This window comes from Caballeronia arvi (genome assembly GCF_001544695.2).
GTDB lineage: Bacteria > Pseudomonadota > Gammaproteobacteria > Burkholderiales > Burkholderiaceae > Caballeronia > Caballeronia arvi.
This window is the reverse complement of record NZ_FCOM02000004.1, coordinates 56559-114229: the sequence shown is the minus strand read 5'-3', so window position 1 is coordinate 114229 and position 57671 is coordinate 56559. Positions and strand designations below refer to the sequence as shown.

Genomic DNA, 57671 nt, shown 5'->3' with positions numbered 1-57671 from the left:
CCGTCAACCCGGCATGTCGGACGACACATTCGCCGCCGATGCCGACTGGGTCCGGCGCGACCTCGCCTCGCTCGCCGCGCGCTACGCGAAGGCCTGACTTCGCGGCTTGAAAGCGCGTCGCGGCGCGTCTAGGCTTTTCGAAGGTCCGCCACTTGCAAGCGGACCATTCCATCGCGCGAGGCCGACATGATCGCGAACGCTGCGCCATTCGATACCGAGCTGACCCGTGTGCTCGGTTGCCGCTATCCGATCCTCTCCGCGGGCATGGGCGGGCCCGCGCGTGCCGAACTCGCATCGGCGGTGTCGAATGCGGGCGGCTTCGGCCTGCTCGGCATGGTGCGTGAATCGCCGGAGACGATCGCGAGCGAAGTCGCCGCGGTGCGCGCTGCGACGGACCGGCCATTCGGCGTCAACCTGATTCCGGCGGGCACGAAGCCCGAACTGCTCGCCGCCGAACTCGACGTGTGCGTCGAACTGCGCGTGCCCGCGATGTGCTTCTTCTGGGACGTGGTCCCCGATATCGTCGCGCGCGTGAAAGACAGCGGCGCGCTCGTGCTGTATCAGGTCGGCTCGCTCGAGGATGCGCTGCGCGCGGAAAAAGCGGGCGCGGACGTGATCATCGCGCAGGGCGTCGAGGCAGGCGGCCACGTGCGCGGCTCGACCGGCATCATGACGCTGCTGCCCGAGATCGCCGCGCACTTGCGCGTGCCGATGGCGGCGTCCGGCGGCATCGCGACGGGCGCGGGCCTCGTCGCCGCGCTCGCGCTGGGTGCGAGCGGCATCCATTGCGGCACGGTCTTCCTGACGACGCACGAATCCTATGCGCACGACTATCACAAGCAACGCGTGATCGACGCGCGCGCGGGCGACACCGTCCACACCGATATCTACGCGATCAACTGGCCCGCCGGCTCGCCGGTGCGCGTGCTCGCGAACAGCGTGACGGATGCGGCGAGCGGACATCTGTTCGGCAACGATCCGTATGCGATGCCGCGCGAGGTCATCGCGCATGACGAGTGGGGACCGGTCGACAAGTACAGCACGATCTCTCCGCTGCGCTCGACGACCGGCGATCTGGAGAAGATGGCACTGTTCGCGGGGGAGTCGTCCGCGCTCGTGAACGAGCGGCTATCGGCGGGTGAAGTCGTCGAGCGTCTGATGCGCGAAGCGGACGAGACGCTCGATGCACTGCTGGCGCGGCGCGTGAAAAACGCGGACATCGGCGGCGGATCGTGATCCGCGCGTTCCCTTCCCCCAGCCGCCGACAAGCTATCATGTGCGCATTGCAAACATGCCACACGGGCGGGAGAACCATATGGCTGGACCTCAGGAAAGCGTCAGCATGGCGGTGTTCTGCGACTTCGAGAACGTCGCGCTCGGCGTTCGCGATGCGAAGTACGAGAAGTTCGATATCAAACCCGTGCTCGAACGCCTGCTGCTGAAAGGAAGCATCGTCGTCAAGAAAGCCTATTGCGACTGGGATCGCTACAAGGGCTTCAAGTCGGCGATGCACGAGGCCAGCTTCGAGATGATCGAGATTCCGCACGTGCGCCAGTCGGGCAAGAATTCGGCCGATATCCGCCTCGTCGTCGATGCACTCGATCTCTGCTACACGAAATCGCATGTCGATACCTTCGTCATCATCAGCGGCGACTCCGACTTCTCGCCGCTCGTATCGAAGCTGCGCGAAAACGCGAAGAAAGTGATCGGCGTGGGCGTGAAGCAGTCGACGTCCGATCTGCTCGTCGCGAACTGCGATGAATTCATCTTCTACGACGACCTCGTGCGCGAGCAGCAACGCGCGATGGCCAAGCGCGAGGCGCGCGAGACGAAGCGCGCGCCGGAAGAAGAGCGCCAGCCGAAGCAGGAAATGGAATCGCGCAAGTCGCAGGCCATCGCGATCACGGTCGAAACCTTCGAGGCGCTGGCATCGGAGCGCGGCGAAAGCGGGAAGATCTGGGCATCGGTGCTGAAGAGCGCGATCAAGCGGCGCAAGCCGGGCTTCAGCGAAACGCAATACGGTTTCCGGGCGTTCGGCAATCTGCTGGATGAAGCGCAGTCGCGTGGCTTGCTGGAAGTCGGCCGCGACGATAAATCCGGCGCGTTCGTGTTCCGCTCCACGCAGACGTCGACGGTCGATGTGAGGCCAGCCGAGGCGCCCGTCGTCGCAAGAGAAAAGGAAGCAGGCGGGAACGGCAAGCGCAGGGAGAAGCGAGGCAAACGAAAGCCTGCGCCGGAGCCTTTGACCGCCGTGCAGGAAGCACCGGAAGCGCGGGAAGTGCACGAAGCACCGGAACCGCAGGAAGCATGGGCGCCGATCGAGCCTGAGACGCACGAGCCGCACGAGCCGCAAGCGGCGCTCGCGCCGGAACCCGAGCCTGCATTCGTGCCCGCGCCGAAGAAAACCACCGCGCCACGTCGCGCGCGCAAGACCGCAGTAAAACGAACCACAGAGCCCGCGACGGAAGGCGTGTCTGAACCGGTTGCCGAAACCGAAGCGGTGAAGCCGCCGCGCAAGTCGTCGCGCGCGAGCCGTTCCCGCAAGGCTGTCGACAAGGCAGGCGAGCAGTAAGCCGGACGCGGCTCAACCCGTTCGCCGCTCCGCTGCCACCGATTCCTCTTCCCGCGCCTGCGCCGCCGCGTGCTCTTCGGCGCGCCAGCGCTGCCGCGATCGATACATCGTCGCTACGGCGAAGCGCGCCATCTTCACCCAGCCCGAGTGACGCGGGTCCGCGAGCATGCTGAGCGCACGCGCGTAATCGAGCGTGAGGCCGGGCGTCCAGGCCATCGTCGCGGCGCGTTTTCGCACTTGTGCCGCGACCCACAGCTCGGGCGTCGTCATGATGCGCACGAGCGGCTTCCACCCGCCGCCCTTGCCCCACGCGCGCGCGGATGCGCCCTCGATCGCCGCTTCCAGTGCGCGCGCCACGGAGCTCGAACAGTTGCGGTACGTGAGGTTGTACGTCGTATCGCGACGATAGTTCTCCCAGAAGCGCTGAAGCCGTGCGGGATCGTAGTTGCGGATGCGGACCTGTTGCGTCGACGGGCACCACGCCTGCGATTCCGTCGCGTAGTCGGGCTGGAAGAGGCCGGGCACGTCGTTGTCGCGTGTCGCGCGCAGCGTGCGGGCGAAGTCGTTCGGCGAACGGTCGATCTCGACCGCCGGATACAGGCTGATATACACGCCCTCGGGCGTTTCCAGCGCCGCGTGGCCGGTGGAAATGGTGCCGTTCCTGTCGACGGCGGCGATATAGCGATCGACGATCAACTGCCGCCTCGGCTGCGACTTCACCGTGCCGAGCGGCGTCCACACGTGCACGGTCAGCGCGGCTTCATCGGGCGCGGGCGGGCCGTCCCATATCGCGCCGGCGAATGGCGAGTCGGCGGGCTTCGGCTCTTCCTGTGCTGCCGCATTTGCCGCGCCCTCGACCGCCGGATTCGCGGCCATGCGCCGCACGCGCGCGGCGAGCAGGATCATATTCCAGCCGCCGAAGAAGAGCCCGAACGCGACGCAGTACGCGACGGTCCCCGCATAGTGATCCGGATAAGGCTGATAGAAGAAGATCGCGATGGCGATTTCGAGCACACCGCCCGCCGTCGCGAGCCGCCATCTGCGATAGCGGACCACGCGCGCCGCGACGATCTGCAATGCGCCATCGACCAGAAAAAGCGTGCCGAAGATGAGCGACAGCACGAAGTTGCCATGCTCGCCGCCGAACAGCACCAGCAGCGCCGACAGACAGAAGGTCGCGCCTTTCACATAGCGGAGCTTGCGCTGTCCGCCCATGCCGGTCCACGCGACGGTCAGTGTGGCGAGCCCTTCGAGCAGCATCATCAGCACGAAGGGAACGATGGGGAAATAGAGCGAGCCGTCGAGCGCGTCGGTGAAGATGACGGCGCCGAGCGCGATGCTGAGCAACCCGAGGATCATCACCGAGCGCCAGCGGGTGCGCAAATAGTCGACGCCCAGAAGAATCATCACGAGACGAACCATCGTTTCCTCCGTTTCATCGTTCGATGCCTTGTGCGGGACCAGGCGCAGTCACACACTATATAGGTCATTGAATGACGCAACGGCAACTACTAATACGGTTCGATCCGCGAATATTACGCAGATGAATGCGCGCGGCTGTCGAATGCATGACAGCCGCGCGTGGGCTACTTACTGCACCGCATGCTTTGCGGCATCTTCGATGACAGCCGCGACCTGCTTCGGCTTCGATTCGTACACGGAATGGCTCGCGCCCGGAATCACCGTCACGTGACTATGCGCACGCGCGTAGTACCAGCGTTCCAGATCCGGATTGATGACCTTGTCGCTGCCCGCAACGACGCCCCAGCTCGGCTTCGACGTCCACGCCGCAGCCGTCAACGGCGTCGTGAAGACTTGCGCCGCCGTCAGGATCTGCGAGTGTGATTCGAACTGCGCCTGTCTGAGCGGCAAGTCGGCTGCGAAGTCCTTCGGGAAGACCGCCGGGTTCAGGTACGTGTAGCCGTCCGCGGTCTTTTCCACCGCGTCCGTCTGCTTCGCGAGATAGCTGGGCGTTTTCTTGCCGAGCGCGCCTTCGTCCTCGCCGACGTTCGGCGCATGCGCCGCAACATAGACCAGCCCGGCGACGTTCGGATGCACTCCGGCTTCGGTGATGACGGAGCCGCCGTAACTGTGACCGACCAGAATTGTCGGGCCGCTTTGCAGATCGAGCACGCGTCTGGTCGCGTCGACATCGGCTTCCAGCGACGTCAGAGGCTCCTGCACCATCGTCACGTGATAGCCGTCTTTCGTGAGGATGTCGTAGACCGGCTTCCATCCCGAGCCATCGACCCACGCGCCGTGCACCAGCACGATGTTCCTGACCGGCGCGTGAGCATCGGCGGCGGGTGCGGCATCCTGAGCCATCGCGCCGTTCGATCCGAATACGCCGGCCGACAACGCCAGCACCGACGCTGCTTGCAAGATTCGCTTCATGAAGCGCTCCTCCGATCAGCTGCCGAAGTACGGCTGGCAGAAGTCGATCGGACCGACGCATGTGTTCTTCATCGCCGCATGCTTCGATACGCCCGCCCGACCCGATGCGCTCGTGCCCGCTTGCACGCCGCCATAGCCTTGTGCGGCGACCTTCGCTTCCGCTTTCTGAATGTCGGCGGGATAGTACGGATCGCTCGCGACCGCGGGGTTATAGCCCGCCTTTTCGACAGCGACGAGATCGGCGCGGACCTGTGCGCGCGTGACGGGACCATTCGATTGCGCGAAAGCGAGTGCGGGCGCAGCGAGCGTAGCGGCGACGAGGGTGAGGCTGACGAGATACTTTTTCATGATCGAACTCCTGGGTGGATGGTAATGGACGATTAATATGGTATCCGAACTAAACGACGTTATCCGGCTTCCCTTGTCAAGGCCGTTGGTCTTCGCTTGTGTTTCGACCTTGACGACACTTTATAAGCCGGGCAGCGCCGCGGCTACACCTACGAAAGAGCGTGCTTGCGCCCGTCATGGGTGTATCGGATAAACGTTCGCATGGCTTTGCGTCGAATGCCTGGCCGTGCGGCTGCATCGCATCCCACGCGCGGATGAGCCGGCTGATGCGCGCGGCCTATGCGCTCAGACGAAGGTGTTAACGAATCGCCGCGACTCATACCTTGATATAGGTTGACTCAACCATCAGGCGGTGTCGTCAACCGTATGTACGGCTAGGCGGGCGTTTTCCGTTTGATTAACGTGGAGTCGTCGCGATGCCGGTTTTCGATCGGCGCCACGCCGAAGCACTGACAGACCATCACGCTCGACACTTCATGAGCGGACCGATCCACGCAATTCATCGATAAGGAGCCGAAAGAACATGGCTGAAGCCGCAATCGCCCTCGATCCGTGGGCGCAAACCATCTTTCAATTGACGTCACTGAGTGGCGGCGTGAGTTTCGAAACGCCGTCGTTCCGGCGTCCGTTCGCGCAACCGGATGACAGCCGCGTCGCGGTGAAGCTGATCGAGCGTCCGTCGACGACCACGGTGACGATCGAATGGCGCGACTCGACGCGCTGTTGCTACGGCGATCAGGTGGGGCGTGCGATGCGCGCGCGCAACAAAGGCGTCTGCGCGATGAGTGGTGGCGCGATTTGTCCCGGCGATCATGTCTATGCGCCGAATCCGCGGCCCGTTCCGAGCAATGCGGGCGCGATGATCCTGGCCTCCGTGCTCGATCAGGCGACGCCGTTATGAACCGGATTCGCTGCAACGAAGCACACCGCCCGAGAGGCGGTGTTTTTTTGCGCGAAGACGCACGCGCGCAAAGCTAAAGTTTTGCCGTGGTTCGCCGATAGCGCATAAGTCGCAATACACAACGCACCGATACGGCATGGCCCGAGGCCAGATCGGAGCGCCAGAAAAGCAGTCGCAAAAGACTGATACGAAACGAGAGAGAGTGGGCCGATGACCGGTGTCTATAACCCGCTGCTGGTCTGTCTGTCGCTGGTGGTCGCGTTTCTCGCGTCCTACACGGCGATGGAGTTGTCCGGCGGCCTGAATGCGCTCGCGAGCGCGAAGCGCCGGCCGCTATGGCTTGCCGGCGGCGCCGTATCGATGGGCGTCGGCATCTGGTCGATGCACTTCATCGGCATGCTCGCGTTCTCGCTGCCGATCGCCATCGGCTACGATTTCACGACGACGGCTGCGTCGCTCGTGCTCGCGGTCGGCGTGTCGTTCATCGCGCTCGCCACTGCCAGCCGGGGCGCATTGTCCAGGCTGCGTCTCGTGATGGCGGGCACGATCATGGGCCTCGGCGTTGCCGCGATGCACTTCACCGGCATGCAGGCGATGCAGATGTCGCCGGGCATCGATTACACCGTCTGGAAGCTCGTGCTTTCGATAGCCGTCGCGATCGTTGCGTCGATGGCGGCGCTCTGGCTCGCGTTCACGCTGCGCGCGTCGGATGTAGAGAACCTCGTCATCAAACGGCTTGGCGCGGCGTCCATCATGGCGATCGCGATCACCGGCATGCACTATCTCGGCATGGACGCGGCCAACTTCGCTGCGGGCAGCCTGTGTCTTGCCGACGCAAAGCTCGATGCCAACTGGCTCGCGCTCGCCGTCACCGCGATGTCGTTCACGGTGCTGGTCGGCACGCTCGCGTTGCTCGGCTTTCATACGAGCAGCCTGTCCCTCTCGCTCAAGCGTGCAAACCGGCAACTGCATTATCTGGGCACGCACGATGCGCTGACGAATCTGCCGAACCGCCAGCAACTTTCGTTGCGCATCGCCGAGGCCGTCGCGGAGAGTACGCGCAAAGCGTCGACGTTCGCCTTGCTGTTCATCGATCTCGACGGTTTCAAATCGATCAACGATTCGCTCGGCCACGGCGTCGGCGATGACCTGCTGCAAGTGTGCGCGCAACGGCTGCGCGAGGATCTGCGTCACACGGACATGGTCGCGCGCCTCGGTGGCGACGAGTTCGTGATCGTGGTCGAGAATATGCTGGATGCGTCGTCGGCCGTGGCGGTCGCCAATGGCGTGTTGCGGCGTCTCTCTCAGGAGATCGTCGTCAATGGCTTGCCCTTGCGCGTGAGCGCGAGCATCGGCATTGCGTTTCATCCGCGCGATGGCGCCAATGCCGATGAGCTGCTTCACAGCGCCGATGCCGCGATGTACGCCGCGAAGCAAAGCGGGCGCAACACGTTCCGCGAGTTCGAACCACGGATGAACCATACCGCGCTTAAATCGCTGATCCTGCAGCGTGACCTGCATCGCGCATTGATCAACGATGAACTCAGTCTGTCGTTCCAGCCGAAGTTCAGCGTCGCGACGCAATCGGTGACGGGCGTCGAAGCGCTGATCCGCTGGCATCATCCGGAGCTGGGCGAGATCGCGCCGCTCGAGTTCATTCCGATCGCGGAACGCTCGGGGCTCATCGTCGAGATCGGCGATTGGGTGCTGCGCGAGGTTTGCCGCAACATCACGCTATGGGACATGCAAGGGTTGCCCGCGATATGCGTGTCGGTGAATCTGTCGCCGATCCAGTTCAATGTCCCGGATCTCGTTGCGCGTATCGATGCGCTGGTTGGCGCGGCTGATGTCGATCCGTCTCGCCTCATGTTCGAGATCACGGAAACCACGGCGATGCAGAACGTCGAGAAGACGAGCTGCACGATCGAGGCTTTGCAAGCGCGCGGTTATGCCGTGGCTGTCGACGATTTCGGCACCGGCTATTCGAGCCTGGGTTATCTGCAGCGTTTTCGTTTCGATCAGATCAAGATCGACGGCTCGTTCGTGCGCGATCTCGATTCCGCCGGGCAGCGTGGCAGCGCGTTACTGTCCGCGGTGGTGACGCTTGCCCGTGCGTTGCAGATCGAAGTCGTGGCGGAAGGCGTCGAGACGGAAGCGCAGTTTCGTACGCTCGGCGAGCTTGCTTGCGATCAGATGCAGGGGTTCTTGCTGAGCCGGCCGATGCCCGCGGCGGAGGTTGCGGGATTCTTGAGCGGGGCGGTGATGCGGGGTGTCGTGGTGGTCGAAAGCTTGAGACCGGCGCACGCGGGGTGAGGGTTGCCGGGCGCGATGGCGTACTCAACGACGCCCCTTAACGTGCGAGCCACCCACGCCGGATCGGCCACGATAGTGCTCTACGATATAGCTTGATGAGCCTGCGCATCAATGCGTCGCCTGCGCGCGCCCACAGCGGCGCGACGAGCGCATAGGCCACGCACGCGACGCACATGGCGCCCGCCATATCGAGCGGAAAATGCACGCCGATGGCCACTCGCGCCCATGCGACCGCTGCGCCTGCGAGCATGATCGCTAAGCCGCTGCGAACGAGCCCTGAAACGAGGAGCGTCAGCGCGACGCTCGCGAACACGGTTACGTGATCGCTAGGGAATGACGAGTCCGGCGCATGTTCGACGAACGTATGACCGAGGCCGATCATGAATGGCCGTGGATGCATCCACGCCAGACCGATCAGCTGATTCAGGCCGAGCGCGAGAAAGGTGACGCAACACGCGCGCACGGCTGCCGCGCGCTGACGGCGAATGCCGCAAAGCCACATGAGGCAGAGCGTTGCCGGTATCAGATAGATGAGGTCATCGGCGATGGCCAGTGTGACGTCGATCTGCCAACGCGGTGATACGCGGTTTGCGTTGATCATCAGGAACAACGCGCGGTTCAGCGTTTCGAGTTGGTTCATGCGGCGGGTTCCCGGGCCGGAAGTGTCGATGCGATTCTATCCGGCGAACCCTTATGAAACCCTTAGCGAGTCTGCGTTCCTTCGCGATGCGCGATGCCGACGAGCCGCGCATCGAGCCGCTTCGCCAGCGCTTCGCCGCCTTGCTGCATCACGTAATCGTGATTCCATTCGAAGAGCGGACGCGCGATGGGCGCAAGCAGGTTCATCCATCCGCGCCCGGTGCGCACGCGCCACTCATATCGCACGATGGTGACGTCACCGCTCGACGAAAACCGCCAGCACCCGAAGCCGTCGACATCGCCGCTCGCAACGCCTTCCAGCAACACGAGCGGCTCGACGCGTGTCACACGCATGTCGAAGCGTACGCGATACGGCAAGCGTCCCTTCCATGTATAGCGATGCAGCGCGCCGACGCCATCGTCCGCGCCGCTTTCAACTTCGATCACGCGCTCGACGCACGTCCACCATTGCGGCCACGCGGCCGGATCGTGGATCGCGTTCCAGACGTGTTCGAGTGACGCTTCGATCTTCCAGACGGTAACGAATCGATATTCGCTCGCGCGCACGATCGCCTCCCCGGCGCTTATTGTCCCTTCGAATTTTGCGCAAGGGCTTCGTCGGTTTCCCAGCCGCCACCGAGCGCGCGGAACAGATTCACCTGATCGACCGCAACCTGTCCTTCGGCGGCCGCCACTTGCGCTGCAACGCCAGTGAGCGTGCGCGTCGCATCGAGATCGTTGAGGAAGGACTCGCGGCCCGCGCGATATAGCCGGTTCGTTTCGTCGGCCGATTGAATCGCCGACTTGTACGCGGTGCGCAAGGCATCGGCGCGCGTGGTATCGGACGCGTAGGTCGCGAGACTGCTCTGCGTTTCCTGCAGCGCCTTCAGCACGACACCGTCGAAATGCGCGAGCGCGCCGCTCGTGGCCGCTTCGGCCTGCACGACGCGCGCGCGCTGACCGTTGATCGGAAAGGTCCAGCTGATGAGCGGACCGAACGCCCAACGGTTCGTGTTCGCACCGAACAGATCTTCGACGACGCCGACCGATCCCACCGATGCGCCGAAGCTCACCGACGGATACAGCGCCGCCGTCGCGACGCCGATGCGCGCCGTCGATGACGCGAGCTGCCGTTCGGCCTGACGCACGTCGGGGCGGCGCTTGAGCAGCGCGGCGCCACTGCCGACGGGAATCGGCGCGCGCAGCGTCGGCAGCTTCTTGCACGTGAGCGCCGCTTTCGGCAAATCCGATGGCGCACGCGCGAGCAGCATCGCGAGGCGGTATTGCGCGACGCGGCGGCGCGCGACGAAGCGCGGGATATCGGCGGCGAGCGTGTCGGCCTGCGTCTGTCCGCGCGTGACTTCCGACTGATTGCCGCGGCCCGCATCGCGCAGACGCTGCGTGAGCTGCACGCGCTGCTTCTGCAGCGCGAGCGACTTGCGCGCGATCTCCAGTTCTTCCGCCGCCGAACACGATTCGACATACGCGCGCACGACATCCGCGACCACGGTGATACGCGCGAGATCCTGCGCGGCTTCGACGGCCTCGTCTTCCGCGTTCGCCGCTTCGACGCCGCGCCGCAGTTTGCCGAATAGATCGATTTCATAGGATATTGAAAGATCGAGCGCGCCTTCGTTGACGACCGGAATCTTCTCCGTCAGCAGATACTGTTCCGCCGATTCCTGCGCGCGCTGAAACGCCGCCGATGTCTTGCCCGAGAATCCGCCTTGCTTGTTGGCGAATTCCACTTCGGCGCGCGAGCGTGCGAGATTCGCTGCGGCGACGCGCAGATCCGTGTTCGAGGCGAGCGCTTCGGTCACGAGCTGATCGACGACGGGATCGTCATAGAGACGCCACCATTTCGCGGGCACTTCGCCTTGCGTGACGGGCGCCTGATCCGCGCCGTCGATGGCCGCGTTCGCGTAGGGCGCGTTGAGGGCCGCGTTATCGGGCAGCTTGTAATCCGGGCCCACGGTCGTGCAGCCAAAAAGCACGAATGCCGACGAAGCGACGAAGACGAACGCTTTCATTGCGATGCGCCCGATGTGCCCAATGCGCCCGATGTGCTCGAAGCCGGCGCAGGCGCGGACGCGGGCGATGTCTCCGACGCCGCGCGCCTGCCGATCGACGGTCCGATGCCGCGCACCGAGACCGTCGCCGTGCGGCCCGCGATCATGCGGAAGTCGGCGGGAATTTCATCGAGCGTGACGCGCACGGGAATGCGCTGCGCGAGGCGCACCCAACTGAATGCGGGATTCACGTTGGGCAGAAGGCTCGGGCTTTGCTGACGGTCGCGATCCTCGATCGCCGCGACGATGCTCTGCACATGTCCGCGCAAAACGTTCGGCTCGCCCATGACCTTGATATCGACGGGCTGGCCGATATCGATGCCATGCAGCTTCGTTTCCTCGAAATAGCCATCGACGCGGAATGAATGCATGTCGACCACCGACAGCACCGCGCGGCCCGCCGCGACGTATTCGCCGGTGCGCGGCGCGCGATCGTTCAGATAACCGTCGACGGGACTCACGATCTCCGTGCGTTGCAGATTGAGGCGCGCGGTATCGATGGCGACGTCGGCGTCGGCGAGCGCGGCCGTCGCCTGCTCGACGCGCGACTGCGTCTCTTCGACTACTTCGCGCGCAACGAGATTGCCGAGCTTGCGATTGCGCGTATCTTCGCGGCGCGCCTGATCGAGCGTCGCGCGGCGTTGCTGCGCGGTGGCCTGCGCGTTACGCAGGGCAAGTGCGTAACGCGCCTGATCGATCACGAACAGCACGTCGCCTTTTTTGACCTGCTGATTGTCGATGACCTTCACGTCGGTAATGAGACCGGACACGTCGGGCGCGACCTGGATCACATCGGCGCGCACGTGGCCGTCGCGCGTCCACGGCGCGAACATGTAGTAGTCGACGAGCTTCCACAACACGACCGCCGCAATCGCGACGACGATGAGCGTAAGCAGGATCTGCCCGACAGAGAACCAGGTTTTTTTCACGAGATGAGCCGCTGCGAAACGATGACGACAACTCCCAGCACCAGCACATAGATGCCGAGATCGAAAATGGAGCGATGCCACACGAAGCGATAAAAGCCGACGCGCGCGAGCACGGTGCGGATCACGAGATTCACGAGATACGCGATGAACATCAGCATCAGCACGGCGGGGATGAACACGCCGAGAATGTCGATTTCGCCGATCATGTCAGGCGTTCCGATGAAATATGAATGACGCGGATCATGCCGGCTCCTCGCGCGGCGGCGTGCCGCTGGCGGGTTCGGCCTGCGTTTGCTGCGCGGGCGGATGCAGCGACAGACGCATGCCGGTGAGCGCATGCAGCGTGTCGCGCAGCCATTTCTCCGCGACGACATCCTGCGACTGCGCCATCGCGCGTGAAGCCACTTGCGCGCTCGATGCGTCGATGCTGCGGATGAGCGCGGGCGGCACCGGCTGACGCGCGCGCCGCGCGATGCAGAGCTCGAAGTAACGGCGCAATGCGTCGAGCACCTCGTCGACGGAAGCCTGCAATTCGGCCGGCAGCTTGCGGCGCGTGCGGCGCAGATCGAGCGCATTCAGCGCGACGCGGAAATCGCGAAAGCTTTCGATCGACGGATGACGATGCGAGTCCGTCGCCGCATGGCGCGGCAGGAGCTGCATCAGACGATCGAGCATGCGCGCGTAGAGATTGCGCTGATCGTCGATCACTTCCGCCGACGATGCGGAGAGCACGATATCCGCCCACGCCGAGCGCGTGAGTCTTTCGGCGGCGAGCTCCGCGCCGAACGGACGCGTTGCGCGCGTCCAGAGAAAAGCGAAGAGCAGGCCCGCGACGCCCGCGAGATTGCTGTTGACGAACACGAAGAAGTTCGCTTCGTAGGCGCTCTGAATACTAATGAAGGTCGCCGTGTTGACCGCGACGAGCATCGTGATGAGACTGAAGCGCGGGTTCGTCGTCAGCGTGCCGATGATGAGAAACGGTCCGGCAAAAATCAGCACGAGCATCGGGAAATCATGCACGTTCGGCAGCACGACGAACACGTACAGCCCGGCGAGCACGACGCTCATGCACGTCGCGACGAAGAACTTGAAGACCTGCGGCGCGGGCTCGTCCAGCGCGGCGAAGAAACAGCACGAGACCGCGGCGAGCGTCACGGCGCCGGCACCGTCGTTCCAGCCTGATTGAATCCACAGCACGCACGCGACGATGATCGCGGTCACTGCAACGCCCGTCGAAAACAGCATCATGCCGCGATCGAAAAAGCGCGCGGTGCCGCCGAGACGCCAGTGCCGGAAATGCGGACGCCACTCGATCGCTTCGTTGAGAATGGCCGCGCGCAAGGCGCGAATGTCCTGCCATACGTCGATGACCTGACCGAGACGCCACAGCGCATTCGAAAGCAGCGCGCCGTCGGCGCTCGCGAGCGCTTCGACGGAGGGGCGCATCGCGTGGATGCGTGCGCGCAATGCATCGGGCTCGGGCTCGTTCCCGACATCCGTTTCCGGTTTCGGCATGGGTGCGCCGACCCACGCGGCGACATCCTTGAGCAGCGCTTCGAGGCCTTCCGGATGCTTGCCGTGCTTGGCGATGAGTTCGATCAGCGGATCGGCCATCGATGAAATCAACGGCAGAAAGATCTGCATCCGTCCTTGCAATGCCCGCGCGCGGCGGATGATGTCGGGCCGCGTGTGATCGTAGGTGAGCTGGCTCAGCAGGAGTTCGAGACCGTTGACCGTTGCCGCGAGCCGCTGGCGCGCCGCTGAAATCGTTGCACCCGCAATGTGTCCCGAAAGCGTTTCACAGGCGTAGAAGGCGGCATCGCGAAACCATGCGTCCGTTCGTACGATGAGCGTGGGCGCGAGACGGCTCGGAAACACTACGCTGCCAACGACACTCGCCACCACGATGCCGAGCAGAATCTCCTGCGTGCGGGTGATCGCGAGATCGAATACCGTTGCCGGATTCGTGACGGACGGCAGCGCGATCAGCGGCAGCGTATAGCCCGCGAGCAGAAAGACATAGCTGCGCGCGCTGCGGTCGAACATCGAAAGAAAAAGCAGGGTGCCCGTCCACAGCGCGACGATCACGCTGAAGAGAAAAGGCGATTCGACGAACGGCGGCACGATGAGCACTGCGCCCGCCGCGCCGATCATCGTGCCGAGCGCGCGATAGAGCGCCTTCGAGCGCGTTGCGCCGACGAACGGATTCGACACGATATAGACGGTCGCCATCGCCCAGTACGGACGCGGCAATTCGAGCGCGAGGCCGATATAGAGCGCGATCATCGCGGCGGCGAAGGTCTTGGCGGAAAAGAGCCACTCGCGCGCGGATGGGAACGTCATGGCGCTACGCTCCGCGCTTTCCGGCGGAACGGGCCGGCTTCGGCGCTTCGCCGACCGCTTCAAGGGCGGCGAGCAGTTTCGCGTCCGGCGACGCGCTGAACGCACTAAGCACGCGCAGCGTCGTTTCCAGATCTTCGCGGCTCACGCCCTTCAAAAGTCGCGCGCGCAGCGTGACGAGACGCTCTTCCATGCGCCCGGTGACGGCGCGGCCTTCATCGGTGAGCGTGATGGTTTTCGCGCGCTTGTCCTCGGGATCTTCGTCGCGGCGCACGAGACCGGCCGCGCACAACTGATCGAGCAGCCGCACGAGCGACGGCCCTTCGATGCCGACATGCTCCGCGAGCGTCACCTGACGCACGGCCTCGCCGAGCCGGTTCGCCGTGAGCAGCGGCACGGCGCACGCTTCCGACACGCCGTAGGACGCGAGCACGCCGTGACTCGTGCGGCGCCAGCGGCGCGCGGCCAGCACGAGCGTGCTGCTCACGGAGCGGCGCAGGATATCGAGTTGGGTCATGCGGCGGAATTATAGCGAGAAGGTTATTCGTTAGCATGCTATCGATGAGAAACTTTTCTTTCAGTTTCGTGCGCTGGAAAGGTGGGCTCGACTTTTGCTGTGTGCGGGTGCAGCAGTGCGGCGCACCGCGCGCGGGAACGGCAGATGGTCGTGCTATCTTTTCGGCTCGACCCTCCCGCGCGCGCCGCCCATGCCGATCAGCTATCTCCGGGGCCTGACCTCGCCCAGCCGCACCGACACTTCGAACCGGCGCCTCGGCTGCGCGCTCGCCTTCGTCGCGGGCGCGGCGAATGCCGGCGGCTTTCTAGCAGTGGGCCAGTACACGTCGCATATGTCGGGACTCGTGTCTTCGATCGCCGATAACCTCGTGCTCGGCCAGGTGGCGTTCGTCTTCTCCGCGATCGGCGCAGTCGGCGCATTTCTCGGCGGCGCCGCGACATCGGCGGTGCTCATCAACTGGGGACGGCAGCGGCGCGCGCATAGCGTGTTCGCCACGCCGCTGTTGCTCGAAGCCGCGCTGCTGCTCGTGTTCGGCATGCTCGGCGCGAATCTCGAAACGCATCGCGTGTGGGATGTGCCGCTGACCGTTGCGCTTTTGTGTTTCGTAATGGGCCTGCAAAACGCGATGATCACGAAGATCTCGAAGGCCGAGATCAGAACGACGCATGTGACGGGGCTCGTCACGGATATCGGCATCGAGATCGGCAAGAGTCTTTACTGGAACCGCGGCGTCGCGCGCAGCGACGCCGGTTATGTGCGCGCGAATCACGCGCGGCTCGCGCTCCTGAGTTCCTTGTTCGCGATGTTCATGCTCGGCGGCTTCGCGGGCGCGATCGGTTTCGCGCATTTCGGTTTTGCGACGACCGTGCCGCTTGCCGCGATGCTTCTGTTGTTCGCATCCGTGCCGCTCGCCGATGATTTCGCTGCGGGCAGACGGCGTGCGCGGGACTAAGGCAATGCTGAACGAGTACTAAATGCGGGTACCCTACAACACTCTTTGACAGTGGTCTTTGTCGACGCAGAGTAATCTTGCGTCTGTTTCAACAATAATACTAAGGATTACTGATGCCGATTCCCGCATACTTGTGGCTAAAAGATGATGGCGGCTCTGACATCAAGGGCAGCGTGACCGTGCAAGGGCGCGAAGGCAGCATCGAGGTAATCGGCTTCGCTCACGGCGTGCATTTACCGGTTGACGGCGGCACCGGGCAAATTACCGGCACGCGTATGCACGCGCCGATGGTCATCGAGAAGGAGTTCGATGCGTCCAGCCCATATCTCTATCAGGCGGTGGCAAAAGGAAAAGAGCTTCAGTCTGCGGAGATACGGTGGTATCGGATTAATAATGCTGGACGGGAAGAAGTCTATTTCATCATGACACTGGAAGGAGTAAAGGTGGCTGGCGTCACCCCCGGTATGGCGAACACGAAGTTGGCCGGGACGAGTGAGTTGAATCACATGGAAACGGTCTCGCTGATGTATGAAAACATCACTTGGCACTATACCGACGGCAACATCAAGTTCACGGATGCCTGGACTAAGCGAGTATAGAAGCCGGGAGAATCTATGCCCTTGCAGGGGAAATTTGTGGTCAACAGTGCTCCGATGTTGACTCTGGCGATGTTTGGCGTGGGCACGTTCCCGGCCTTCTCGGGCGACGGTATTTATAGAAACCGAGGGGGCTGCACCGCAATAGCCGGGAAAGGCCCAATACCAGCAGGTAAGTATTGGATTGTGGAGCGGCCGAAGGGCGGCCTCGTCTCTCAGACGCAAGCTTGGTTCAAGGACATGACAAATGCGGCGCTGGGCTCTCCTTCGCATCATGATCAATGGTTTGCACTGTATCGGGACGATGGCCTGATTGACGACTGGACCTGGATCAATGGCGTAAAACGGGGAAACTTCCGTCTCCACCCTAAAAGCGGATCAGGCGTGTCATTTGGGTGCATTACTCTGGCAAGTCTCGCCGACTTTCAACGACTCCGTTACGCACTATTGCAGACTCCGGTGATTGCTGCCGGAAATTCGGGACTTGGTGCTTATGGATGGATCGAGGTAGCGACAATTGGTAACTCTTGCCCGTAGGATGCGCACGGTCGTCATTGTCATCGTCATGACGCTCCTTTCTATGCGCTATGTTCGAATCTTTGCGTTTCCTTTATCGATGAGCCAGCAGCAAACTCTGATCGAGATATCCGACAAGCTCGGCATCGAAGACTATGAGTTGCTTTTCCTATGCACTGTGTGGTGCGTTCATCTGCTCGTCGCGGTGGCCGTCTACGTGGTAATCGCGCAAATCTGGTGCCGCTACCGATCCCGATAGACAACCTCGTGGAGCATACTTAAACATCCTGCACAGCCTCCGCGACGATCCAGTCGCGAAACAACCGCATGCCGGGCGAAAGACGCCGCGACTTGAGCCACGTGAGCCAATAGCTGCCCGTCTTCACTTCGATATCGAACGCGCGCGCAAGCAGCCCCGCCTGCAACTCGCGCACGAACATGCGCGGCGGCGCGAGCGCGACGCCCGCGCCTTGCACCGCGGCCTCCACCATCAGACGCGACGAATCGAAGACCGGGCCGCTCATCGTCCACGGCTCGATGCCGGCCGCATCGAACCAATTGCTCCAGTCGTCCGCGCGATACGAGCGCAGCAGCACTTCCTTCGCGAGATCGGCGGGTTTCGCGAGACGTCGCGCGATATCGGGCGCGCATAGCACCGCGAGCGGCGCATCGAGCAGGGCCGTGTTATGCGTCGCGGGCCAGATGCCGGCCCCGAAGCGGATCGCGAAGTCGAGTCCTTCCGATGCCGGATCGACGAGATTGTTATGCGTGAAGAGGCGCAACTCGACGAACGGATGCGTTTCGCGAAACGCCTTCAGCCGCGGCATCAGCCAGCCGACCGCGAACGTGCCGACGACGCCCACCGTCAGCACTTCATGAAAATGCCCGCCTTCGAACTGCTTGAGCACCGCTTCGATGCGGCCGAACGCATCGCTCAGCACGGGCAGCAGCGCGCGGCCTTCGTCGGTGACATTCAGCCCGCGCGGCAGGCGCCTGAAGAGCGGCGTGCCGAGCCGCTCTTCGAGTGTGCGCACTTGCTGGCTGACGGCCGCCTGCGTGACGTTCAGTTCCTGTGCGGCGCGCGTGAAGCTCAGATGACGCGCGGAGGCTTCGAACGCGCGCAACGCGTTCAGGGGAAGATGAGGGCGCATGGCTCATAAGATTTTCTATTGCCTGCGGCAAATTATCCTCGATTGTCGAAGTCGCCAAAAGAGCGGATATTTCGCTTCGTTCCAATCATGCAAACCAGAACGAAGGATCAAGACGATGAAGTTTCGTGCGCTGAGTCTTTTGGCAACAGCCATTTTTTCTTTTGCCGCGATGCCCGGCACTGCATTCGCAAGCGATGCGGCGAGCATCAAGTCGACAGTCGATGAAACCATCAAACCGTTGATGGCGCTGCACGGCATCGCGGGCATGGCGGTGGGCGTCGTCGTGGACGGCAAGCCCTATGTGTTCGATTACGGCCTGGCGTCGAAGGCGACGAAGCAGCCCGTCACGCGCGATACGCTCTTCGAACTCGGCTCGATCAGCAAGACGTTCACCGCGACGCTCGCGTCCTATGCCCAAACTCAAGGCGATCTCTCGTTGAACGATCCCGTAAGCAAGTATCTGCCGACGCTCGGCGCAAGCGAGTTCGGCAAGGTGACGTTGCTGAATCTCGGCACGCACACGCCGGGCGGCCTGCCGCTTCAGGTGCCCGACGAGATCCACGACAACGATCAACTGATGCAGTACTTCAGGACATGGCGTCCGGCGCAGCCGCCCGGCACGATCCGCACGTATGCGAATCCGGGCATCGGCACGCTCGGGCTGATCGCCGCGAAGAGCATGCGGCAGGACTTCGATGCGCTGATGCAAACGCGCCTCTTTCCGGCGCTCGGGCTCACGCACACTTATATGAACGTGCCCGCATCGAAACAGCGCGACTATGCGCAAGGCTATGCGAAGAACGACGCGCCGATTCGCATGAAGGGCGGCGTGCTGTCTTCCGAGGCTTACGGCGTGAGAACGACGGCAGCGGACATGACGCGCTTCTTGCAGATCAACATGAACATGGTGCGCATCGATCCGGCGTACCAGCGCGCCGTCGACGCGACGCATACCGGCTATTTCCAGGCCGGTCCGATGACGCAGGACCTGATCTGGGAACAGTATCCGTATCCGGTTGCGCTGCAGGCGCTGCTCGACGGAAATTCGGCGTCGATGATCCTCAACGCGACGCCCGTCACGCGTATCGATCCGCCGCAGCCGCCGCGCGACGATGTGTGGATCAACAAGACCGGCTCGACCAACGGCTTCGGCGCGTATATCGCGTTCGTGCCAAAAGAGCGCGTGGGCATCGTGATGCTGGCGAACCGCAACATCCCCAATGAAGAGCGCGTGAAGGCCGCGTATGCGATCATCACGTCGCTAACCGGCAGCCGATAAAAACAAACGCGATGCGCATCGATCCCTACAGTCTCGAACTCTTCATCTCGGTCATCGAGGAAGGATCGATCGCACGCGCGGCGAGCCGCAGTCATATCGCGCCTTCGGCGTTGAGCAGGCGTATCGCGGATCTGGAAGCGGCCATCGGCGTCGCGCTTCTGATTCGCTCGCCGTCGGGCGTGCAGCCGACCGAAGCGGGCCGGCACGCCTATGCGAGCGCGCGTGCGATTCACGGACGGCTCGAAGGCATGGCGCGCGAAGTGCAATCGATGAGCGGGCAGATCGCGGGCGTCGTGCGGCTGCATGCAAATGCATCGGCGATCGTGGGCTTTCTGCCCGAGCGGTTGACGACCTTCAAGGCGCGCTATCCGCTCGCGGGTATCGCGTTGACCGAGCAGATCAGCGACGAGGTCATTCGCGCGTGTCTCGACGATCGCGCGGACGTGGGCATATCGGCGAGCGGCAAGACGCCCGCGGGCCTCGAATCATGGCACTTCGCCGACGATCCGCTCATGGTCGTGCTGCCACCCGGTCATGAGCTCGCGCAAGCGGACGACCTGAGCTTCGCCGAAGTGACGCGCTTTCCGCTCGTCGCGTTGCAGGCGGGCGGATCGCTCGATCAGACGTTGAAGGAACATGCCGATGCCGCGCGGCTGCCGCTCAACGTGACCGTCACCGTCAATAGTTTCGACGCGCAATGCCGCATGGTCGAAGCGGGACTCGGCATCGGCATCGTGCCGACGAGCGCAGCCTCCGCATTTGCGGGCTCGCGCAACTTCGTGCGGGTGCCGCTGCGCGAAAGCTGGGGCAGCGGCCGCACCCTGCGGGTTCATGCGCCGCGCAAGTCATCGCGGCTGAAGGCGGTACAGGCGTTGATCGATACGCTCATCGACGACGAGGGTTAACACGGACATCGCATCCTGCGATGGCCCATGTGCCCAACGAACACTTTTGCTCGCGTGCGTAGGCGTCTAGATTGGCAGCCAAGGAGAATTGCGATGGCCAATCTGGTGTTAAGCGGGCGAATCCTGTTTCTGTGCGCGGACCCCACGAAAGTCGAACATCAGCTTGCGGGCGCCGATCTGACGCCCGATGAAGCGGGCGCATTGCGCGACGATGTCTCCACCGACGAGATCACGCCGATCAGCGTGCTCACGCGCTTCGACGAGCGTCTCGGTCAGTGTCCGTATGTCGGCTTTCATGCGGGCGGACGCAATCCCATCGGCACGGATGCAGTACGCGCGGGCGGCTTTCAGGTGACGGTCGCGGGCAATCGCTATGGCAAAGGCTCATCGCGCGAACATAGCCCGCTCGCGGAATATCACGCGGGCATTCGTCTCGTCATCGCGCATAGCTTCGAGCGCATCTATCGGCAGAACGCGGACAATCTCGGGCTGTTCACATCGACGGATTTCGGTTTGATCGAACGCATCCGGCGCGGTGAATCGATCGACGTGGAAGAACTCGTCGCCGGCCGCGATCCGCTCGCCGCCGCCATTCTGAAGAGCGGCGGCCTGTTGCGATACGGCAGGCTGCATATGCAGCGCGTGAGCATCGGCGAGACATCGAACGATGACATGCCGCGTACGCTCGTCGAAAAGATTCTTGCGCGCCACGCATTGACGACCGATGCGACGAACGCGTCGCTCGAGCCGGGCAACGGCATCTTCGTGCGCGCGGACTGGCGCTTCATCCACGAGTACTACACGGGCATGGCCGCGCACATGCTGCACGCGACATTCGGCCGTCCATTGACGCTTCACGAACCGCACAGCATGCTCGCGTTCGAGGATCATCTTTCGTATTCACATCGCAGCGAATTGCATATCAGAAATGGCCTGCTGCCGAACGTGCGCGAACTTTCGGCAGCGCATCGCGCGTTCGCGCATGACTACGGCGTGCGCAATCACGGCTATCTGAGCGAGACGAACAGCGAGCTTGATGAAGGCTCCGAAGGCATCTCGCACGCGATGATGGCAGAGCGTTACGCGTTGCCGGGGCAGGTCGTCGTCGGAACGGATTCGCATACGCCGCATAGCGGCGCGCTCGGCTGCGTCGCATTCGGCGTCGGCACGACCGACATGGCCAATGCGTTCGTCACGGGCGCGGTGCGCATGACCGTGCCGCAATCGTTGCTGATCGAACTGCATGGGCCGGTGCCCGCGGGCGTGACGGCGAAGGATATGGTGCTGCATCTGCTGGCCGATGCGCGCATCCGCGCGGGCGCGGGCGTCGGCAAGGTATTCGAGTTCGCGGGCACGGCGATCGCGAGGCTGTCCACCGACGAGCGCACAACGCTCACCAACATGACCGCCGAGCTTGGCGGCTTCACGGGCATCGTCGCACCCGACGATGAAACCGTGCGCTTCCTGAAGGAGCGTCGCGGCATCGACTTCACGCTCGAGCCGTGGATGAAGAGCGACGAAGGCGCGCGCTATGCCGATATGATCGAGATCGATTGCGCGCATCTCACGCCGATGCTCGCCGCGCCAGGCGATCCGGGCAACGGCATCGCGCTTCACGCATTGAATGAAAGACCGCGCATCGATATCGCATATGGCGGTTCGTGCACGGCGGGCAAGCGCGAAGACTTCGATCACTATCACGACGTGCTCTCGTGGGCCGCCGAACGCGGCCTGCGCGTGCCGGATCACGTGAAGCTGTATCTGCAATTCGGCACGCAGGACGTGCGCGACTATTGCATCGCGCAAGGTTATGTCGATGCATTCGAGCGCGTCGGCGCGATTCTGCTTCAGCCTTCGTGCGGTGCGTGCGCCAACTGCGGGCCGGGTTCATCGACCGAAGCGCAGCAAGTCACGATCAGCGCGATCAATCGAAATTTTCCGGGCCGTTCCGGTCCGGGCAAGGTGTGGCTCGCCAGCCCGCCGACGGTCGCGGCGAGCGCGCTTCTCGGCAGCGTCGCGTCGTTCGCGGAGTTGCAAGAGCGCTTCAGGAAGTAAGCACGTTCGGGCCGCCATCGATGCGGCATCGACATACGAACAGGAGACAGCAATGGCTATCATGCAGGGCACTTCGGGTCTGCACGACGCCGCCGGCAGCACGCTCACGGACGCGCCGGCAGTCGCGGACACGGCGGGCATCTCGGCGCGCCTCGACCGGCTTCCCGCGACGCGCGCGGTCTGGAAGCTCATCTTTCTCTTGAGCCTCGGCTTCTTCTTCGAGCTCTACGATCTGCTCTTCACGGGCTACATCGCGCCGGGCCTCGTGAAGAGCGGCATTCTCACGGCGACGACCGCGGGCCTGTTCGGCACGACCGGCATCGCGAGTTTCATCGCGGCATTGTTCTGCGGGCTCTTCATCGGCACGATCGCGTGCGGCTTTCTCGCCGACCGCTATGGACGCCGCGCGATCTTCACGTATTCGCTGCTGTGGTATGTCGCGGCGAATACCGTGATGGCGTTTCAGGACACGGCGATGTGGCTCAACTTCTGGCGCTTCGTGTCGGGACTGGGCATCGGCGTCGAGCTCGTGACGATCGGCACGTATATGTCCGAGCTCGCGCCGAAGCATCTGCGCGGCCGGGCGTTCGCAGTCTGTCAGGCGATCGGCTTCTCGGCCGTGCCCGTGGTCGCGTACCTTTCCTATCTGCTGGTGCCGCGGGCGCCGTTCGGTTTCGACGGCTGGCGCTGGGTCGCGCTGGCGGGCGGCGTGAGCGCGCTGTTCGTCTGGTACTTCCGCCGCAATCTGCCGGAAAGCCCACGCTGGCTCGCGAGCAAAGGCCGTGTCGATGAAGCCGATGCGGTCCTGCGCCGTCTCGAGGACCAGGTCGCGCTGCAATACGGCAAGCCGCTGCCCGCTCCGGGTCCGTCCGATCCGATCGCGAAGAAGGCCGGTTTCGCCGATATGTGGAAGCCGCCGTACCGCAAGCGCACGCTGATGCTGATCGTCTTCCATATCTTTCAGACGGTCGGCTTCTACGGCTTCGCGAACTGGGTGCCGACCTTGCTCGTGAAACAGGGCGTGACCGTCACGTCGAGCCTGCTCTATACGACGGTGATCGGCCTCGCCGCGCCCATCGGTCCATTGCTCGGCTACTGGATCGCGGATCGCTTCGAACGCAAGCATGTGATCGTCTTCATGGCAGGCGTGAATATCGTCGCGGGACTGCTGTTCAGTCAGGCGGCGGGCCCCGTGATGATCGTCACGCTCGGCGTCATGCTCACGCTCGCGGGCAACATCATCTCGTTCACGTATCACACGTATCAACAAGAGCTTTATCCGACGACGATACGCGCGCGCGCCGTGGGCTTCGTCTATTCGTGGAGCCGGCTGTCAGCGGTGTTCAGTTCGTTCGTGATCGCGTTCGTGCTGAAAGAGGCGGGCGTGACGGGTGTGTTCGGCTTCATTGCGGGCGCGATGCTGCTCGTCATGCTTTCGATCGGCCTGATGGGGCCGCGCACGCTCGGCCGATCGCTCGAAAGCATTTCGCATTGACGTGGGTTAGCCGCCGCACGCGTGAATCAGGAATTGCTGCACGGCGGTCGCGGGGGCGTCGAGCACGGCGCCCTTGCGCCAGATCATGCCCGCTTCCATATGAGGAATCGCATCGTTCACGGGCCGCGCTTCGATACGCTTGCCTTCGAGCGACCACGGCCGAAACACCATATCCGATAGCACGGTGACGCCGAAACCATGCGCCACCAGTCCCCGCAGCGCCTCCATCGAACTCGTGCGAAACGCGATGTTCGGTTCGAGGCGCTTCTTGTGCCAATAGCGCATCGTCGATTGCTCGCCTTCATCGACGGTAATGAGAATGTACGGATGCGCCGCGATATCTTTCAGCGATACCGCGTGCTGCTGCGCGAGCGGATGCGTCGGCGCGACCCATAACTGCCGCCGCGAGCGCATCAGTACCTGACTGTCGAAGCGCTCCGGGCGCTGCAGATTCGATAACAGCACCACGCCGAGTTCGACATCGCCATTCGCCACAGCCGTTTCGATATCGGCGCGCTCCATGTCGCGCAGATCGAAATCGATGAACGGATACGTCGCACGAAAGCGCGCGAGCAATTCCGGCAAAAAATACCCGAGCACCGTATAGGACGCGGCAATCCGTGCCACGCCGTGCATGTCGTGCGAGCGAAAACGTGGCTGATGCATCGCGTCGCGCGCGGCTTCGAGCACGCGTCGGGCGTGATGATGAAAGTCCTGACCATCGGGCGTCAGCGCGACGCCTTGCGGCATGCGTTCGAACAACTTCGTGCCGAGCGCGCTTTCGAGCGCAAGCACCGCATTCGTGATCGCCGATTGCGAGACATGTTCATTCGCCGCCGCCATCGAAAACTGGCCGGTTTGCGCGGCGGCAACGAAATAGCGCAACTGTCTGAGCGTGAGATCGAAGGCCATCTGATTTTCGAATACCAGAGTTGTTTATTCGTGATTTTACGATGGCTATCCGGCTTTCTATACTGCGCAAAAAACAATTCCCCGAACCCGGAGACACGCCCACATGAATGCACCCGATCGCGCCGCACTCGCCGCCGCCAATGTTTCGCTCGATGACAAATACACGCTGGAGAAAGGCCGCGTCTATATCAGCGGCACGCAAGCGCTCGTGCGCCTGCCGATGCTGCAAAAAGCGCGCGACCGCAAGGCGGGGCTGAATACGGCCGGCTTCATTTCGGGTTATCGCGGCTCGCCGCTCGGCGCGCTCGATCAGTCCTTGTGGAAGGCGAAGGCGCATCTTAAAGATAACGACATCGTGTTTCAGCCGGGCGTGAACGAAGATCTGGCCGCGACGTCGATCTGGGGCACGCAGCAAGTGAATCTCTGGCCGGGCGCGACGCGCGACGGCGTGTTCGGCATGTGGTACGGCAAGGGACCGGGCGTCGATCGCACCGGCGACGTGTTCAAGCACGCCAACTCGGCCGGGACTGACAGGCACGGCGGCGTGCTCGTGCTCGCGGGCGATGATCACGCGGCGAAGTCGTCGTCGGTGGCACATCAGTCGGATCATGCGTTCATCGCGGCGGGCATTCCGGTGTTGTATCCGTCGAACGTGCAGGAATATCTCGACTACGGCCTGCACGGCTGGGCGATGAGTCGCTACTCCGGCCTGTGGGTCGCGATGAAGTGCGTGACCGATGTGGTCGAATCGACGGCATCGATCGATCTCGATCCGGATCGCGTGGAGATCGTCACGCCCACCGATTACGCGATGCCCGCGGACGGTCTCAACATCCGCTGGCCCGATGCGCCGCTCGCACAGGAAGCGCGTCTGCTCGACGAGAAGTGGTACGCCGCACTGGCCTATGTACGCGCGAACAAATTGAATCGCGTGGTGCTCGACTCCGACAAGCCGCGCTTCGGCATCATCACGGCGGGCAAGGCTTATCTCGACGTGCGTCAGGCGCTCGTCGATCTCGGTCTCGACGATGAAACCTGCGCGCAGATCGGTCTGCGCGTGTTGAAAGTGGGCTGCGTGTGGCCGCTCGATGCGCAGGACGCACGCGCATTCGCGACGGGCCTCGAAGAGATTCTCGTCGTCGAAGAGAAGCGGCAGATCCTCGAATACGCACTTAAGGAAGAGCTTTATAACTGGCGCGAGGATGTACGTCCGCGCATCTACGGCAAGTTCGATGAACGCGACAACGAAGGCGGCGAATGGTCAGTGCCGCGCGGCGACTGGCTGCTGCCCGCGCATTACGAGCTATCGCCCGCGCTGATTGCAAAAGCTATCGCGCGTCGTCTCGCACGCGCCGATCTTCCCGCCGATGTGCGCGCCCGCATGCTGGCGCGCGTCGAAACTATCGAAGCGAAAGAACGCGAAGCGATCAAGCCGCGTGTCGATGTCGAACGCAAGCCGTGGTTCTGCTCGGGCTGCCCGCACAACACGTCGACGCGCGTGCCCGAAGGCTCGCGTGCGCTCGCGGGCATCGGTTGCCATTACATGTCGATGTGGATGGACCGCAAGACCGAGACTTTCAGCCAGATGGGCGGCGAGGGCGTCGCGTGGATCGGCCAGATGCATTTCTCGGGCGACAAGCACGTGTTCGTCAATCTCGGCGACGGCACGTATTTCCATTCGGGCCTGCTCGCGGTGCGCGCGGCGATCGCGGCAAACGCGAACATCACGTACAAGATTCTCTATAACGATGCCGTCGCGATGACCGGCGGCCAGCCCGTCGACGGCGTGCTGACGGTGCCGCAGATCGCGCATCAGGTCTTTGCGGAAGGGGCGAAGCGCATCGTCATCGTCACGGACGAGCCGCAGAAATACGATGCGAACGTTGCATTGCCTCAGGGCGTGAACGTGCATCATCGCGACGAGCTCGACCGCGTTCAGCGCGAGCTGCGCGATACGCAAGGCACGACGGTGCTGATCTACGATCAGACCTGCGCGACGGAAAAGCGCCGCCGCCGCAAGCGCGGCACGTATCCCGATCCGGCGCGCCGCGCATTTATCAACGATGCCGTGTGCGAAGGCTGCGGCGATTGCTCGGTGCAGTCGAATTGCCTGTCTGTCGAGCCGATGGACACGCCGCTCGGCACGAAGCGCAAGATCAATCAATCGTCGTGCAACAAGGACTTTTCGTGTGTCAAAGGCTTCTGTCCGAGCTTCGTGACGGCCGAAGGCGCGCAGGTTCGCAAGCCGCAGGCTTCGAAAGAGACCAAGCCTGATTTCGACACGCTGCCTTCGCCTTCATTGCCCACGCTGTCGAAGCCTTACGGCATTCTCGTGACGGGCGTGGGCGGCACGGGCGTCGTGACGATCGGCGGGCTGATCGGCATGGCCGCGCATATCGAGCGCAAGGGCGTCACCGTGCTCGACATGGCCGGTCTCGCGCAAAAGGGCGGCGCGGTGCTGAGTCACGTGCAGATCGCGCCGGAGCCGCAAGCGCTGCACGCGACGCGCATCGCGACGGGTGAAGCGCGCCTTGTGATCGGTTGCGATGCGATCGTGTCGGCATCCAACGATGTGCTTTCACGCACGCGAAACGGCGTGACGCAGGCGGCGATCAACAGCGGCGCGACACCGACTGCGGAGTTCGTCACCAACGCGAACTGGACGTTTCCGGGCGCGCAGACGGAACAGGCGCTGAAGGACAGCATCGGCGCGGGCTGCGCTTTCGTCGACGCCAATGCGCTCGCGCTGAAACTGCTCGGCGATACGATCTACTCGAACCCGCTGCTGCTCGGCTTTGCGTGGCAGAAGGGCTGGCTGCCGCTCGAACTGGCGAGCCTGAAGCGCGCGATCGAACTGAACAACGTGGCGATCGAGAAGAACTGGCTTGCGTTCAACTGGGGACGATTCGTCGCGCATCATGGCGCGGGCGAACTCATCAAGCCCGTCGTGCAGCATGCGGTCGTGATGAAGATGCCCGAGTCGCTCGACAACGTGATCGCGACGCGCGAAGCCTTGTTGACGGCGTATCAGAGCGAAGCGTATGCGCGTTCGTATCGAAGCGTGATCGAGCGCATCCGCGAGAAAGAGAAGCCGTTGAACGCGAAGCTGCCGCTCACGCGCGCGGTTGCGGTGAATCTCGCGAAACTCATGGCCTATAAGGACGAGTACGAAGTCGCGCGTCTCTATGCCGATCCCGCGTATCTCGACAAGCTGCGCGCGCAGTTCGAGGGCGAGCCGGGCCGCGATTACAAGCTCATGTTCCATCTCGCGCCGCCGCTCTTCGCGAAGCGTGACGAGCACGGCCATCTCGTGAAGCAGCGCTTCGGCGCGTGGATGCTGCCTGCGTTCCGCGTGCTCGCGAAGATGAAGGGCTTGCGCGGCACGTCGCTCGATGTGTTCGGCAAGACCGAAGAGCGCCGCACCGAACGCGCGATGATCGCGGATTACATCGCGCTCGTCGATGAATTCTGCGCGACGCTCGACGCGGACCACTTCGACACCGCGCTGCAACTCGCGAAGCTGCCCGATGAGATCCGTGGCTTCGGTCATGTGAAGGAGCGCAACATGGCCGCGGTCGCGAAGAAGCGTGAGCGTCTGATCGGGCGTTATCGCGCGCCGGTCGAGATGGCGGCGACGGCCTGATCGCGGTGCGATGCTTTACGCAGCGCGATACGTCGCGCTGCGTAAAGCATTGACCGCACACACATCGCCTTCGGGCGCGGCGCGCACATTCGCGTGCCGCGCGACGAGCGGAATGCGTTTCGTGCCGCCGGGCGCGAGATGGAACCAGTCGATGCGCGCGTGATAGTTCGGATCGACGACATGCACCCAACGCGCGAGTTGCGCCGTTTCGACGACGAGACTCCAGCCTTCGTCATCCTTCTCGACCGAGACTTTCAGGCCGATATCGCGCCGTTCGCCCATCGACGGATCGGGGAAGTGGAACGCTTCCGATAACACGTCGCCCGTTTCAACATCCCGCAGGACGACATGCGTCGCATCGTGCGCGCGCGGGCCGAAGCGATACGCGTACGCGATATCGAAGAACGCGCCGATCAGCGCATTCGACGACACGCGCTGCACGCTACGCGGCCGCAACACGATATCGCACGAGCCGCCCGCCACCCTCACCGCGCCTTCGCGCAGGCAAGTCAGCTCGACACGCGCGCGAATCTCACGCGCCGTCTCGTTGACGAGATGCACGTCGAGGCCGTCGAGGCCTTCATCGAGAATCAGCGCCTGCACGGGTTGCAGCACGCGCGCGAGACCATGCAGTGCGCTCTTCGGTGCGCCGAGCACGTCGATGACGGCCCAGCCCGCGCCCGGCCGCACATCGAGCAGATTCCATACGATGCCGCCCGCGCACGTCGATCCCTCGCGTCGCCATTCGGAGAACACGGCGCCGATCACATCGGCGACGATTGCGCGCGATAGCTCGAGATAGCGCTCGGGGTTTTCATAGCGTAGACGCGGCACATCGACTCGATAGAGCGATTGCATGTAGTGCTCGCGCACATCGTCGAAGTCCCACGCTGAACCGGGGTCGCGCGGCACGCCGGCTTTCCAGCGCGGTTCGTGTGCACGCGGATTCGGCAATGCTCGCAACGCAACATCGTCCGGCACGTTCGCGAACGCGAGGCACTCGGATGCGAAGCGCACTTGCGCGCGGCGCACATCGTCGAACCAACGCTGATACGCCGGCACGCCGTAGTAGTGCGTGATGCCGCCGCGTGTGTTGAAGGGCATCGATACCGTGTCGCCGGGCGCGGCGCTCGGCGAGTTCACGACATACGCGACGTCGGGCCTTTGCGCGGCGATCGCGTTCGGCAGCAACTCGGTGAACAGACGCTGCTGATACGCGTCGAAGGGCAGACCGAGCATCGCGGCCTGCTGATGCACTTCGCTTCCGCCACACAACACAGCGAGCGATGCGAAGCGTCGCGTGCGCGCGAGGAACTGTTCGGCTTCGCGATGCACACTCGATCGAAATGCTTCGTCGTCCGGATAATCGAAGTTCGCGAACGCGAAGTCTTGCCAGATCATCACGCCGTGCTTGTCCGCGAGTTCGTAGAACGTATCGGACTCGTATAGCGTGATGCCGCTCACGCGGACGATGTTGAGGCCCGCGTCACGAATCAACTGGAAAATGCCTTCGAGTTTGTCGCGTGGGGCATCGAGCGAAACGATATCCGCCGATGTCCAGCACGCGCCGCGCGCAAACACCGGCACGCCGTTCACGACGAGCTGAAAGCCCTTGCCGTCCGCGCCGCGATCGACTTCTATCGTGCGAAAACCCACATCGCCGAGTTCGATATCGCCGAGCTTCACCGCATAAAGCGATGGCTCGCCGTGGGTATGCGGGAACCACAGGCGCACGTTCGGCACGCGCACGCGGCCCGTCAGCGTGTGCGCGTCCTGCCATTGCAGCGCGGCTTGCCCTTCACCGCATTCGAGCCGAAGCGGCGCTGGCTCTTGCGCATGAAAGAAGCGGGTCGTGACGTCAAGAATGCCATCGCGGCCATCGACGCTCGTGCGGAAGTCCACATCATCGATACATGTGCGCGATGCGCCGAGCAGTTCGATTGCGCGCCACGGTCCCGCCGGTTGAATCGTCGGGCACCAGCCGGACATATGGCCGAGCAGCGTCGTGCGCACGTTGCGCAAGGTGGCCGGCTGCGCGAGCTTCGGTCGCCAGCGCGCGCGCCCGCGTTTGGCCGCGAGCGCTGGCGCGATCGAGCGAAAGCAAAGATGAAGCGTGTGCTCGCCGTCGAGTTCGACATCGACATCATGCGCGATGAACATCGAATCCGATTCGAGCAGCTTGCGATCATCGAGCCATATTTCAGTGATGGTCGCGAGGCCGTTGAAGCGCAAGCGCCGCTTGCCGTCGCCTGAAATTTTTACGCGATACCAGTGATCCGAATGCGCGAACGGTTGCGCGAGTGCTTCATCGGCGACGCCGGACAAACGCAGTGCCGATGCGATCGTGCCGGGCACGGGTGCGTCGATCCATTGTGCGTGTGTCGGCATGAGCGCATCGACCGATGCGGGTGTGGCGCATGCGCCCGCGGGCGTGCTCAGGCATTGCCAGCCTTCGGACAGACACAGCGGCGCGTGCGCGGAAAGGACCTGCATGACCTTCCTCGATGATGATGTTGGGATCTGGAGAACGACGCAAAAACCGCGCGAGGACCGCGCGGTTTTTGCGTTCAGAGAAAGCGCGCGGCAAGCGGCTCGATGACCTTATCGTAAGAGGCTTGCATCGAATCGAAGCAATCCTCGCACGCATCGGTGCGCGAGCGCATGCGGGCGCGCGCGAGACGGAACTGCATGACCATCGCTTCGCTGGCGATCGCCTGCGCGCTCGTCTGAATCTCGACCGGCACTTCCACGCTGTGCCTATTGAGCCAGCCGAGATACTTCGACAGCAACTCGAAGTTCGAGCCCAACTGACGCATCACATTGAACGTGTAAAGGTGATAGTACGCAGGATCGCGTTCGAGCAACGCGCGCAAATGCTCAGGGAACTCCGCGCGCCATCGTGCGACGGGGTTCACCGTTGGGCGATCCGCGAGCCGCAACGCAAGCAGTTCGACCGAGCGCCGCACGAGCGCGTCGCCTTCGAGCGGGGCACGCGCGCGCTTCACGAACTCCACATACGGAAAGAGCGCGTGCACATCGCTTGCGAGACCGGGCATCAGACGGAACACGCCGTCGTAGTCTTCGCCCGACAACGCGAAATAGCCCGCGTTGTGGAAGTACGTGATGCGCTTTGCATCCGTGTCGATGGCGTCGATGGCGATGGTCGTCTTCGTATGCGTCTGCCGGTACGCGGTCGCACGCGTATCGGGCAGATAGTACGCATCCATTTCGACGACCACCATCTGCCCGCGACGCGTCTGCTCGCGCACGTGCGCTTCCAGCGTGTCGTAGATCGCGAGCTCTTGCGCCTGCAGGCCGTGGAGCCGCGCGATATCGTCGAGCGAAAACTTCGGGAACGTGAACTGATCGCCCTCGAACGCCTGCGTCACCGTGAAGCTGAGCCCCGCATGCGGATCGCAGCGGTAGTGATGCAGCAGCTCGATCCAAAGATCGACGTAGCAGTTGGTCTCCAGCCACACGCGCTCTTCACGATGCAGCGCGTGTTGCTGAAAGTCGCTACCCGCAGGCGTGGACGTGACCGTCACGACTTCTGCCGGCGTGCGGGCGTTCATGCTTTCGTTCCCAGGTTCGCGAGGCCTTGCTCGATGAGCGGTGCCTTGTCGCCCCAGAGCAACTGACGCACTTTCTCGGGCCACGCATTGACATCGAGACCGTGATGACGGAAGAGCGCGAGCGTCGTGCGCTCCATGCCGAATCCGACGCACGCGGTATGCGCTACCTGATCGTCGGCCTGACTGATATGCCAGAGTTCGCCGAAGTGATCCTGATGATAGTTGAACGACAGGCACGCGGTCGGGCGATCAGGCGTCGCCACGGGCACGAGCAGTTCGAACTTGAGCTGTTGCGCGCGCTGGCTATCCGCGACGATCATGCCGCCACGCCCGAAGAACGGATCGTTGGCCAGATCGATCTCGAAGGGCAATTCGAGCAGATTCACGAGCAGCGAGCCGCGCTCGATCCACTTCTGACGGAACGCCATCACCTGTTCGGGGCTGCCGACGCGAATGTACTCGCGCATGCGGAACATCTGCATGCGGCCCGGATCGATGGACGGCTCGTGACGGAAGCAGTACGAGAACGCATCGAAGATCGCGCCGTCTTCTGCGAGCTTGCCGCGCTTCGCGACGAGCGGATAGATTGGATAGCATGCGGCCGGCGTGAGCACGAGGCGCGTAGGCTTCTGCTGATCCATCCATTCGTCGGAACGCTCTTCGTTTTCGCCGATATGCACGACCTTGTCGAGCGCTTCGAGCAGACGATGATGTCCGCGATCATTGCCTTGAAACGAATGGATCGTGCCCGCGAGATTCGGGAAGCTCTTCAGGTACTCGCTGTCCTCGAAATCGCGGCGGCGCATTGCGGGCGGAAAGCGCAGCACTTCCGCGTGCTGATCGGCGCCGAGCATCGTGATCGCCTGATTCAGGCGCTCGACGACATCCTCGAAGACTTCGCTGCGGCCATAGAGACCGTCCTCGCCCGTGTCGAGCAGAATGCCCGCCTCGATGAGGCGATCGCGCAAGGTCAGGTCCGATTTGTCGTACGGAGTCTGGGCTTGTTGTTGTGCTTGTTGTGCTTCGGCCTGCGCAATGGCGGCCTGTTCCGTCGGCATGTTCATCGTCAAAGGGTCCCCGTTGCGGCGCGCTGCGCAAGCAGCAGATTCGCCGTGTTCAATTCGATGCGATCGTTGCTGATCATGAGCGGTGCCGAATGCAGATCGCGCAGATGGCGTCCCACGCTGAACGGCGTGTCGTTCTTGTAGCCCGCCATGCCGGTGATCATCAGCGTCTCCTGTACGACATGCACGGCCGATTGCGAAATCGCCAGCTTGAGCATGTTGAGGTCGGCATTGATGCCGATCGATGCGGCGAGCGGCGCGTCGTCGTCATGGCTGTGGATCGCCTTGCGTGCCGCGTGCTCCGCGCTGGCTGCTTCGACATTGGCGAGCGATTCGCGCAGGCGCGCCTGCATCATCTTGATGAGCGTGAGCACTTGCGAGAGCCGCGCAGCCGATGGCGGCAGCGCGGGCTTGCCACGCGCCTGATTGCGGAAGAACTGATGCGCGCGATTCGCTGCATCGCTCGCGATGCCGCACCAGACCGCCGACCACAAGGTATGCGACACGGGCAGCATGCTTTCGTCGGCGATCTTCGAGAACGGCGTCGGCAGAATCTGTTCCGCGGTGCCGCTCGCGACGAGACGATGCCCTTCGCTGCACGTGCCGCGCATGCCGAGCGTGTCCCACGTGCCTCGCTGTTCCAGCGTGAACGTGTCGCGCGGAGCGACGATCAGCACCTGGTCGGAAGGCGGCGCATCCGGATGACGGCGTGCCGTCACGAGAATGGCGTCGGAGTACTTGCCGTACGAAATCGTCGGTGCGAGCTTTTCGATGCGGAACGCGTTATCGACGAGATCGACCGCGCATGCGCTCGTGCGCATGTTGCCGCCGATGTTCTCTTCCGATGTCGCCGATGCGAGCAGCAATTGCTCGCTCACCATGCGGGCGAGAAAGTCGCGCTGCCACGGCACGTTCACGCCATGATCGACGATGCACACGACCTGGCTCTGATGCATCGCATAGATCATCGCCGACGATGCGCAGCCTTGCGCGATGGCTTCGCACAAACGGGCCACGCCGGTCAGCGAGAGACCGTCGCCGCCGTGAATCGTCGGGATCATTGCGGAGAAAAGGCGCTCTTCGCGCATCGCGGTCACGGCTTCAGCAGGGAAGCGCGCTTGCCTGTCGACTGCATCGGCGTGTTTCGCCGCAACGGCGGCGACGCGTTTCGCGGCTTCGATCAGATCGCTCTCGCTGCGCGCGCTGACGCTGTGCGCAAGCTCGGCGATCTCCCGCTCCTGTGCGGGCGCGTTCATGCTGCCGCCTGTGTGCGACGCAGTTCGTCGACGGCCGACGCGAGCGAATCGACGCTCGAGAACAGGCGGCGCGTAAGCATGTGATCGGGAATCTCGATGCCGAATTCGTCTTCGATCGCGAGCATCACGTGAACCGTGGCAAGCGAGGAAAGACCGGCGGAGTAGAGATCGTCGCCGTCGGCGAGCGTGTCGATGGGCACGTCGAGACGAGCGGACTCGGCGAGGATACGACGCAATTCAGTTTTCATTGTGTATGTTTTCCCTGTTACCCGACGAGCGGTCGATTGAGTCCGGATTGCGGCGATGAATTCTTATCGAATGCCGCATTACTCCGGCGCGAGATGACGGCGGTGGTGGTCATCTCTCGTGAAGATGCTTCACGAGCCTCCTCTCACGCACTGCCGTTTTCTTTGTTTGATCGTATTTAACGAATTTGCGGCCTTGTGCGTCCGTGCGATGGCGCACGGAGGGCTTCGAACAGCAATGCGGCACTGTGTGCGATAACTCGCACGTTATGATTCGCTTAAATTATTCAGACTCATGCCAGTCATGCAAAGCGCAATGCGAACCGTTCCTGCAAGGATGAGCTTGCAAGTTTCATGCGCGAATGAAAGCTTTTTGAAAATAGAAACGCTCAGGTGAGGTAATTGGTACTGATCGCTCTGCTGCTCGTATTCATTGTTTTGTTTATCGCGTGGAAGAAACGACGCGTCACGATCTTCGTGCTTGCATGCGCGGTGTTCTGGCTGGTCGGAAGCTGGCTTGCGGGACCGCTCGTGTGGATCGCGAATTCCGCTTATGGCTCGGCGAGCGAACCGCGTTTGAAAGCGCGCACGGCGATCATCGTGCTCGGCGGCGGCACACGCCACGATTTCTACCAGCGTCTCGTGCCCGAAGGCGACGGGATGGCGCGCATCGATCTCGCTGCATCGCTCTACAGGCGTTGCGTCGAAACGGAGAGGGCGTGCTTCGTCGTCATGAGCGGCGGCAATCCGCAGCATCATGAACAAAGCGAAGCCGATCTCTATAGCGGCTATCTCCTCGACGCGGGCGTGAGGCGCTCGGATCTCGTCATCGAAAATCAAAGTCTCGATACCTACGAGAACGCGCGCAATACGGCGAAGTTACTGCGATCGCGGCAATTCGACACATCGGTGCTCGTTACGTCGTCGCTTCATATGCGCCGCGCTATGCTCGCATTCGAAGCCTTCGGCGTGCATCCGCAGCCGGCGGTGGCCTCCATTCGCGAACCGGATTCGCGCTGGGTGCTGCGCCCGGCAGCATTGTTCGATTCGAACCGCGCGCTGCATGAGCTGGTCGGCATCGCGCGGTTCTATGTGTGGCGATGGCTCGGCCTCTATTGACGGAAGACCAACTTATGAATCAACTGCTTCGAGCCATCGCGTTCGCCGCGGACAAGCATCGTAAACAACGCCGCAAGGACGCGGAGGCGTCGCCGTATATCAATCATCCGATCGCGCTCGCGAACGTGCTTGCCAACGAAGGCGGAGTCGAGGATCAGCGCGTGCTGCTCGCGGCCATTCTGCACGACACGATCGAGGACACGGACACATCGCACGAAGAGCTCACGCGATGGTTCGGCGACGAGGTCGCGCGCATCGTCGCCGAAGTCACGGACGACAAGTCCTTGCCGAAGGCGGAAAGAAAGCGCCTGCAGATCGAACATGCGGCGCATATCAGTCATGCGGCGCAACTCGTGAAGCTCGCGGACAAGATCTGCAATCTGCGCGATATCGCCGCGATGCCGCCTTCGGACTGGAGCGAAGAGAGAAAGCGCGAGTACTTCGAATGGGCGAAGCGTGTCGTCGATCAATTGCGCGGCGCGCATGCCGGGCTCGAAGCCGTGTTCGACGACACGTATCGGCAAGGCACGCGTTCAGGAGACGCGGCCTGAGGCCAGCGCATCCTTCAGATAGCCCGCCGTGCGGCTCGCAACGTGTTCCGCGATGCGTTGCGGCGCGCCTTCCACGACGATCCTGCCACCATCCTCGCCCGCACCGGGACCGATATCGATGACCCAGTCGGATGACGACGCGACCCGCATGTCGTGCTCCACGACGACCACGGTGTTGCCCGCATCGACGAGTCCTTGCAGTTGCGCCATCAGGCGGTCCACGTCGGCCGGATGCAGGCCTGTCGTCGGTTCATCGAGGATATAGAGCGTGTCGCCGCGATGCGCCCGTTGCAGTTCCGTCGCGAGCTTGATGCGTTGCGCTTCGCCGCCCGAAAGCTCCGTCGCGGGCTGCCCGAGCCGTAGATAACCGAGACCGATGTCGCGCAGCACGGCGAGCGCGCGCATCACGTTCGGTTCATCGGCAAAAAATTCGCACGCGCTGTCGACGCTCATGCCGAGCACGTCCGCGATGTTCTTTCCGTGCCATTCGATTTCCAGCGTCTGCGGGTTGTAGCGCGAGCCATGACATGTCGCGCACGACGTGTAGACGCTCGGCAGGAACAGCAACTCGACGCTCACGAAGCCTTCGCCCTCGCATGTCGGGCAGCGACCCTGCGCGACGTTGAATGAAAAGCGTCCCGCGCCATAGCGGCGTTTGCGCGCGGCGGGGGTATCGGCAAAGAGCTTGCGCACATGATCGAAGAGACCCGTGTAAGTCGCGAGGTTCGAGCGCGGCGTGCGGCCAATCGGTTTCTGATCGACGCGCACGAGACGCCGGATCGTCTCCATGCCCTCGACGATGCGTCCGCCCGCCGATGTATCGGCGGCTGCGAACAGCGGGTCCTGCTCGTCTTCCTGCACATCGTCGAGCGCGCGTCCGAGTCTTTCCGCGACGAGTTCCGGCAGCGCCTGACTCACGAGGCTCGACTTGCCCGAGCCCGAGATGCCGGTGACGGTCGTGAACGCGCCGAGCGGGAAGGCCGCGTCGATGCCATGCAGGTTGTTGCGCGCGACGCCCTCCAGCCTGAGCCAGCCGCGTGGCTCGCGCGCGGCGCGTGGTTTCGCTTTCTTCGCACCGAACAGATGTTCGCGCGTCTGCGATTCTTCGACCGATGCGAGGCCTTCCGGCGGTCCGCTGTAAAGCACATGCCCGCCTCGTTCGCCTGCGGCGGGACCGACATCGACGAGCCAGTCCGCGCGCCGCATCGTGTTCAGATCGTGTTCGATCACGAATAGCGAATTGCCCGCGGCCTTCAATCGCTGCAACGCGGCGAACAGCGCTTCGCTGTCGGCAGGATGCAGGCCGGCGGACGGTTCGTCGAGCACGTACACGACGCCGAACAGTTGCGATGCAAGTTGCGTCGCGAGTCGCAAGCGCTGCAGTTCGCCGGAAGACAGCGTCGGTGTCGCGCGATCGAGCGACAGGTAGCCGAGGCCGAGATCGATCAGCGTGCCGAGCCGCTCCAGCAGGTCAGCGGCGATGCGCTCGGCGGCGGCGCGCTTCTCGTCGGAGAGATTCGCCGTGCGGCGCACGTCCGGCGCGGCCTTGTGTGCCGAGCCGCCCGCCGCGACGCGCTTTGCCGTTGCCGCGACGCGGTCTTTCTTCGCGAGTGCGGAGCCGGGTGCATCGTCGTGTGCCGGCCATTCGCCGCGCGCGATGGGTGCGAGCAGATCGGCCAGACGGTTGAGCGGCAGCCGCGCGAATTCGGCGATGTCGAGCCCCGCGAACGTCACCGACAGCGCTTCCTTCTTGAGGCGTTTGCCCTGGCATGCGGCGCAATCGCTGCCGACCATGAAGCGCGACACGCGCTTTTTCATGAGCGCGCTTTGGGTATGCGCGAAGGTATGCAGCACGTAGCGGCGTGCGCCGGTGAACGTGCCCTGATAGCTTGGCTCGGCACCGCGCTTGAGCGCCGCCTGCGTTTCCTTCGGGGTGAGCCCGGCGTACACGGGCGCGGTCGGCTGCTCCTCGGTGAAGAGGATCCAGTCGCGGTCCTTCTTCGGCAGGTCGCGCCAGGGTGTGTCGACGTCGTAGCCGAGCGTGACGAGAATGTCGCGCAGATTCTGCCCGTGCCATGCGGGCGGCCAGGCCGCGATGGCGCGCTCGCGAATCGTGAGCGAGTCGTCCGGCACCATCGACTTTTCCGTGACTTCGTAGACGCGGCCGAGACCGTGACACACGGGGCACGCGCCCTGAACCGTGTTGGGCGAGAAGTCTTCCGCGTAGAGCATCGGCTGTTTCGGCGGATAGCTGCCGGTGCGCGAGTACAGCATGCGCACAAGGCTCGATAGCGTCGTCACGCTGCCGACCGACGATCGCGCGTTTGGCGCGCTGCGCTGTTGCTGAAGGGCGACTGCGGGTGGCAAGCCTTCGATGGAGTCGACCTGCGGCACGCCGACCTGTTCGATGAGCCGCCGCGCATACGGCGCGACCGACTCGAAGTAACGCCGTTGCGCCTCGGCGTACAACGTGCCGAATGCCAGCGACGATTTCCCCGATCCCGATACGCCAGTGAAGACGACGAGCGCGTCGCGCGGCACGTCGACATCGACGTTCTTCAGGTTGTGCTCCCGTGCGCCGCGAACGCGCACGAAACCTGCTCTCGATGCTGCCGTGGGATCGTCGTTTTCGGCTGGCTTGCGGGTGGTTTTACGGACATCCATGAGCAGGGCGGGTTGGCGGCCGGACGCGGCACGGGCGTTGAGGGGCGAGCATGCAGCATGCCATATACCAGATGGCATTTTGCGTTACGCATCTTGCATGCGAAATGCACGCCGAACGGCAATGATTTTCGATCGGGAGGGAAAACTGGATGGAGAGCGTTGCTCGCGGTTGCGGCGGGCGTCGCGTTAGGCGTTGCAGGCGAGGCGATGGCGCAATCGGGCGGCAACGGCAATGGCGGCGCGGGCGGCGGCAACGCACACGGCGCGGCGACAGCAGGGCCGACTGCGGGCGGCGAAAAAATCTCCGCGCCTGAGAGCACACAGCATGAGAACGCTCAATCCAAGCAGAAGAAGAAGGCGAAACCCGCGACGCCGCCGCAATGACCCGCTGACGCCAGGGCGCTGCGAATCAGGCCGCTGCGCTCTCCACGTCGATATCGTCGGTGCCGAGGCGCGAGAAGATGTCGCACACCGCGCGCATCTCGGCCTCGTCGCGAATGCTCACGATCACGCGCGTGATTCCGCAGGCCTCGTCCGCATCGCCGCCGTCGGCGCCGAACGAGGGAAGAATGTCGTCGCCGGAGATATCGAGGCCGAACGGGTAGTCGTGCGTATCGACCACGCCGAGATGCTCGCCGTGGCCCGCGTATTCGGCGGCGATCCACTGTGTCTGCGCGTTGTTGCTCTGGGTCTGTGCCGCATGGAAATCGGCGAAGCCGCTCATGCTCGCCATGCGGACTCGATCGCCCGTGATGCCCTCCGCCCGCAAGTCTTCAAGTGCCTCATCCAGCTTACGGGAGTTATAGAACGCTCCGCTTACTTCACGCATCATTGCTCGTCTCCTTGCCTGCCAACCTCGATGCCGCGCCTCAGTATCGCCGTGAATCCGGCCAATGGGAATACGGATGTACACCGGCTTTCGCCTGATCGATGGGCGAGGCGCGCGAGAGGCGTGGTGAAACGTACAGACACGCGTGCATACGCGCTTCTGCGAGCCGGTGAACTGCTGTGCTCTGGCCCGCGAGTGCGCGAGAAGATGGCGAATCCAACGGATGCGGACCTGGATTGACGAGCCGGACGATAAGACGAACCCGCCCGTTCAGACGGACGAAGACCGCCGATAGCGGTCGATATCGCCTGGCTGGCGCGGATCTACTTCATGCAGTACTTGAACTTTACGCCGCAACAAACGGTTTATCAACGGTTTGCTTTGTCCCTAATCGCATGATTTTCAGAGTATTTGTGACGGCAGCCGGTGCGCCCACGCGATTCATGATTCGCTTACCCGCTGAAAAGAATGCTGCCTCTAAATCGACGCGCGTAACGCCGCTGCATCCTGCGTGCAAAATTCGATAGTCATCGTACAAGCTGTCACGCGCCCCTATAATGGGCCGATCAGCACACCAAGATTGGCCTTTCAATGTCCCAAGCACTCGCGTCCGGCGCGCTTCGCCGCTCCCGCAATCTCACCGAGGAGGTCGTCGCCGAACTGTCCGAGCGAATCCGCAGCGGCGCGCTTCAACCCGGCGACAAGCTGCCTACGGAATCCGAGATCATGGCGCAGCTCGGGGTGAGCCGAACGGTCGTGCGCGAATCCATTTCACGGCTGCAAGCGGCGCGGCTCGTACAAACACGTCACGGCATCGGCACCTTCGTGCTCCAGGCGGGCGATCAGGACCGTTTCCAGATCGAAGCCGCGGGCGATCTCACCGTGCGCGACGTGATGGCCATTCTCGAACTGCGTATCAGCCTCGAGGCAGAGGCGGCTGGTCTCGCCGCCATGCGCCGCACCGATGAAAACCTGGCGCACATGCGCCGCGCGCTCGACGACTTCGAGCGGCTCGTCGAAGCGGGCGAGGGCAACGCGGTCGCCGCCGATGTCGCGTTCCATCTCGAACTCGCGAAGGCGACGGGCAACCGCTACTTCCACAGCATCCTCAGTCAGCTCGGCAACACGATCATTCCGCGTACGCGCGTCAACTCCGCGGCGCTCGCGCACAACGATCCGGGCAGCTATCTGGATCGCGTGAATCGCGAGCATGAAGACATCTACGATGCGATCGAGCGCCGCGATCCCGAAGCGGCGCGCGCGGCCATGCGCATGCATCTTTCCAATAGCCGCGAGCGTTTGCGGCGTGCGCACGAAGCGTTGCCGAAGTCGCCAGACGCGGGGTGAATACGCACCGCTGATCCTCCGCCGGGCTCGCATGCTCGGCCAGCCTTCGTTACTTCGTAACCGGCTTCGGCCTCGAGTGCCGAACGCGCTTCGCTTCGCAGAAACGGCGCGACGAATTGCAGGCGTGCGAGTTCTTCATCGGAGAGCAGCATGAGCTTTCTCCTCGCAATGTCGATTGAAGTTATCACGCTCGCACAGCACTCGATGATGTAAGTCCGATGTTGAAACAGACACTGAATTCTTGCTGCGAGCACTAAGCAGCAAAAGACATTTGGCGAGCGTTAGTTAGTCAGAAACACGACAAACGTTTGCTTGTTACCTGCGACTCTTCTTCTTTAAGCAAGCGATAAGGTTTAGTGAGCGAAACTGACTAAATCGCCATCTACGCGTCAACCAAGCGCTGCATCGAACCGTTAGGCGGTTGGTGGTCACCCGGTTTCTTCACGAACAAAACCAATCGGCCTCAAAACGTTACATCGATAGACTGTTTTTAGCACCGTCGGCGTCGCGCTTTCATTACGCTAACAAACACTGCATTTCTTCCGATAGCCTCGTTCGAGGCACCCGCCAAATCCCTTGCGTTTTCGTTACGAGCCACCGAGGGCCGAAAGGCAAACAAATTATTACCAAAAATTTCGGCGCGTCGTCGCTGAGGTTGGAGAACCGAGCATTTGAAGATCCTACATAGCGAATCCTCGACGGGATGGGGCGGTCAGGAAATCCGCACGTTGAAGGAAATGGTGGCACTGCGCGAAGGCGGTCATACCGTGGAACTGGTGTGTCCGAGCGATGCGCGCCTCGGGCACCGTTGCACCGAACTTGGCTTCACCGTGCATCACGCGCGCATGCGTGGCGGCGGCGACATGCAATCGATGCTGCACATCAACGCGCTATTGCGCCGTCGCCCGTTCGACGTGGTCAACACGCATAGCGGTCACGACAGTCTCGTTGCCGGCACGGCCGCGCGGCTCGCGCGCACGCCGCTCATCGTGCGCACGCGTCATCTCGCGCTGCCGATTTCGTCCCTCGCGACTTATACGTGGATTCCGCACCGCGTGATCGCGGTGAGTCATTACGTGCGCCGCTATCTGATTTCCGCGGGCGTCGGCGAGGAACGGGTGCAGACGATCTATGACGGCATCGTCAAGCCGCAGCCCGTCGCGCATTCGACTCTGCGTGAGGAACTCGGTCTCGGGCCGGACGCGTTCATCGCATGCATGGTCGCGATCATGCGTGACAAGAAGGGCCATGAAGACCTGATCGCCGCGGTGCGTCCGCTGCTCGACACCTATCCGCACCTGCACGTCGTGATGGCGGGCGATGGCGATCTGTACGTTCGCGTCAAAGGCATCGTGGATAGCCTCGGTCTCGCGCATCGCATCCATTTGCTCGGCTTTCGCACCGACGTGCCCAACATCTTTCGCGGCTCCGATCTCTTCGTGCTGCCCACGCATCAGGAAGCGCTCGGGCAGGCATTTATCGAAGCGATGGACGCGGGATTGCCGGTCATCGGCACACGTGTCGATGGCGTGCCCGAACTCATCGAAGACAACGTAAATGGCTTGCTCGTGCCGCCGCATGATCCGGTTGCGTTGCGCGAGGCGATTGCGCGCATGATCGATGATCCGGCTTTGCGTCAGCGCCTTCAACGCGAAAGCGTGCGCATCACCGAACGCGGCTTCACGGTCGGCGAAATGGCGAATGAAACAGCGCTCTTTTATCGACGCGCTCTGGAAGAGCGAGGGCATCGCCAATGAGCCGGAAGCAGGCACGCGCTGTTCCCGTGCTGATGTATCACCACGTCAGTACGTCGCCCGGCATGATCACCGTGACGCCCGCGCATTTCTCAGCGCAAATGGAGTATCTGGCGAGCGCAGGTTATCGCACGATCGGCTCGGCACAACTCGCGGCGTTCTTGAGCGGCGAGGACATGCCGCCGAAATCCATCGTCATTACTTTCGACGATGGCTATCTCGACAACTGGGTGCATGCGCATCCGGTGTTGAAGCGCCATGGCTTCACGGCTTTGTGCTTTCTCGTGAGCAGTTGGCCGGGCGAGGGCGGCGTGCGCCCGAATGCAGCGAATGCGGGATCGGCATTGCCGTCTTTGCTCGATCATCATGCAGGCGAGCGCGCCATCGAAAATGGTCGCGCCGACGATGCAATCCTGCGCTGGTCCGAAATCGAAGCGATGCGCAATGCCGGCACATTCGAATTTCATAGCCACACGCATACGCACGTGCGCTGGGATAAGGTCGCTGGCTCGCCAGGCGAGAAGCGCGAGTGCCTGCATGACGATCTGCATGCGGCGCGTTCTGTATTGCGTACTCGCCTCGGCGAAGTCTCCGATCATCTGTGCTGGCCGCAAGGTTATTACGACGACGACTATCGTGAAGTCGCGCTGAACGCGGGCTTCAGGCACTTCTATACGTGTCATACGGGCACGAACGTCGGCGCGAATCCGCTCGATCGCAATGCTTCGGCCGATGCGGAGCGCACCATCAAGCGACTCGAAGTGCGCGATCGTCCGGCTTCGTGGCTGGCGTCGCGTTTATGGGTGCATACGCGGCCCGCGATCAGCCGCGCCTATCTGAAGATCAAGCGTTGAATCACGTGCGATGCGATGCCATGAAAGCGGCGATCGCGTCGTTCACTGCGTCGGCCGCATCGCGATGCGGCGAGTGTCTGCATTGCGTCAGCTTGACGAGTCGGGTATGTGGAACTGCAGTCTCGACCGCGTCCAGTTGCAGCATCGACGCATATTCATCGTCATAGCCTTGTATCGCGAGTAACGGGCGAACGATCGTCGCTATCTCTTCCGTGATGTTCCAATGCATAAACTCAGGATTCAGCCAGGCATCGTTCCAGCCGTAAAAGGCTGAATCCACGTCGTCGTGATAAGCCGCCAGCTTGTCCCTGAACGATGTCGTCTCATACGTGCTGCGGGCTTTTTCGATACCTTCCACCGTCATCGTTTCGACGAACACATGCGGCGCCATGATGGCGAGACCGGCGAGTGCTTCGGGAAACGCGCTCGCATACAGCAGCGCGATCGTGCCGCCATCGCTATGGCCGATGAGCCACATGCGCGAACGTTCTTCAGCGCCGATACCGAGTGCATCGAGCAATGCGGGCAGCACGTCATGCGCCTGGCGATGCAGAAATTCGACCGGCCATCTTTCTTCGCGCCGTCGCGGCGTCGAGCGCCCATAGCCGGGCCGCGAATAAACGAGCCCGCGGCAATCGAGGCGGTCGCATAGCATTTGCGGCCAGCCTTTCCACAGCGCGATCGATCCCAGACCTTCATGCAGGAACAGTGCGATGGGCGCATCGGTGCGCTCTGCATTCAACCATTGATACTCGATGCGCACCGGATGAGCGCCGTCATTCAATTCGACGAAGCGCGTCGTATCGATGCCTGTTGCCGGATGGTTCATGGACGTTTGAAGGCTGAATCACGAACGACAGAGATTAGCAGACGACACCATTTGAGCCGCAATAAAACCGGACCCGTCGATGCATCATTTATGTGCGCGCGATGCGTTAAAGATACGTCAGATTTATTTCACTGGACGGCGATGAACTTTTTCTGCGAAAGTTATTCGTAAGGAATCGCTGCACTGCAGCGCAGGTACGTTCCCTTATTGATTCATTGCGTCGGCATAAAAGAGGCGCGCTGGTTTGCTTATGGAGAGAAATGCATGAATCGACCGAAACGAATGCTTCTGGAAAACATTGCCTGGGCGCGCGAGACCGCGCATGCGGACGCGCAATTCTTCCCGCGTCTCGCGCAGGGGCAAAGCCCAAAGGTGCTGTGGATCGGTTGCGCGGATAGCCGCGTGCCGGCCGAAACGGTGACGAACGCCAATCCCGGCGATCTCTTCGTTCATCGCAACATCGCGAACCTGTTTTCTCCTTCCGATGACAACACGATGAGCGTGCTCGAATACGCGGTGCGCGTGCTGAAAGTCGATCATGTGATCGTATGCGGCCATTACGGATGCGGCGGCGTGCGAGCCTCGCTGCTGCCGCAATCGAGCGACTTGCCGCACGTGAATCGCCGTATCGCGCCGTTGTGCGCATTGGGTGAGCGGTATCGCGCGGAACTCGATACATTCGCCGAACTCGATACGCGCGCAAATCGACTCGCCGAACTGAACGTGCTGGAGCAAGTGCGCCTCTTGCGGCAACACGCAATCGTGCGAGACCGCGACGAGCCGCCGCTCGTTCATGGCTGGATCTTCGGGCTGCATGACGGCCTCATCGACGTGCTCGCTTCCGGCTATGCGGAAGAGGCCGAGACACGAGACACTGCGCGCGCGCAGGTCGTATCGCTTCAGGCCGCTTAGTCCGGCTGTTTCCCATCGATAGCTTGTCGATGCGAAGTCGCTCCCGCGACGTTCGCAGGCCCCAACTCGTTCGAAAAAAATTCATGAATCAAGCTAACCGTCTGGCCACTTTTCCGCGCGATGTATTCGCGGGCACTGTCGTGTTTCTCGTCGCGATGCCGCTATGTCTCGGTATCGCCAATGCATCGGGCGTCGAGCCGTTTGCCGGGCTTTTGTCGGGCATCATCGGCGGGCTCGTCGTCGCGTTGCTGAGCGGCTCGCAATTGAGCGTGAGCGGCCCGGCCGCGGGTCTCATCGTGATCGTCGTCGATGGCATCGCGGGGCTCGGCAGCTTCTCCGCGTTTCTCCTCGCCGTGCTGCTTTCCGGCGCGATCCAGTTCGGCTTCGGCATGTTGAAAGCGGGGCGCTTCGCGGCGTATGTGCCTTCGTCGGTGATCAAGGGCATGCTCGCCGCCATCGGCCTTCTGCTCGTCATCAAGCAGATTCCGCTCGCCGCGGGTTTCGCCAATCACGGCGCGGCGGCTGCGAGTGGTCCCGGCATGCTCGGCACGCCGCTCGGTCCCATATCGATGGCGGCATGCATCGTGGCCGTCGTATCGCTCGGCATGCTGGCCGGCTGGGAAACGCGTGCGATGCGCCGCTTCGCGCTCGTGCGCGCCGTGCCGGCGCCGCTCGCGGTGGTCGCGTTCGGCATCGGCATGACGCTGTTGCTCGATCTGTTCGCGCCGGGGTTCGCTCCGCCCGCGCAACATCGCGTCGCGTTGCCGTCGATTGAAACGTTTGCGGCGCTCACGAATGCGCTCGAATTACCGAACTTCGCTCAACTCGTGAATCCCGATGTGTGGCGTCTTGCCTTGACGCTTGCAATCGTCGCGAGCCTCGAAACGCTCCTGAGTCTCGAAGCGGTCGAGCAGCTCGATCCGAAGAAGCGCGCGGCGCATCCGGATCGCGAACTGAAGGCGCAGGGCATCGGCAACATGATGGCCGGTGCGATCGGCGCGTTGCCGATCACGTCGGTGATCGTGCGCAGCTCGGCGAACGTGCATGCGGGCGCGCAGAGCCGCTGGTCGTCGTTCGTGCATGGCGTGCTGTTGCTCGCGAGCGTGTTCGCGCTGACGAGCGTGATCAACCTGATTCCGCTCGCCTGTCTCGCGGCGATCCTGATCTTCACGGGCCTCAAGCTCGCGAAGCCTTCGCTGTTCGCGGCGGTCGCGAAGCAGGGCATCGAACGCTTTGCTCCGTTCGTCGTCACGATTGCGGGTGTATTGCTGACGGATCTGCTGATGGGCATTCTGCTCGGCATCGCGTGCAGTCTCCTGCTCGCGTTCCGTGCGAACCTCAAGCGTCCGATCACGATCGCGCAGCACGACGATCATTACCTGCTGTCGTTCCGCAAGGACGTCTCGTTCCTCGGCAAGGTCACGCTCAAGCATCATCTGCGCATGATTCCCGATGGCGCCACGGTGATCTTCGATGCCTCGCGAGCGGACTATATCGATCCCGACGTGCGCGAGGAGATCGACAAGTTCGTGGCGGCCGCGTCGTCGCGAAACATGCATGTCGAATGCAGAAAGCTGCCGCTTACCGGTGCGGAGACAGGCGTGCCCGCTTTGCGCGGCAGATGGCTTGGATTCACGAGACAGGGCATGACGTCCGAATAAGCGAGCGAGGGATCAAACTGGCGCGCATTATCCCGATGCAATGGAAGGGGACATCATGCTTTCATGAAACCGCGGCTTTCACTGCGCCAGCCGATTCGCGACGCATTTCATGTCCGAGTTGATCGACGGTCAATCGGATTGCATCGATCAATGCGCGCGCTGCCGGTGACGGCGTGCTGCCCGCGCGCATCGTGAGCCCGATCTCGCGACGGGTGTTCTGCAGCGGCACATCCATCACGACGAGCTGGCCCGATTCGCACTCGTAGTGCAACTGTTGCGCGGATACGGCGGCGAGCATATCGGTGTGCGTCAACAGGCCGCGAATGACGGCGAGGTCCGCCGTTTCGACGGTGGGCATCGGCGGCTTCAGCTTCCAGCGTTTGAACTGCGCTTCGAACATGCCGCGCGCGGGTGCGTGACTGCGCGGCAGGATCCATTGCGCGGAAATCAGATCCTTGAGCGTCAATCCGCTCACGTTCGCAAGCGGATGCCCGCGCCCCGCGATCACGACGATGTCTTCGGACATGAGACGTTCGTTGACGAGTCCGCTCGACGCATCGTTGTGCCGCAGCGCGCCGAGCACGAAGTCGATATCGCCGGCGCGCAATCCCGCAACGAGCGTTTCATAAGCGCTCTCGTCGGTCACGATGCGCACGCCGGGATACTGCGCGGCCACGCGCGCGATAGCGCCCGGCAGGATCAGCGTTCTGCCGAGGGGAAGCGAGCCCACCGTGACATAACCTTGTATCGTGCCGCGCAACGCCGCGAGATCGTCGGGAATATGGCGCAGTTCGTTCAGCGCGCGGCGAACATGCAGCACGAAGGTCTCGCCTTCGCTCGTGAGCAGCAGTCCGCGTGGACTGCGATAAAACAATTGCATGCCCGCGCCCGTCTCCATGATGCGGATCGCGCTGCTCACGGCCGGTTGACTGAGCCCCAGGGTTTGCGCTGCGCTCGGCATGTGCCGATGTCGCGCGAGTGCGGAGAACAATTGCAGACGCCGTGTATTGAGCAGGAACGCGGGGAGCGTACCTCCGGCTGCGGTTCTTCTGCGCGATTGACGCGTCGCGCACCATTGCGCGAGTTCCTCGAGCTCGCCGAAGATGCGCTGGCAGCGCAACAGCACCGCACGGCCCGCGGGCGTGGGCAACATGCCTGACGGACGGCGTTCGAGCAAGGTCTCACCCACCGACGCTTCGAGCTCTTGCAGCGAACGCGTCACGGCCGATTGCGCGCGGAATAGCGCGGCGGCGGCACGCGTCGCGCTGCCGGTTTGCGCGACGAGCCGGAATGCGCGCAGGTAGGCGAGGTTGAGCAGTTCGCGATTGTCCATATGCGAGAGGGATTGAATGCGCAGGCTATCAGTTTAATTTATCGCATCGTAACGCCCATTTCAGGAGGCCGCGCTCACTGAAAGCTAATTCTCGGCGCCGATCATGAAGTCATGCACGGAACTTCCATAGCGCGCTATTCAATGATCGGAGGGTTGCGCCATGTATCAACATATTCTCGCCGCTGTTGGACCCGGTTTTAGCGAAGCCGCCTTGTCGACCGCTATCGCACGGGCCCGCGAAAGCCATGCGCGTCTGACCGTCCTGCATGTGATCGAAACCGCGCCGTGGTGGGCAGGATGGCAGGCCGATAGCCTTTGCGATACGCCGTCGCTCGTCAATCAGCTCGCCCTCGTGGTTCGCCGGCATAGCGAAAAGATCCTTCGGCGCGAGGGCGTCGATGCGGACTGGCAAATGCGCAGGCTCCCCGAAGATGGCCGAAGCATTGGCCGCGTGATCGCCGATACGGCCAATCGGCTCGATGCGGATCTTATCGTCCTCGGCGGCGGGAAGCGCGGGCTTTTCGGCCTCGGCACGAGTCATGTACGCAACGTCGTGTGCCGTCATACCGATCGCGAAGTGTTGATCGCCACTGCCAGCGATGCGCCGAAGGCGCGCGTGAGCGCACTGCACGGCGCGCTGTTGCAAGCGCGTCAGGCATGACGCCGCGCATTCAGACGTCGAGAATCCTGTAGCGCCGCAGTGCCTCGATTTGCGTCTGAAGGTTACGTGCGCGATGCTCGCGACAGAGCGCTTCAGCCGCTAAAACATCGCCTTGCCGCAATGCTTCGACGATCGCACGCAGTGCTTGCGCTTCCGATTCGTCGGGATCGATCAGACGCAACGTCAATTCGCGCACGCGCCGCACCTGATCCGAGCATTCGCCGACGATTTGCGTGAGACGCGGGTTATCACTCGATTCGACGAGGCGTGCATAGAAAGCCTCGCGCGCGGCGGACCAGGCGTCGCGATCGCGCTTCGCGAAGGCGCGATCCATTTCGGTGCACGCTTTTTCCAGTGCTTTCAAATCGCGTGCGCCGGGTTTTCGTGCGGCGACAGAAGCGGCTGCCGTGGCTTCGAGACTCGTCTGCACCTGAAAGACTTCTTCGATATCCGCCAGCGATACATTGCACACGCGCATGCCGTGGCGTGGAATGATCTGCACGAGATGCTCGTTCTGCAGACGGATCAGCGCCTCGCGCACGGGCGTGCGGCTCACGCCGAATAATTCGACAAGTTCCTGTTCGAGCCACTGCGTGCCGGGCCGCAGCTCGTTGCTGAGAATCTTCTCGCGCAGCGCCTGATAGACCGTGTCGGTCGATTTCTCGCGCGGTTTGCTGATCGCTTCGGCCGTTCGGGCTGGAGCCATGATGGGCATTCCGAAAACGTTGCCGTCGATGCACGGACGCAATGTCCGCCGAAATCAGCGTCGGCGGACGGAATGCCTTCATTATATGTATCGCTCAACGCATACGTTAATGCCTTTGCGAAAGAAAAAAGATTATTTGTCCCAGACTTCATCGGGCAGCGGCAAGCCTGCGAGGTCTTCGGCCGTCAACGGTCGATCGATCGCCACGCCGTCGCTTTCGAGCATCAGCATCACCTGGCGCGTGTGCTGCGCGCTATGCCACGCGGTGCGCTCGAGCACTTCGTGCATCGAACGGCGGCCGTAGTAGGTCGGCACGTCGTAGGAGAGCGAGCGGTCGCTTTCCTTGCTCCACCAGTCGAGCAGCTTCTCGCGCACGCTCTCGCCCCAGTGCGCGATGTCTTCGGCCTGCCATTCGGGCGGCGGCATATCGTCGAAACCTTCGAAACGCAAGTCGATCTGATGTGCGGCCTGAACGCCCATTTCAGCGACGCGAAACACATGAAACGTCAAGCCGGCCGGCGTGCGATTGCGATTTCGAAAAGGCTTGCGAAAATACTCGGCGCCGAACTGACGCGTGTATCGCGCATTGGCCTCTAGAACGAGCGCGAGCTTTCTGACCAGTTCTTCAGGCGGCAAAGGCGGTGTCGGCTTTGTCTTCAGATCGAGGAAGCGGATCACATCGTTGATCGACTGACATAGCGTGTACTTCGATCCAAGCGCAACCACGGGCACGCTGCGCGCACCGAGCGCCGCGAGCGCGGCACGGCCTTCGGGATCGTTGTGCACATCGATCGATTCGAACTCGATGCCCTGGCGCGCGAGGAATTCCTTCGTGCGCAAACACGACGAGCATCCGGGTTGCCAGAACACACGGATGCGGGTTGCAGCAGCGGCTTCCTGCATGACGATTCCTTTGAGTGCTGTACTCGAAGCATTCTGATCGAATCTATGCAGGCGGCAAAGCAATGCCTCGTCATGTCGTCATCGCCAGATGCGATGACGAGCGTTCTTTAAGTACACTGCCGGCGTGCCTTCCGATCAATGCACCTTCTTATGCCATCCATCGATCCGCTTTCGTTGAGACTCTTTCTCGCCGTCGTCGATGCAGGGACGATCGCCGCGGCAGCGCAACGCGAGCATATCGCCGCGGCGGCGGTAAGCAGGCGCATCAGCGAGATCGAGGCGATGTTCGGCGTCCCACTATTGCGCCGCACGAACAAAGGTGTCGAGCCGACCGACGCGGGCAGGCGGCTGGCGGCGCTCGCACATCGTGCATTGCATCAATTCGAGGATATCGCCATACAGATGCGCGACGTCGCGAGCGGCACCAGCGGCATCGTGCGCATCGCGGCGAACATATCGTCGATCGTGCAATTCCTGCCGCGCGATATTCAGTCCTTCGCGGCGCGTCATCCGAATGTGCGGATTCAGCTCGATGAAAAGCCGAGCGTGCAAGTGGTGCGCGCCGTTGCCGACAATGCGGCTGATATCGGCGTATTCACATCGGTGCCGCATGGTTATGCGCTTCACACGATTCCGTATCGCACAGACAACCTCGTGCTCGCGACGCCGCCTGAACATGCGCTGGCGCAAGCACAATCGATCGCATTCGCCGATGCACTCGATGAAGAGTTCGTCGCCTTGCCCGCCGATACCGCGATCAGCCAGTGCCTCACGCGCGCGGCCAACGAACTAGGACGTTCGGTTCGCGTGCGCATACAGGTATCGAGTTATGACGCGCAATGCCTGATGATCGAAGCGGGACTCGGCCTCGGCGTGATGCCCGAGGCAGTCGCAAGACAACACGCGCTCGCCATCGTCGCGTTGACCGACGCCTGGGCCACGCGCGAATTGCTCATCGGCGTGCGCTCGCTCGATGCATTGCCCGAGGCGTGCAGGAAACTCGTCACGCATCTCACCAACGCATGATGCGGTGCTAACATCGGCGCAAAGCGAAGTTCCTTCGGGGAGTTCAGGCATGGCCGCGTCCCGCGTCACCGTCACGTCGAAATCACCAAAGCGTCGCGCCAATAGCGTGAAGGTCATATCGAACGACGAACCTGTCGAAGCCGCGCGACCCGCGCGGCGCAACACGACCGAGCTGGCGTATCGCGAACTGCGCCGGCGAATCATCGAGAGCGAGCTGACGCCGGGATCGTATCTGCTCGAACAGGAACTCGGCCTCATGCTCGGATTCAGCCGCACGCCGATCCGCGAAGCGGCGCTGCGTCTGCAAGGTGAAGGGCTCGTGCAGATCGTGCCGCGCCACGGCATACGCATCGTGCCGACATCCATATCCGATATCAAACACATCTATCAAGTGCTGATGAGCCTCGAATCGACGGCGGCGGGACTCGTCGCGGCGAGAAAGGACGTGGATCTCACACGGCTCGTTCAAGCATGCGACGCCATGACCGATGCGCTCGAACGCGGCGACATGCTCGCGTGGGCGGAGGCCGACGAAGTCTTTCACGAGACGCTCGTTGCATTAAGCGGCAATGCGCGGCTTCGCGGCATCGTCATGAATTGCCGCGATCAGGTGCACCGTGTGCGCCGCTTCACGCAGATGGTGAAACCTCATCCGCAGCCGTCGAAGTCGATAGAGGAGCACTACGCGATCATCGACGCGATGCGTTGCGGCGATGCAGCGAAAGCGAGCGCCCTGTATCGCGCGCACCGCGAGCGCGGCTGGCGCGACCAGACGAACGTGCTGCAGCAATACGGCATTCAGCAAGCCTGAATCAAACCTCACACAGCGACGACGAGGGTATGTACGCCCTCCATGAATCTGGACTTTCACGCGTTTAATGCATACATTAACTTGCACGGTTATGCGATACAGCCGTGCGCTCGAGCAGATAGCAATGTAGAGAGCAGGTCCAAAAACACAGTGCGGCCGCATGTGCTGAGCACGCTGCGAGACCGCCGATCATGGATGGAGACGCCTACATGTTTGCGCCTGGAAAGCTCGCGAGATTCGCACGCGGTGCCTGTCTCATGTCTTTCGCCGCGGCCTTCGTCTGCGGCACCGCCGCGCGCGCCGCGCCGCTCACTGTCACGCATTGGGGCGACGGAATGTATGGCGTGCCGTTCGCAGTCGCGATGGAAAAGGGCTTCTTCAAGGAAGAAGGCGTGAACGTCACGGGCTTCATCACGTCCGAAGGCGGCGGCACCACGGTGCGCAACGCGATGGCCTCTGAAATTCCCTATGGTGAAGTCGCATTGCCCGCGGCGATCTCGGCGGTGAAGCAGGGCGTCGATCTGACGATCGTGCACGGCGGCGTGCAGAGTCTTGCCGACCTGGTATGGGTCGAAAAGAAAGACGGCACGATCACCGGCATCCAGCAGATGAAAGGCAAGACGATCGGCTATAGCAGCCCGAAATCGACCACCGATACCATCGTTACGATTGCGCTCGATCGCGCTGGTTTGACGGGGCAAGTGCAGCGCAAACCCGTCGGCAGTTCGAGCGGCATGCTCACGTCATTGCAGCAAGGTGCGGTCGATGTCGCGTACATGACCGAGCCTTCGTATAGCGCGAAGAAGGATCAGTTGCGCATCGCGTTTCGGTCGACGGATATCGTGCCCAATGAAACGCAGACGGTCGGCATCGTGCGCACCGACTATCTGAAGGCGCATCCCGAAGTGATCAAGGGCATCATCAAGGCGCGCCGCAAGGCGGTCCAATACATGGCCGCGCATCGCGACGAGTCCGCTCAGATCCTCGCGAAGCAGTACAAGATGGACCCGGCCGTGGCCTCGTCGGCGGTGAACAACGTGCTCGATTCAGACCCGAAGTACTGGAGCGAAGGCAGCTTCGATCGCAAGGGCATGGACGAAGTACTGAAGGGTCTGATTCTCGTGAAGGCGATTCCCGATGGCGCGTTCGACTGGTCGAAGATCGTCGACGAATCGCTCCTCCCCGCCGATCTGCAAACGAAGAAGTGAGGCCGCGATGAGCGTGTTGTCACGTCGCACGAAGATATCGGTCGTATCGCGCGATTCCGCTTCGCAGGACGCCGATCGCGTGCAGGCGCGCCTCACCGATGTCACGCGCATCTATCCCGGCGCAGCGGACAAGCCGCCGTTTCATGCGCTCGGGCCCGTGAGTCTCGAACTGCGCGCGGGCGAGTTCTTCTCAGTGGTCGGTCCTTCGGGTTGCGGCAAATCTACCTTGCTCGACGTGCTCGCAGGTCTCAATCCCGCGAGCGGCGGCACGGTCGAATTCGAAGGAAAGCCTGTGGGACGCGAAGTGCCCGATGGCGTCGCGGTCGTGTTTCAGGAAGACGCGAGCTTTCCGTGGCTCAACGTATTCGATAACGCCGCGTTCGCTGCGCGACGTGCGGGCGTGCCGGAAAACGAAGTGCGCGAGCGTGTCGATCATGCCTTATCGTTCATGGGCCTTAAGTCGTTCGCGCGTGCATATCCGGCACAGCTTTCGGGTGGCATGCGTCAGCGCGTGTGTATCGCGCGCGCGATGGTCGTGCGTCCGCGTCTCATGTTGCTCGACGAACCGTTCGGCGCGCTCGATCAGCAAACGCGTCTGCTGATGGGCGATGAAATGCTCAAGCTCTGGCGCGATACGGGCGCGACCGTCATGCTCATCACGCACTCGATCGACGAAGCGGTGCTGCTGTCGGATCGCATCGGTGTCATGTCGGCATGCCCTGGCCGCTTCATCGCGACCATCGAAACGGGCTGGACGAGACTGCGTGACAGCAAGATCGCGCTCGATCCGCGCTTTGGCGAACTCACCGCGCAAGTGTGGGGCCTGTTGCGCGATGAAGCTTTGAAAGCGCTCGGGAGCAAGCCGTGAACACGGCGGCACGCTGGCGCATCGGGCTCGTCGTTGGGTTGCTCGCATTGCTGGAGATTGCGACGCGGTTCGCGTGGATCAATCCGGTGTCGTTCATTCCGCCTTCTCGCATGGCCATGAGCGCGTGGGACATTCTCGTGTCCGGGCAGTTCACGATCGATATCCTGCAGACGCTCGGCACTGCATTGCTCGCCGTTGCGCTTGCCGTGATCGCGGGCTTCATCGGCGGCGTGCTGCTGTTCCGCCTGCCGCGCCTGAGGCGCGTGCTCGATCCCCTGCTGCTTTCTTACTACGCGGTGCCGGTGTTCGTGCTGTATCCGATTCTCATCGTGATCTTCGGTTTGAATCGCTGGCCGCTCGTCGGCATCGGCTTTCTGTTTGCGGTCGTTGCAATGGCCGTCAACACGCTCAATGGTCTTGAGCGCGTGCCGCGCGTGCTCATGCGTACCGCGCGCGTATGCCGGCTGAGCACGCTCGATGAAATTCGTTTGATCACGCTGCCCGCTAGCCTGCCGTTCGTATTCACCGGTATCAAGCTCACGGTCGTGTACGCGTTCATCGCGGTCGTTGCGGGCGAGTTCGTGTTGTCGGGCTCGGGCTTCGGCTATCAGATCGCATTCGCCTACAACGCATTCGACAACCCGACCATGTACGGCCTCATGCTGCTGATGCTGGTCTTCGTCACGACCATCAACGGCTTGCTGCGTCAGGCCGAACGACGCCTCTACCGGCGCATCCGAAGGGAGGTGGCATGAGCACCGTCGTCATCACGCATGGGACGAGAACGCGGCACGTGCGGCGCTGGACGGATGCCCTCGTGTTGATCGTCGTGCTCGTCGCGTTATGGCAGGTTGCGAGTGAACTGCTCGGCCCCGATGTGTTGACCACGCCTGCGCATACGGTCCAGCGCGCGGTGCATATTGTCAGCGATGTGGATTTCCCCGCGAGCCTCTACGTGACATCGCTGGCATTCGCATCGGCGTTCGCGATCTCGGCGATCGCGGGTGTATGCCTCGGCTTGCTGCTCGGCACCCGCCGCATGGCCGGCGATGTCATGGAGCCGTTGATGATGGGTTTCTATTCGATCCCGAAGGTCACGCTGTATCCCGTCGTGTTGCTCGCGTGCGGCCTCGGCCTGTGGGCGAAGATCGTCTTCGGCGTGATGCATGGCATCGTGCCGATCACGCTCTTCACGATGAACGCGGTGCGCAACATGCCGCCCATCTATGCGCGCGCGGCGAGAACGTATCGCATGAGTCCCGGCGATTTCGCGCGCCATGTTCTCATTCCCGCATGCGTGCCGGAGGTCGTCTCGGGTTTGCGCATCGGCTTTTCGCTGACGCTGCTCGGCACGCTGATCGGCGAGATGTTCGCATCGCAAAGCGGTATCGGACGCCTGTTGATGATCGCGATGAACCGCAACGAAACCAGCACGATCATGGCGCTCGCGCTGATGCTGTTCGTGTTCGCGACACTGGTCAATCTGCTGTTCCTTGCGTGGCAGCGCCATCTCACGCATAGCGACTAATCATGAAAACACTCTTCGACAAGCTCTGGGACAGCCACACGATCGCCCATCTCGCGGGCGGCGCCGACCTGTTGCAAGTAGACCGGCACTTGATGCACGAGCTGACGGGCGTCGAAGCGGTGCATGTTCTGGAGCGGCGCGGACTCGGCGTCGACAGCCCCGCGCTCACGTTCGCGACGCTCGATCACGTGATCTCGACATTGCCTGGGCGGCGTGCCGGCGATGCCGCCTGGAGCACCGACATGGTCGATGCGATGCGCGCGCAAGCAACGCATCACGCGATTCCCATCTTCGATATCGGCAACGAAGGACAGCAAGGCATCGTGCATGTGATCGGGCCGGAGCTCGGGCTGTCGCTGCCGGGCACGTCGATCGTCTGCGCGGACAGTCACACCTGCACGCATGGCGCGATGGGCGCGCTCGCATTCGGCATCGGCTCGACGGAAGTCGTGCATGTGCTCGCGACGCAAACCATTCGACAGAAGCGACCGAAAACGATGCGCGTGCTGTTCAATGGCCGCTTGCGCGAGGGCGTGAGCGCGAAGGACATGATCCTCTATGTGATCGGCAAGATTGGCGCGGCGGGCGGCACCGGGCATGCAGTGGAATATGCGGGTCAAGCGATAGAAGACTTGTCGATGGAAGGCCGTCTGACGTTGTGCAATCTGAGCATCGAACTGGGCGCGAAGTTCGGGCTCGTCGCGCCGGATGAGACGACGTTCGCGTATCTGCGCGACAAACCTTATGCACCGCGAGGTATTGAATTCGATGCGGCCGTCGCGGACTGGAAGCAGCTCGCAACGGATGATGGCGCGCACTTCGATCGCGAGATCATCATCGATGCATCGGCGATTCGCGTGCAAGTCACCTGGGGCACGAGTCCCGAGCATGTGATCGCGTTCGGCGAGACCGTTCCCGATCCGGCATCGCTCGTCGATGAATCGCGCCGCCGCGCTGCGCAGCACGCGATCGAATACATGGGCGTGCATGCGGGACAGCATCTCGAAGAGCTGGCCGTGGATCGCGTGTTCATCGGTTCATGCACGAATAGCCGCATCGAGGATTTGCGCACGGCGGCTCGCATCGTCGAGGGTCATCATGTCGCGCGCAACGTGAAGGCGTGGGTCGTGCCCGGCTCGCTCATGGTCGCGCGTCAGGCGCACGAAGAAGGGCTCGACGATATCTTTCGCATCGCGGGCTTCGAATGGCGCGAGCCGGGTTGCTCGATGTGCGTCGGCGCGAACGGCGATATCGTCGGGCGCGGCGAGCGTTGCGTATCGACTTCGAATCGCAATTTCGTCGGCAGGCAAGGGCCGGGCGCGCGCACGCATCTCGCGAGTCCAGCCGTAGCCGCTGCGAGTGCGCTCGCAGGGCATATCGCCGCGCCGCACGCGGGAGCATCGCAATGAAGGCCGTCACGACGATTCAGGGCGCCGCCGCGCCG

At 62.6% G+C, this 57671-nt stretch carries 53 protein-coding genes (2 of these 53 cut by a window edge); 30 read left to right on the top strand and 23 right to left on the bottom strand.

What is annotated here, in order from left to right; genetic code table 11:
- The 3 genes from AWB74_RS06810 to AWB74_RS06800 form a co-directional block, all read left to right on the top strand.
- Positions 1-97: the 3' end of an SRPBCC family protein gene (locus tag AWB74_RS06810; RefSeq protein WP_061146022.1), read on the top strand. 299 nt of this gene lie to the left of the window's left edge; the window shows 97 of its 396 coding nt (coding positions 300-396); its start codon lies beyond the left edge, outside the window; the stop codon is at positions 95-97.
- Positions 98-186: 89 nt separating this feature from the next.
- The gene (locus tag AWB74_RS06805) at positions 187-1236 is read left to right on the top strand and encodes an NAD(P)H-dependent flavin oxidoreductase (RefSeq protein WP_061146021.1); all 1050 of its coding nucleotides are present in this window, start codon (positions 187-189) and stop codon (positions 1234-1236) included.
- 79 nt (positions 1237-1315) lie between these two features.
- Complete coding sequence (locus tag AWB74_RS06800; protein WP_087038871.1) at positions 1316-2572, top strand: NYN domain-containing protein; 1257 nt, start codon at positions 1316-1318, stop codon at positions 2570-2572.
- A gap of 12 nt (positions 2573-2584) precedes the next feature.
- On the opposite strand, the gene AWB74_RS06795 is transcribed toward AWB74_RS06800, so the two are convergent.
- The 3 genes from AWB74_RS06795 to AWB74_RS06785 form a co-directional block, all read right to left on the bottom strand.
- Positions 2585-3994 carry an HdeD family acid-resistance protein gene (locus AWB74_RS06795; RefSeq protein WP_061146019.1) on the bottom strand — a complete coding sequence of 470 codons (1410 nt, stop codon included), beginning with the start codon at positions 3992-3994 and terminating at the stop codon, positions 2585-2587.
- A gap of 168 nt (positions 3995-4162) precedes the next feature.
- Complete coding sequence (locus AWB74_RS06790) at positions 4163-4966, bottom strand: alpha/beta hydrolase (RefSeq protein WP_061146018.1); 804 nt, start codon at positions 4964-4966, stop codon at positions 4163-4165.
- A gap of 15 nt (positions 4967-4981) precedes the next feature.
- Positions 4982-5314 (bottom strand): DUF4148 domain-containing protein, encoded by a 333-nt coding sequence (locus AWB74_RS06785; RefSeq protein WP_061146017.1) that lies wholly within the window; start codon positions 5312-5314, stop codon positions 4982-4984.
- A gap of 523 nt (positions 5315-5837) precedes the next feature.
- Between AWB74_RS06785 and AWB74_RS06780 the strand changes: the two genes are divergently transcribed.
- The gene (locus AWB74_RS06780) at positions 5838-6215 is read left to right on the top strand and encodes a DUF3331 domain-containing protein (RefSeq protein ID WP_061146016.1); all 378 of its coding nucleotides are present in this window, start codon (positions 5838-5840) and stop codon (positions 6213-6215) included.
- A gap of 210 nt (positions 6216-6425) precedes the next feature.
- Entirely contained in the window at positions 6426-8528 is a 2103-nt protein-coding gene (locus AWB74_RS06775) for a putative bifunctional diguanylate cyclase/phosphodiesterase (protein WP_061146015.1), read from the top strand.
- Between the two features lie 37 nt (positions 8529-8565).
- On the opposite strand, the gene AWB74_RS06770 is transcribed toward AWB74_RS06775, so the two are convergent.
- From AWB74_RS06770 to AWB74_RS06740, 7 genes are all read right to left on the bottom strand, one after another.
- Positions 8566-9168 (bottom strand): phosphatase PAP2 family protein, encoded by a 603-nt coding sequence (locus AWB74_RS06770; RefSeq protein ID WP_061146014.1) that lies wholly within the window; start codon positions 9166-9168, stop codon positions 8566-8568.
- Positions 9169-9230: 62 nt separating this feature from the next.
- Positions 9231-9734: an SRPBCC family protein gene (locus tag AWB74_RS06765; RefSeq protein ID WP_061146013.1), complete on the bottom strand. Its 504-nt coding sequence runs from the start codon at positions 9732-9734 to the stop codon at positions 9231-9233.
- Between the two features lie 17 nt (positions 9735-9751).
- The gene (locus tag AWB74_RS06760) at positions 9752-11197 is read right to left on the bottom strand and encodes an efflux transporter outer membrane subunit (protein ID WP_061146012.1); all 1446 of its coding nucleotides are present in this window, start codon (positions 11195-11197) and stop codon (positions 9752-9754) included.
- The gene (locus AWB74_RS06755; RefSeq protein WP_061146011.1) at positions 11194-12165 is read right to left on the bottom strand and encodes an efflux RND transporter periplasmic adaptor subunit; all 972 of its coding nucleotides are present in this window, start codon (positions 12163-12165) and stop codon (positions 11194-11196) included. The genes AWB74_RS06760 and AWB74_RS06755 overlap by 4 nt, the downstream gene beginning before the upstream one ends.
- Positions 12162-12371 carry a DUF1656 domain-containing protein gene (locus AWB74_RS06750; RefSeq protein WP_061146010.1) on the bottom strand — a complete coding sequence of 70 codons (210 nt, stop codon included), beginning with the start codon at positions 12369-12371 and terminating at the stop codon, positions 12162-12164. The genes AWB74_RS06755 and AWB74_RS06750 overlap by 4 nt, the downstream gene beginning before the upstream one ends.
- A 34-nt stretch (positions 12372-12405) precedes the next feature.
- Positions 12406-14508, bottom strand: coding sequence for an FUSC family protein (locus AWB74_RS06745; protein ID WP_061146009.1), 2103 nt, complete (start codon positions 14506-14508; stop codon positions 12406-12408).
- A gap of 4 nt (positions 14509-14512) precedes the next feature.
- Positions 14513-15022 (bottom strand): MarR family winged helix-turn-helix transcriptional regulator, encoded by a 510-nt coding sequence (locus AWB74_RS06740; protein ID WP_061146008.1) that lies wholly within the window; start codon positions 15020-15022, stop codon positions 14513-14515.
- Positions 15023-15212: 190 nt separating this feature from the next.
- Between AWB74_RS06740 and AWB74_RS06735 the strand changes: the two genes are divergently transcribed.
- The 3 genes from AWB74_RS06735 (at position 15213) to AWB74_RS06725 (ending at position 17107) form a co-directional block, all read left to right on the top strand.
- Positions 15213-15974: a YoaK family protein gene (locus AWB74_RS06735; RefSeq protein WP_061146007.1), complete on the top strand. Its 762-nt coding sequence runs from the start codon at positions 15213-15215 to the stop codon at positions 15972-15974.
- Positions 15975-16087: 113 nt separating this feature from the next.
- On the top strand, positions 16088-16573 hold the full coding sequence (locus AWB74_RS06730) for an Hcp family type VI secretion system effector (protein WP_061146006.1): 486 nt from the start codon (positions 16088-16090) through the stop codon (positions 16571-16573).
- A gap of 15 nt (positions 16574-16588) precedes the next feature.
- Complete coding sequence (locus AWB74_RS06725) at positions 16589-17107, top strand: DUF2778 domain-containing protein (RefSeq protein ID WP_061146005.1); 519 nt, start codon at positions 16589-16591, stop codon at positions 17105-17107.
- Between the two features lie 257 nt (positions 17108-17364).
- Here AWB74_RS06725 and AWB74_RS06715 read toward each other — a convergent pair whose 3' ends face one another.
- Positions 17365-18237, bottom strand: coding sequence for a LysR family transcriptional regulator (locus tag AWB74_RS06715; protein ID WP_061146003.1), 873 nt, complete (start codon positions 18235-18237; stop codon positions 17365-17367).
- Positions 18238-18352: 115 nt separating this feature from the next.
- On the opposite strand from AWB74_RS06715, the gene ampC reads away from it, so the two are divergent.
- From ampC to AWB74_RS06695, 4 genes are all read left to right on the top strand, one after another.
- The gene (gene ampC, locus AWB74_RS06710; RefSeq protein WP_061146002.1) at positions 18353-19516 is read left to right on the top strand and encodes a class C beta-lactamase; all 1164 of its coding nucleotides are present in this window, start codon (positions 18353-18355) and stop codon (positions 19514-19516) included.
- An 11-nt stretch (positions 19517-19527) separates the two neighbouring features.
- Positions 19528-20421 carry a LysR family transcriptional regulator gene (locus AWB74_RS06705; RefSeq protein ID WP_061146001.1) on the top strand — a complete coding sequence of 298 codons (894 nt, stop codon included), beginning with the start codon at positions 19528-19530 and terminating at the stop codon, positions 20419-20421.
- A 93-nt stretch (positions 20422-20514) separates the two neighbouring features.
- On the top strand, positions 20515-22476 hold the full coding sequence (locus AWB74_RS06700; protein ID WP_061146000.1) for an aconitase family protein: 1962 nt from the start codon (positions 20515-20517) through the stop codon (positions 22474-22476).
- 52 nt (positions 22477-22528) lie between these two features.
- Entirely contained in the window at positions 22529-23971 is a 1443-nt protein-coding gene (locus AWB74_RS06695) for an MFS transporter (RefSeq protein WP_061145999.1), read from the top strand.
- 6 nt (positions 23972-23977) lie between these two features.
- On the opposite strand, the gene AWB74_RS06690 is transcribed toward AWB74_RS06695, so the two are convergent.
- Positions 23978-24883, bottom strand: coding sequence for a LysR family transcriptional regulator (locus tag AWB74_RS06690; RefSeq protein ID WP_061145998.1), 906 nt, complete (start codon positions 24881-24883; stop codon positions 23978-23980).
- Positions 24884-24986: 103 nt separating this feature from the next.
- On the opposite strand from AWB74_RS06690, the gene AWB74_RS06685 reads away from it, so the two are divergent.
- Complete coding sequence (locus tag AWB74_RS06685) at positions 24987-28526, top strand: indolepyruvate ferredoxin oxidoreductase family protein (protein WP_061145997.1); 3540 nt, start codon at positions 24987-24989, stop codon at positions 28524-28526.
- Between the two features lie 15 nt (positions 28527-28541).
- On the opposite strand, the gene AWB74_RS06680 is transcribed toward AWB74_RS06685, so the two are convergent.
- From AWB74_RS06680 to AWB74_RS06660, 5 genes are all read right to left on the bottom strand, one after another.
- Positions 28542-31019 carry a glycosyl hydrolase 2 galactose-binding domain-containing protein gene (locus tag AWB74_RS06680; RefSeq protein ID WP_061145996.1) on the bottom strand — a complete coding sequence of 826 codons (2478 nt, stop codon included), beginning with the start codon at positions 31017-31019 and terminating at the stop codon, positions 28542-28544.
- A 74-nt stretch (positions 31020-31093) separates the two neighbouring features.
- Positions 31094-32098, bottom strand: coding sequence for a DUF1839 family protein (locus tag AWB74_RS06675; protein WP_061145995.1), 1005 nt, complete (start codon positions 32096-32098; stop codon positions 31094-31096).
- Positions 32095-33162, bottom strand: coding sequence for an amino acid--[acyl-carrier-protein] ligase (locus tag AWB74_RS06670; protein ID WP_061145994.1), 1068 nt, complete (start codon positions 33160-33162; stop codon positions 32095-32097). The genes AWB74_RS06675 and AWB74_RS06670 overlap by 4 nt, the downstream gene beginning before the upstream one ends.
- A gap of 2 nt (positions 33163-33164) precedes the next feature.
- Positions 33165-34418 (bottom strand): acyl-CoA dehydrogenase family protein, encoded by a 1254-nt coding sequence (locus tag AWB74_RS06665; protein WP_061145993.1) that lies wholly within the window; start codon positions 34416-34418, stop codon positions 33165-33167.
- The gene (locus tag AWB74_RS06660; RefSeq protein WP_061145992.1) at positions 34415-34666 is read right to left on the bottom strand and encodes an acyl carrier protein; all 252 of its coding nucleotides are present in this window, start codon (positions 34664-34666) and stop codon (positions 34415-34417) included. Before AWB74_RS06660 ends, AWB74_RS06665 begins: the two co-directional genes overlap by 4 nt.
- A gap of 399 nt (positions 34667-35065) precedes the next feature.
- Between AWB74_RS06660 and AWB74_RS06655 the strand changes: the two genes are divergently transcribed.
- The gene (locus tag AWB74_RS06655; RefSeq protein ID WP_061145991.1) at positions 35066-35782 is read left to right on the top strand and encodes a YdcF family protein; all 717 of its coding nucleotides are present in this window, start codon (positions 35066-35068) and stop codon (positions 35780-35782) included.
- Between the two features lie 14 nt (positions 35783-35796).
- The gene (locus AWB74_RS06650) at positions 35797-36333 is read left to right on the top strand and encodes an HD domain-containing protein (protein WP_061145990.1); all 537 of its coding nucleotides are present in this window, start codon (positions 35797-35799) and stop codon (positions 36331-36333) included.
- Here AWB74_RS06650 and AWB74_RS06645 read toward each other — a convergent pair.
- Complete coding sequence (locus tag AWB74_RS06645) at positions 36316-38997, bottom strand: excinuclease ABC subunit UvrA (protein ID WP_061145989.1); 2682 nt, start codon at positions 38995-38997, stop codon at positions 36316-36318. The two genes, AWB74_RS06650 and AWB74_RS06645, sit on opposite strands and share 18 nt — an antisense overlap.
- A 159-nt stretch (positions 38998-39156) precedes the next feature.
- Between AWB74_RS06645 and AWB74_RS06640 the strand changes: the two genes are divergently transcribed.
- Positions 39157-39381: a hypothetical protein gene (locus AWB74_RS06640; protein ID WP_087038870.1), complete on the top strand. Its 225-nt coding sequence runs from the start codon at positions 39157-39159 to the stop codon at positions 39379-39381.
- Between the two features lie 25 nt (positions 39382-39406).
- Here AWB74_RS06640 and AWB74_RS06635 read toward each other — a convergent pair whose 3' ends face one another.
- Complete coding sequence (locus AWB74_RS06635) at positions 39407-39910, bottom strand: hypothetical protein (RefSeq protein WP_235024503.1); 504 nt, start codon at positions 39908-39910, stop codon at positions 39407-39409.
- A gap of 507 nt (positions 39911-40417) precedes the next feature.
- Between AWB74_RS06635 and AWB74_RS06630 the strand changes: the two genes are divergently transcribed.
- From AWB74_RS06630 to AWB74_RS06620, 3 genes are all read left to right on the top strand, one after another.
- Positions 40418-41173, top strand: a complete 756-nt coding sequence (locus AWB74_RS06630) for a FadR/GntR family transcriptional regulator (RefSeq protein ID WP_061145986.1) — start codon at positions 40418-40420, stop codon at positions 41171-41173.
- Between the two features lie 671 nt (positions 41174-41844).
- The gene (locus AWB74_RS06625; protein WP_061145985.1) at positions 41845-42930 is read left to right on the top strand and encodes a glycosyltransferase; all 1086 of its coding nucleotides are present in this window, start codon (positions 41845-41847) and stop codon (positions 42928-42930) included.
- Positions 42927-43781, top strand: coding sequence for a polysaccharide deacetylase family protein (locus tag AWB74_RS06620; protein ID WP_061145984.1), 855 nt, complete (start codon positions 42927-42929; stop codon positions 43779-43781). The genes AWB74_RS06625 and AWB74_RS06620 overlap by 4 nt, the downstream gene beginning before the upstream one ends.
- Position 43782: 1 nt before the next feature.
- Here AWB74_RS06620 and AWB74_RS06615 read toward each other — a convergent pair whose 3' ends face one another.
- Positions 43783-44610 (bottom strand): alpha/beta fold hydrolase, encoded by an 828-nt coding sequence (locus tag AWB74_RS06615; RefSeq protein WP_061145983.1) that lies wholly within the window; start codon positions 44608-44610, stop codon positions 43783-43785.
- Positions 44611-44874: 264 nt separating this feature from the next.
- Here AWB74_RS06615 and AWB74_RS06610 point away from each other — a divergent pair, with 264 nt between their 5' ends.
- Together AWB74_RS06610 and AWB74_RS06605 are read left to right on the top strand one after the other, a co-directional pair.
- Positions 44875-45522: a carbonic anhydrase gene (locus AWB74_RS06610; protein ID WP_061145982.1), complete on the top strand. Its 648-nt coding sequence runs from the start codon at positions 44875-44877 to the stop codon at positions 45520-45522.
- Between the two features lie 83 nt (positions 45523-45605).
- Positions 45606-47183 (top strand): SulP family inorganic anion transporter, encoded by a 1578-nt coding sequence (locus AWB74_RS06605; protein ID WP_061145981.1) that lies wholly within the window; start codon positions 45606-45608, stop codon positions 47181-47183.
- A 61-nt stretch (positions 47184-47244) separates the two neighbouring features.
- Here AWB74_RS06605 and AWB74_RS06600 read toward each other — a convergent pair whose 3' ends face one another.
- The gene (locus AWB74_RS06600; RefSeq protein ID WP_061145980.1) at positions 47245-48516 is read right to left on the bottom strand and encodes a LysR family transcriptional regulator; all 1272 of its coding nucleotides are present in this window, start codon (positions 48514-48516) and stop codon (positions 47245-47247) included.
- A 160-nt stretch (positions 48517-48676) separates the two neighbouring features.
- On the opposite strand from AWB74_RS06600, the gene AWB74_RS06595 reads away from it, so the two are divergent.
- Positions 48677-49177 carry a universal stress protein gene (locus AWB74_RS06595; RefSeq protein WP_061145979.1) on the top strand — a complete coding sequence of 167 codons (501 nt, stop codon included), beginning with the start codon at positions 48677-48679 and terminating at the stop codon, positions 49175-49177.
- Between the two features lie 10 nt (positions 49178-49187).
- Here the strand turns inward: AWB74_RS06595 and AWB74_RS06590 are convergent, their stop codons facing one another.
- Together AWB74_RS06590 and AWB74_RS06585 are read right to left on the bottom strand one after the other, a co-directional pair.
- Complete coding sequence (locus AWB74_RS06590) at positions 49188-49883, bottom strand: GntR family transcriptional regulator (RefSeq protein WP_235024502.1); 696 nt, start codon at positions 49881-49883, stop codon at positions 49188-49190.
- 132 nt (positions 49884-50015) lie between these two features.
- Positions 50016-50786 carry a glutaredoxin domain-containing protein gene (locus AWB74_RS06585; protein ID WP_061145978.1) on the bottom strand — a complete coding sequence of 257 codons (771 nt, stop codon included), beginning with the start codon at positions 50784-50786 and terminating at the stop codon, positions 50016-50018.
- Positions 50787-50936: 150 nt separating this feature from the next.
- Between AWB74_RS06585 and AWB74_RS06580 the strand changes: the two genes are divergently transcribed.
- From AWB74_RS06580 to leuD, 8 genes are all read left to right on the top strand, one after another.
- The gene (locus AWB74_RS06580; protein WP_061145977.1) at positions 50937-51812 is read left to right on the top strand and encodes a LysR family transcriptional regulator; all 876 of its coding nucleotides are present in this window, start codon (positions 50937-50939) and stop codon (positions 51810-51812) included.
- Between the two features lie 49 nt (positions 51813-51861).
- Positions 51862-52623: a GntR family transcriptional regulator gene (locus tag AWB74_RS06575; RefSeq protein ID WP_235024501.1), complete on the top strand. Its 762-nt coding sequence runs from the start codon at positions 51862-51864 to the stop codon at positions 52621-52623.
- A gap of 257 nt (positions 52624-52880) precedes the next feature.
- Positions 52881-53831 carry an ABC transporter substrate-binding protein gene (locus AWB74_RS06570; protein ID WP_061145976.1) on the top strand — a complete coding sequence of 317 codons (951 nt, stop codon included), beginning with the start codon at positions 52881-52883 and terminating at the stop codon, positions 53829-53831.
- Positions 53832-53838: 7 nt separating this feature from the next.
- A complete protein-coding gene (locus AWB74_RS06565; RefSeq protein WP_061145975.1) occupies positions 53839-54699 on the top strand; it encodes an ABC transporter ATP-binding protein in 861 nt (286 codons plus the stop codon).
- Positions 54696-55454: an ABC transporter permease gene (locus tag AWB74_RS06560; RefSeq protein ID WP_061145974.1), complete on the top strand. Its 759-nt coding sequence runs from the start codon at positions 54696-54698 to the stop codon at positions 55452-55454. Before AWB74_RS06565 ends, AWB74_RS06560 begins: the two co-directional genes overlap by 4 nt.
- Positions 55451-56227, top strand: a complete 777-nt coding sequence (locus AWB74_RS06555) for an ABC transporter permease (protein ID WP_061145973.1) — start codon at positions 55451-55453, stop codon at positions 56225-56227. The genes AWB74_RS06560 and AWB74_RS06555 overlap by 4 nt, the downstream gene beginning before the upstream one ends.
- 2 nt (positions 56228-56229) lie before the next feature.
- Positions 56230-57636 (top strand): 3-isopropylmalate dehydratase large subunit, encoded by a 1407-nt coding sequence (gene leuC, locus AWB74_RS06550; RefSeq protein WP_061145972.1) that lies wholly within the window; start codon positions 56230-56232, stop codon positions 57634-57636.
- On the top strand, positions 57633-57671 hold the start of the coding sequence (gene leuD, locus AWB74_RS06545; protein ID WP_061145971.1) for a 3-isopropylmalate dehydratase small subunit. The gene runs 579 nt beyond the window's last position; the window shows 39 of its 618 coding nt (coding positions 1-39); the start codon lies at positions 57633-57635; its stop codon lies beyond the right edge, outside the window. The genes leuC and leuD overlap by 4 nt, the downstream gene beginning before the upstream one ends.

Bases quoted from the DNA above. Each gene is read 5' to 3' on its own strand.
- AWB74_RS06680 (WP_061145996.1), bottom strand. From the start codon at position 31,019: ATGCAGGTCCTTTCCGCGCACGCGCCGCTGTGTCTGTCCGAAGGCTGG.
- AWB74_RS06605 (WP_061145981.1), top strand. From the start codon at position 45,606: ATGAATCAAGCTAACCGTCTGGCCACTTTTCCGCGCGATGTATTCGCG.
- AWB74_RS06775 (WP_061146015.1), top strand. From the start codon at position 6,426: ATGACCGGTGTCTATAACCCGCTGCTGGTCTGTCTGTCGCTGGTGGTC.
- AWB74_RS06650 (WP_061145990.1), top strand. From the start codon at position 35,797: ATGAATCAACTGCTTCGAGCCATCGCGTTCGCCGCGGACAAGCATCGT.
- AWB74_RS06590 (WP_235024502.1), bottom strand. From the start codon at position 49,883: ATGGCTCCAGCCCGAACGGCCGAAGCGATCAGCAAACCGCGCGAGAAA.
- AWB74_RS06800 (WP_087038871.1), top strand. From the start codon at position 1,316: ATGGCTGGACCTCAGGAAAGCGTCAGCATGGCGGTGTTCTGCGACTTC.
- AWB74_RS06750 (WP_061146010.1), bottom strand. From the start codon at position 12,371: ATGATCGGCGAAATCGACATTCTCGGCGTGTTCATCCCCGCCGTGCTG.
- AWB74_RS06600 (WP_061145980.1), bottom strand. From the start codon at position 48,516: ATGGACAATCGCGAACTGCTCAACCTCGCCTACCTGCGCGCATTCCGG.
- AWB74_RS06780 (WP_061146016.1), top strand. From the start codon at position 5,838: ATGGCTGAAGCCGCAATCGCCCTCGATCCGTGGGCGCAAACCATCTTT.
- AWB74_RS06760 (WP_061146012.1), bottom strand. From the start codon at position 11,197: ATGAAAGCGTTCGTCTTCGTCGCTTCGTCGGCATTCGTGCTTTTTGGC.
- AWB74_RS06715 (WP_061146003.1), bottom strand. From the start codon at position 18,237: ATGCGCCCTCATCTTCCCCTGAACGCGTTGCGCGCGTTCGAAGCCTCC.
- AWB74_RS06695 (WP_061145999.1), top strand. From the start codon at position 22,529: ATGGCTATCATGCAGGGCACTTCGGGTCTGCACGACGCCGCCGGCAGC.
- AWB74_RS06770 (WP_061146014.1), bottom strand. From the start codon at position 9,168: ATGAACCAACTCGAAACGCTGAACCGCGCGTTGTTCCTGATGATCAAC.
- AWB74_RS06685 (WP_061145997.1), top strand. From the start codon at position 24,987: ATGAATGCACCCGATCGCGCCGCACTCGCCGCCGCCAATGTTTCGCTC.
- AWB74_RS06785 (WP_061146017.1), bottom strand. From the start codon at position 5,314: ATGAAAAAGTATCTCGTCAGCCTCACCCTCGTCGCCGCTACGCTCGCT.
- AWB74_RS06565 (WP_061145975.1), top strand. From the start codon at position 53,839: ATGAGCGTGTTGTCACGTCGCACGAAGATATCGGTCGTATCGCGCGAT.
- AWB74_RS06570 (WP_061145976.1), top strand. From the start codon at position 52,881: ATGTCTTTCGCCGCGGCCTTCGTCTGCGGCACCGCCGCGCGCGCCGCG.
- AWB74_RS06645 (WP_061145989.1), bottom strand. From the start codon at position 38,997: ATGGATGTCCGTAAAACCACCCGCAAGCCAGCCGAAAACGACGATCCC.
- AWB74_RS06580 (WP_061145977.1), top strand. From the start codon at position 50,937: ATGCCATCCATCGATCCGCTTTCGTTGAGACTCTTTCTCGCCGTCGTC.
- AWB74_RS06555 (WP_061145973.1), top strand. From the start codon at position 55,451: ATGAGCACCGTCGTCATCACGCATGGGACGAGAACGCGGCACGTGCGG.
- AWB74_RS06725 (WP_061146005.1), top strand. From the start codon at position 16,589: ATGCCCTTGCAGGGGAAATTTGTGGTCAACAGTGCTCCGATGTTGACT.
- AWB74_RS06620 (WP_061145984.1), top strand. From the start codon at position 42,927: ATGAGCCGGAAGCAGGCACGCGCTGTTCCCGTGCTGATGTATCACCAC.
- AWB74_RS06670 (WP_061145994.1), bottom strand. From the start codon at position 33,162: ATGAACATGCCGACGGAACAGGCCGCCATTGCGCAGGCCGAAGCACAA.
- AWB74_RS06735 (WP_061146007.1), top strand. From the start codon at position 15,213: ATGCCGATCAGCTATCTCCGGGGCCTGACCTCGCCCAGCCGCACCGAC.
- AWB74_RS06730 (WP_061146006.1), top strand. From the start codon at position 16,088: ATGCCGATTCCCGCATACTTGTGGCTAAAAGATGATGGCGGCTCTGAC.
- AWB74_RS06805 (WP_061146021.1), top strand. From the start codon at position 187: ATGATCGCGAACGCTGCGCCATTCGATACCGAGCTGACCCGTGTGCTC.
- leuC (WP_061145972.1), top strand. From the start codon at position 56,230: ATGAAAACACTCTTCGACAAGCTCTGGGACAGCCACACGATCGCCCAT.
- AWB74_RS06690 (WP_061145998.1), bottom strand. From the start codon at position 24,883: ATGGCCTTCGATCTCACGCTCAGACAGTTGCGCTATTTCGTTGCCGCC.
- AWB74_RS06595 (WP_061145979.1), top strand. From the start codon at position 48,677: ATGTATCAACATATTCTCGCCGCTGTTGGACCCGGTTTTAGCGAAGCC.
- AWB74_RS06615 (WP_061145983.1), bottom strand. From the start codon at position 44,610: ATGAACCATCCGGCAACAGGCATCGATACGACGCGCTTCGTCGAATTG.
- AWB74_RS06700 (WP_061146000.1), top strand. From the start codon at position 20,515: ATGGCCAATCTGGTGTTAAGCGGGCGAATCCTGTTTCTGTGCGCGGAC.
- AWB74_RS06675 (WP_061145995.1), bottom strand. From the start codon at position 32,098: ATGAACGCCCGCACGCCGGCAGAAGTCGTGACGGTCACGTCCACGCCT.
- AWB74_RS06790 (WP_061146018.1), bottom strand. From the start codon at position 4,966: ATGAAGCGAATCTTGCAAGCAGCGTCGGTGCTGGCGTTGTCGGCCGGC.
- AWB74_RS06630 (WP_061145986.1), top strand. From the start codon at position 40,418: ATGTCCCAAGCACTCGCGTCCGGCGCGCTTCGCCGCTCCCGCAATCTC.
- AWB74_RS06575 (WP_235024501.1), top strand. From the start codon at position 51,862: ATGGCCGCGTCCCGCGTCACCGTCACGTCGAAATCACCAAAGCGTCGC.
- AWB74_RS06665 (WP_061145993.1), bottom strand. From the start codon at position 34,418: ATGAACGCGCCCGCACAGGAGCGGGAGATCGCCGAGCTTGCGCACAGC.
- AWB74_RS06705 (WP_061146001.1), top strand. From the start codon at position 19,528: ATGCGCATCGATCCCTACAGTCTCGAACTCTTCATCTCGGTCATCGAG.
- AWB74_RS06585 (WP_061145978.1), bottom strand. From the start codon at position 50,786: ATGCAGGAAGCCGCTGCTGCAACCCGCATCCGTGTGTTCTGGCAACCC.
- AWB74_RS06740 (WP_061146008.1), bottom strand. From the start codon at position 15,022: ATGACCCAACTCGATATCCTGCGCCGCTCCGTGAGCAGCACGCTCGTG.
- AWB74_RS06745 (WP_061146009.1), bottom strand. From the start codon at position 14,508: ATGACGTTCCCATCCGCGCGCGAGTGGCTCTTTTCCGCCAAGACCTTC.
- AWB74_RS06795 (WP_061146019.1), bottom strand. From the start codon at position 3,994: ATGGTTCGTCTCGTGATGATTCTTCTGGGCGTCGACTATTTGCGCACC.
- ampC (WP_061146002.1), top strand. From the start codon at position 18,353: ATGAAGTTTCGTGCGCTGAGTCTTTTGGCAACAGCCATTTTTTCTTTT.
- AWB74_RS06610 (WP_061145982.1), top strand. From the start codon at position 44,875: ATGAATCGACCGAAACGAATGCTTCTGGAAAACATTGCCTGGGCGCGC.
- AWB74_RS06660 (WP_061145992.1), bottom strand. From the start codon at position 34,666: ATGAAAACTGAATTGCGTCGTATCCTCGCCGAGTCCGCTCGTCTCGAC.